Origin of the sequence: Vannielia sp. (assembly GCF_029212645.1) — a bacterium.
Taxonomy (GTDB): Bacteria; Pseudomonadota; Alphaproteobacteria; order Rhodobacterales; family Rhodobacteraceae; genus Vannielia.
Genome location: NZ_JARGND010000011.1, coordinates 1 through 57476, shown reverse-complemented (window position 1 = coordinate 57476; position 57476 = coordinate 1). Strand labels below are relative to the sequence as shown.

The following is a 57476-nucleotide window of genomic DNA, read 5'->3' as shown; positions in this document are numbered from 1 at the left end:
TGCCGCGCGGGTTTTCAGGCGGTGCGGATCATCTCGACAACAGCCGCCAGATCAGGCGTAAGCGCGGCCCAGCGAAAGGCAAAGATCAGCCCAGCCCGCCAGGCGGGGCGTCAAGCCTTGCGCAACGCCAGCACCGCGTTCAGCCCGCCAAAGGCGAATGCATTGGACAGCACCGCATCAACCTTGGCCTCGCGCGCCTCATTGGGCACCACGTCCAGCGTGCATTCCGGGTCCGGCTCTTCATAACCGATGGTGGGGGCGATGATGCCGTCGCGCAGCGCCATGATGCAGGCCAGCAGCTCAACCGCGCCAGTGCCGCCGATCAGGTGGCCGTGCATGGATTTGGTTGAAGAGATCATCAGCTTGTCGGCGTGCGGGCCAAACACATCGGCTACCACCGCGCATTCGGTCTTGTCATTGGCCGAGGTGCCGGTGCCATGGGCGTTGATGTAGCCCACATCCTGCGCCGCCATCGCCGCATCGCGCAGCGCCCCGCGCACCGCCCGAGCGGCCCCCTGTTTGGAGGGCACCACAATGTCAGATGCATCGGAGGTCATGGCAAACCCCGCCACCTCGGCGATGATGTCGGCCCCTCTGGCGCGGGCGTGCTCCAGTTCTTCAAACACGAACACCGCCGCGCCCTCACCCTGCACCATCCCGTTGCGGTTGGCCGAGAACGGGCGGCAGGCGTCTTTCGACATCACCCGCAGCCCTTCCCAGGCCTTGATCCCGCCGAACGACAGCATCGCCTCGGCTCCGCCCGTCACCATGGCGCGGCTCTGGCCGGAGCGCACCATCATGAAGGCCTGGCCCATCGCATGGTTGGAGCTTGCACAGGCCGTCGACACCGAATAGCTCGCGCCCTTCAGGTTATATTCCATCGACACATGCGAGGCGGCGGCGTTGTTCATCAGCTTGGGGACAACGAAGGGATGAACCCGGTTCTTCCCCTCTTCATAGACCGTGCGGTAATTCTCGTCCCAGGTGTTCACCCCGCCGCCAGCGGTGCCAAAGATCGCGCCCGCCTCATCGGCCAACAACCCATGAAACTCCAGCCCGGATTGTGAGATCGCCTCCTTGGCGGCAAGCATGGTGAACTGGGTGAATCGATCATAAAGCGCGATTTGCTGACGGTTGAAATGTGCTTCCGGTTCGAAGCCGCGCACCTGCCCGCCGATCTTGATCGACAGGCGGTCGACATCACGAATGTTGATCGGGGCTATGCCGCAACGGCCCTCGGCAAGCGCCGCCATCGTGTCGGGCACGTTTTTTCCGAGGGCATTGATCGTGCCCATCCCGGTGATCACAACGCGCTTCATTGCATGGCCTTTTTCAGCGGGGCCGTCAGGCCGCCTGCTCCCGGACAAGCCCTTGAACCGCCTTCACAATGGCAGCCACTGAGGAGATATCAAAATCGCTTTCCGAGGGTTCATTTGCGTTAAAGGGGACCTGGATATCAAAGGCCTCTTCGATGGCAAAGATGCTCTCGACCAGACCAAGGCTATCAATCCCAAGGTCCTCAAGAGTGCTGTCCATCTTCACATCGGATTTTTCGAGAACCGCCTGCTCGGCGATGATCTCGATCACCTTCTCTTTCACTGCGTCCGACATACCGCCCACCTGTCTGTTACGCCCACCGCAGATTTAGGGACTCACGGCTCATTTGGAAAGATGCTTTCTGAGGTCGGCCACCTGCGCGGCAAGCCGTGGCAGCCGCCGCAGCCCTTTATAGGCCTCGATAGAGGCTTTCATCTCCATTGCCGGATTGCCCAGCATAACGCGGCCCTTGGGCTGGTTCGTGCGCAAAAGCGTGCCCGCCCCGGCGATCACATCATCGCCAATCTCCAGGTGGTCGGTCACGCCAACCTGCCCACCAAGCACCACCCGATCGCCCAAACGGGTGGAGCCGGCAATGCCAACCTGCCCGCAGAGTAGGCAATCGCGGCCCACACGCACGTTGTGGCCCACCTGCACGAGGTTGTCGATCTTGGTGCCCGAGCCGATCTCGGTGGCGTGGATCGTGCCCCTATCAATGCAGGCATTGGCGCCAATCTCAACGCTGTCACCAATCACCACACCGCCAAGGCTGTGGATGCGCGCGTAGGCCTGCTGCGCCTTGCCGTCCCGGTCCCCCAGCGAGGCGCGCACCGCCTCTACGGCGCCCGGCTCAGGGGTCACGAAGGAAAAGCCATCCCCCCCCACCACAGCGCCGGGCTGGGCAATGAAGCCATCGCCAATGGTAACGCTATGGGCAATGCGCACGCCTTCGTGCAGCAGGCAATCTGCCCCGATCCGGGTGTTGCGCCCAATGCTGACGTGGGCAGCGATCTGGGCGTTGGGCCCAATGACAGCCCCGTCGCGGATTTCAACGAAGGGGCCAATCGCGGCCCCTGCCCCCAGCTCCACCCCTTCGGCAATCACCGCCGACGGGTGCACGCCGGGCGCAATTTGCGCGCCCTCGTCCAGCATCGCCGTGAGGCCCGCCATGGCATAGCGCGGACGCGGCACAAAGATCGCCGCCACCAGCCCCATGCCTTGCCAATCCGCCCCCTCCCAAAGCATCGCGGCCTTCGCGGCCCCCTGCTCCAGCCCGGCGGCAAACTTGGGGTCCATCGCCAGCGCCAACGCATCGGCTTGGGCGCGGGCCGGTTCGGCGGCACAGCTTACACCAAAAGCACCATCGCCCTCGTAACGGGTTGCGAGGGCGGCGGCGATATCTTCGATCCGGTGGATGACCGGCATAGGCTGTGCTCCGGCTTGCGGTTTAGCTGGCAGACCCGCGCAACCGGGTGCCAGCCTTGGCCAGCGCCGCCCAGATACGCCCGTCACGGCCATACACATCTTCGCGGTAATTCATCCGGCCCTTAGGCTGGGTAAACGCCGTGCGGTAGATCAGGTGAACCGGGATCTGGGTTTCCAGCGGCACCACGTTTTCCGAGCCGGTTTTCAGCCGCGCCTGAAACAGCCCCTGCGGATCGCGGGTTTGCTTGGCGAGCAGCGCATAGGCAAAATCAAACGGTTGTTGCAGGCGAATACAGCCATGCGAGAAGGCACGCGCCTCGCGGGCGAACAGGTTCTTTGACGGGGTGTCATGCAGGTAGATGTTGTATTTATTGGGGAACATGAACTTCACTAGGCCAAGCGCATTGCGGCGCGATGGCGGCTGCTTGATCGCATAGGGAAAGTTGCGCTCGTTGTAAGCGTTGAAGTTCACGCTGCTCCGGCTCACCTTGCGCCCCCGGTTATCGTAAAGCTGAAGGTGGCCCGCCGCGCCCGGATTGCGCTTGAACAGCGGCAGGTATTCCTTGGTCGCGATGGAGCGCGGCACATTCCAGGTGGGGTTGATCACCATATGCTCCATCACGTCCGAAAACTCGGGCGTGCGACGGTCAGACTGGTTGGACCCCACCACAGTGCGGGTCTCGAAGGTGACCTTGCCGTTGTCGATGATCTGGGCCTTGTAGCTCGGGATGTTGACCAGCACATGGCGCTTGCCGCGCGGTTTGTTGAGCCAGCGCTCACGCTCCATGGCCACCATGACAGATTGCAACCGTTGCACGGCGCTCTTGTTGATCGCGGCCATGGTCGAAGGGCCAGCCGTGCCATCGGGGTTCAGCCCATGGTCAATCTGGAAAAGCTGCACCGCTTTTTGCATGTTGGCATCGTAGCTCTGGCCGCTTTTGCGGCGCATATAGCCCATGGCGATCAACCGGTTGCGCAGCTGCACAACCGCGCCACCCGATTGGCCGGGCTTCAACGCCTTGGCCTGAACCGGCTGGCCCCAGCCACCACGGCCCACCGTTTTTTCAAGCTGCAACTTCGCCTTCATCAGCCGGGTATATTCCGGCGTGCGCGGCGCAAGGCTTTTCATGAACTTCGAGGGCGAGGTTTTTGCATAGGCATTGAGCAGCGCCACCGGGTCACGGCGCGGGATCGAGCGCACGATGCCACTGTCAATCTTGCGCGGCTCCAGCGCACCGGTTTGCAGATCACGGGCGAAGCGCACAAACATCTGCGCCGCCATCACCTCAACCTGCCCCCGCTCGCGCGGCGACTTGGCTGCGCGGAAGGCGTCCTTGAGCTTTTTGGCGGGGTAACGGGCTGTCGGCAGGCCATGATCGTCGGCTGTGCCGAGCGCCTTGAGCAGGGCCGAACGGCGGCTGCCGTCTTTGCGGCCGGTAAAAATGGGGGCGTAATCACGGGAGCGATAAAAGGTTGCCACGGCGCGGTCACGGGCGGCAGTTTCGGCCACGGCCTGCTTGAAAGCGGCACTCTGGGCACGGGCCCCTTGAGGCATTGCCAAAACGGCGGCGCTCAGGGCCAAAATGAATACGGTGATTATGGCGCGCAGCGGGCGCTGCGTGTGAATAAATGTCATGTTGTCCTCGGGACTACTGTTCGAACTGTCACGTTAACTGGCCGCAGGAATCGCAGAAGGCAGGCCAGTTGTCGATTCACATTTAAGGCAAGTCACTCGCGCCTCTCGGCCGCCCCAGTGATGGAAAATGGAGAAATTGATGAGAATCAGGTAATTATGGCCAAATTCTGGCTGGCAGACCTGTTGCAACAAGGTCTCGCCCAAGCCTTGCCGCACCTCTGCCAAAAGCAACGGGATTTTAAGCAATTTCCCGCCTATTGGTCGAGGAAACGGTGGCGCGACAGAATTGCATCTTGGCCGGAGAATCGCTTTGTGGCATAGAAACAGGACATCTGGGGATGAGAAGATGAACAGGCCAGCCTCAACGGCGGCCAGGGGCACGAGGACAGGCATGACCAGAGCAGTTGGTTCCACGAAGATTTCGCGGCGCGGGCTTTTGGGCGCTTTTGCAGCGACCGCAGTAGTCGCAGCGCCCACCTACTCCAAGGCAGCAGGCTTCCTGCGCGGCGCAGGTGATATTCGCCAGATCCGCATGCACAATGGCCGAACCGGCGAAAAGCTCGATGCGATCTACTGGATCGAAGGCAGCTACATCAAGGACGTTGAAAAAGAGATAAACTATTTCATGCGTGACTGGCGCCGGGATGAAGTGCGCGGCATGGACCTGCGCACGATTGATATCATGGCCGCCGCGCATAACCTGCTCGATATCTCCGAGCCTTACCTGCTCCTCTCCGGCTACCGCAGCCCGGCCACCAATGCGATGCTGCGCGCGCGCTCCTCTGGTGTCGCCAAGAACTCGCTGCACATGAAAGGCCAAGCCGCCGATCTGCGCATCGGCTCGCGCTCGGTCGCTCAGGTCGCCAAGGCCGCTGCCGCCTGCAAGGCCGGTGGCGTGGGCCGCTACTCCGGCTCCAACTTCGTGCATATGGATTGCGGCGTCGTGCGCCAGTGGGGTCGCTGAAGCACCGCCGATACACACGCCACCACTCATGATTAATCGCCCGGAACGCTCCGGGCGTTTCTCGTTTCGGGGTCACCCAATCAGCTTACTTTAGTTGTGGATGCGCTTCATCAGCGCCTCAACAGGTTCGATCTCCAGCAGGCTATGCATGATCCGCGTCCAGCCTTCGGGGTGGTATTGATCGGCCCTCACATAGCGGGCAAAAGCCGGCAGTTCAGCCCGCAGGATACCTCCGCCAAGTTCCTCAATCTCATGACTCTCCCCCTCTTCAACCCACAGCACCAAATGCGCCGGGTTGCGCCGATGAAGCTGCGCCGCCAGGGAGGTCACCTGCCCCCGTTCCAGCGGCTTGTTGCGTTTCACGATGAAAAGGCCGGGCTTGCGAAGCAACGTTCGGAACCTCGCTTCAAGGTGGCGCCATTTTTGCAGCTCGGCGGCGTAGACCTCAGCAAATTGCGCAGGGTCTTGCAGGATTTGCAGCGCCCCCTCTTCATCACGCTCAACCAGCTTGGAATGAAACCTGAACCCAAACCGCGCGTCTTCCACCATCCCCGGCGAACACGCTGTCAGATTATCGACATTGAAGAGTGGTGCGGGTTTTTCCAGATATGCCAGCAGGCTGTCAATCGGGGTGACCGCCCAGCGAAAAAGGCTGGAAGGCTCATAGCCGCGGTGCCGTTGCCAAAATCCATATTCGCAATTGTCGCCCAGGCTTTCGCAGACCCGCATCAACGTTTCCACGCGGGGGCTCACATCCTGCTTCACGTCCTTCACCGGCACCTCGGCAGCGGCCTGAGCCTCGGCCATGTGCAACCACTTGGTGCCCGGTTGCGGAATCTTCTCGGCAAAACGCTCAACCAGCGGCAAGATCGAACCGGCAATCTGCTTTTTCATCGCCGCATTGGGGCGGGGCGCGCGGTCGCCAGAACCGCCATGCACGGTTTCGACGGTCTCGCGCGCAATATCCTGGTTAATGTCAAAGCCAAAGTGCCCGGCCACAGCGTTCAGGAAGGCCAAGGGATCGTCCTGCAAGTCATCGTAGAGGAAGGCCCGGAAACGCTCGCCAAAAACCTGTGACCATTTCTCGATATTGCTCGCGTAATCGCTCCGCCGCCGCTGGTGGCCGGTCTCTAAAAACGCTTGCACCGTGGAAGCGGCCGCCGGGCCTCGGAACAGGCCGTGCAGGTGGTAATGCAGGTTCATCTGCGATGCCATGCGCCCCACCGGCTCGCGCAAGAAATACCCCACCTTGCTGCCCGCAGGCAGGCAAGCGGCAACCTTGCTAATCGTTCCGGGCGGCAAAATGGAATAGATCGGCGAGATATCCATCGACGGGCGGCCCTGGGCCTGCATCAGATCCAGATACTCAGCGCCATCGCGCGGGCTGCGCCCGTCAATCAGGCTCCAGCGGTCCAACCATGCAGACTGCTCTGCCGCATCTGGCAGCGCCAACGCCTCTTCGCGCAGCGGCCCGCACATCTGCACCACACGCTCCTGCGGCGGCCCACCGTTCCAATACCGCACCTCCTTGGCGATGGGCGTAAAAACACCGGGCTGGTGCTTGAGATTATTGAACAGCCAAGTCGTGCCGGAACGCGGCGCACCGATCAACAGATGAATGGGGGACCTCGCCACCGGCGCCTCCTGCTTGCCGCTTTGATCCTGCAACAATAGGGAAATCACCCTTTCAGACAAGAGGCCCTACACGCCAGCCAAGGCGCGGGCTTCGGCAACCGGACCACGCGCAAAGCCGACCGGCCCTGCCAGCCTGAAAAATCGCATTAAGTGGAATGGCGGACCCAGTAGGATTCGAACCTACGGCCTTCGCCTTCGGAGGGCGACACTCTATCCAGCTGAGCTATGGGTCCGCTTGCGGCCCCATATAGCCGCCTCGCCTTGCTCCCGCAATGGGCAATGTCAGGCAAAAAGGTCGTGGCACAGCTCCAGAGCCGAGACCAGCGTATCGACCTCGCCCTCGGTGTTGTAGAGGCCAAAGGAGGCGCGGCAGGTTGCGGTCACGCCGAGATGCTCCATCAGCGGCTGGGCGCAGTGATGCCCGGCGCGCACTGCCACGCCGCGCTTGTCGAGCACGGTGGAAATGTCATGCGCGTGCCCTGCCCCATCAAGCGTGAACGAAAAGATCGCGCCCTTATCAGGCGCATCGCCCTGCACGGTGAGCCAGTTGAGACCGTGCAGCCTGCTGCGGGCATAGTCGCGCAAGCGGGCCTCATGGGCGGCGATATTCTCCATCCCAAGGTCCATCATGTAATCGAGCGCCGCGCCCATGCCGATGGTTGCCACAATACCCGGCGTTCCGGCCTCGAACTTCATCGGCGGGTCATTGTAGCTTACCGCGTCACGGCTCACCTCGCGGATCATGTCACCACCGCCCATGAAGGGGCGCATCTCGGCCATGCGCTCGTGGCGAATGTGGATCGCGCCAGAGCCGGAAGGGCCATAGAGCTTGTGGCCGGTGATCGCGTAGAAATCCGCGCCAATCGCGTCAACATTCACCGGCATGTGCACCGCCGCCTGAGAGCCATCCACCAGCGTGGCCACCCCCTGTGCGCGGCAGGCTTTTGCGATGGTCGCCACATCAACCACCGTGCCGAGAACATTCGACATATGGGTAATCGCAACCAGCTTGGTGCGCGGACCGACGGCCTCCAGCACCTTTTCGGCGGGCAGAGAGCCATCAGGTTCCGGCTCAACCCATTTCAGCACCACGCCCTGGCGCTCGCGCAGGAAGTGCCAGGGGATGATATTGGCGTGATGCTCCATCACCGACAGGACAATCTCATCGCCCGCCTGAAGGCGCGGCGCCGCCCAACCGTAGCTCACCAGGTTGATCCCCTCGGTGGTGCCGGAATTGAAGACGATCTCTTGCTCGTCCTTCACCCCAAGGAAGCGGGCCACCTTGCCGCGCACCGCCTCGTACTTGTCGGTCGCAAGGTTGGAAAGGTAATGCAAGCCACGGTGAACATTGGCATATTCACTCTCATAGCCGCGGGTGACAGCCTCAATCACCGCGCAAGGCTTTTGCGCACTTGCCCCATTGTCGAGGTAGGTCAGCGGCTTGCCGTTCACCTCGCGGGCGAGGATCGGGAAATCGGCGCGAATGGAATTGATATCATACATTGGCAGGAGCCCCCCCGGTGACCACCACGATCAGGATAGCCAGCATGATCGACAGCCCGATCATGCTGCCCACCATTGTCAGAACGATGCCGCCCAACACAAACAGCGGACGGTTGAAACCATGTAACTCGGTGACGAACATCGTCAGCAAGTAGAAGAAAATCACGAAGTGAAAGGGCACCACCCCAGCCGCCGCGATCGGCAACAGCGTGATGATGATAAACTCCACCACATTGAGCACGAGCATGGCAAAAATCAAAAGCGCGAGCGAGCCTATCGCATCCTCCAGCCGCCCGGTGCCGCCAAAGGCCCGGCCAACCCAGTGGATCGCAAAGGCCATCAGCACCATGATGCAGCCTTGAAGCACGCCCAGCAGAACCGGATTGCCGATCAGCGCCGGGGCCAGTGCCCCTTCAACCGGCTCGGGCGTTCCGGCGAGCATCGAAAGCCCGTGGATCATCAGCAGCGTCAGCACCAGAGCCAGCGCAAAGGCCTGCCACGCGACGGCGGGGCGAAGCTCCATCGCCTTGATCGCCACAATGGCGCGGCGCGGATCATTGGCCGTGAGCCGCAACAACTCGCCCAGAGAGGGCCGCGTGCCGGTCATGCCCCTGCTCCCGCGCCAAATTCCGCCTCACGCAGGCAAAGTGTCCAATGGGCAAAGAACCCCACCGCCACGATGGTTTGCACCAGTATCAGCGCCGGTCCGGGGCCAACCAGCCCCGCCGTCAGCCCTTGCAGCAGCATCAGCGGCGAGATCACGAGAACCGTCCAGAACAGCGCCAGCCGCGCGCCATACCAGCCGCCCCGCCCGCCAAACGCGCGCATCACCAGATGCGACAGCGCCGCGAGCCCGTAAAACACAACCGGCATGATGAACAGCCACGCAAAAAGCGCGCCGCCGATCAGCATTTGCAAAGGCTGGTCCGTTTCGGCCCCCGCAGCCGTGTTCAACTCCACATCGCGGGCCAGCCGGGGCCATTGCGCGATGAAAATCACGAAGCAGCCCGCAAGCAGCAGCATGATCGCGCGGTCCTCGCGCTGCCCCGCCGAAAGCAACCCGCGCATCACCTTGCGCGGGCGCGTCCAACTGCGCAGGATCTCGGTCGTGACGGCCATGGGCGGTCAGTCCTTGCTGTGCCGGGAGAGCCAGCCGCTCAACCGCTCGGTAATTTCCGAGGCAAGCTCATCGTCCTCGATCTCCTCAATGGCCTCGGCCAAAAAGGCGAGCACCAGCAGGTTACCGGCCTCCCCCTTGGAGATACCGCGCGACAGCAGGTAAAACAGCGCCTCCTCGTCAATCGCGCCGGTGGTGGAGCCGTGCGAACAGGCGACATCATCCGCGTAGATTTCAAGCTCTGGCTTGGCGTCAAACTCGGCGTCATCATCTAGCAGCAAGGCCTGACTCAACTGGTAGCCATCGGTCTTTTGGGCGCCGTCCTTCACCAGGATCTTGCCCTGAAACACACCACGCGCGCCTTTGCGAAGCACCTTCTTGAAGACCTGGCGGCTTTCGCAGTTCACCGCATCATGGGTGATGAAAACCGTGTCATCATGCAGGTAATCACCCTCGCCCAAAGCAGCGCCAGCGATATGGGCCACCGCATCGTCGCCGGTAAACTCGATCACCGCCTCGTTGCGGGTGAGCACCCCGTTGACGGTGAGGGTGAAGGATTTGAAAACGCTCTTCTCGCCAAGCCGCGCAAACATGTGGCACGCGGCGCGGCGCTCATGGTCACGGCCCTGCGCACGAATGTGGTGAAACGCCGCGCCATCGGCGACGTCGACCTCAAGGCAGGTGTTCAGCCGGGCGGCTGCGGGGCCGTTTTCGAGCAGGGTGATCTTTGCGCCCGGCTCAACCTTCACCACATGGTGTAGGATCACATCCGAGGCGGTATCACGGCGCAAATAGGTGATGTGCACAGGCCGCTCGACCTGCCCGGTGACGCGGATCAGCACACCGTCCTGCGCCAAGGCGCTGTTAAGAGCGGCCAAGGGCCGGTTCACCGGTTGCTGCCCACGGGCTTCCAGCGTGCCATAGAGATCCTGCGCCCAGTGGATATCGGCGGTTTCGGCCTCGGCAAGGCGGGCAATCTCGATCCCCTCGCCCTCCAGCGGATCGCTGGCCTCGGCGTCAAAAACCCCATCGGAAAACACCAGATGCAACCGCTCATGCTGGGCAAATATCAGGGTTTCCTGCGGGTCAAAGGTGGCCGCTTCAACCGGCTCAGGCTGGGCGAGGCTGGTTGGATCGGTATACTTCCAGTACTCGTCCCGCCGATGCGGCAAACCCATGTCCAACAGCCGGGCGCGCGCGGCATCCCGCGGCGCTTTTGACCAGCTCGAAACCGCAGGCACCGCCATCGCCGCGAGCCGCTCGGCGGCCTGCGCACGGCGTTGCTGGGCCATGGTTTCCTTGCGTGTCAGCGCTGCCATTACACCGCCTCCGCCAGAATATCGGCATAGCCGTTCTCTTCCACCTCAAGGGCCAGTTCCGGGCCACCGGTTTTGACGATGCGACCATCGGCCATGATATGCACCACATCCGGTTTGATGTGGTTCAAGAGCCGCTGGTAGTGGGTGATCACAAGGAATGAGCGCCCCTCGTTGCGCAGCGCGTTCACCCCTTCGGCGACCAGTTTCATCGCGTCCACATCAAGGCCCGAGTCGGTTTCGTCGAGGATGCACATCTTCGGCTCAAGCATCGCCATTTGCAGGATCTCGTTGCGCTTTTTCTCACCGCCCGAAAAGCCCATGTTGACGGGGCGTTTCAACATATCCGCATCAATCTTGAGGCTCTTGGCGCGCTCGCGCACCAGCTTCAGGAAATCGCCCGCGCTCATCTCCTCCTCGCCACGCGCCTTGCGCTGCGAGTTCACGGCGGTGCGCAGGAAGGTCATGTTGGACACGCCCGGAATTTCAACCGGGTATTGGAACGCCAGAAACAGCCCCTCGGAGGCGCGCTCTTCGGTCTCCATTTCCAGCAGATCCTTGCCTTCAAGCTCGGCGCTGCCCTCGGTGACAACATAGCCATCACGCCCCGAAAGCACATAGGACAGCGTTGATTTGCCCGAGCCGTTCGGCCCCATGATCGCATGCACCTTGCCGGTCTCTACCGTGAGATCAACGCCTTTGAGGATCTGCTTGTCTTCTTCTTCAAGTTTTACGTGCAGGTTTTTGATTTCGAGCATTTTTTTACCTTTGCATAGCAAGCCGCCCGGGGGCCTTTTGGCCGCCCGGGAGCAATGGTTCAAGTGTTGGGGAAACGCGGCCTGCAGGCCGCTGAAGCTTCAGAACGGAAGGTCCGGGAAGCTGAGAAACAGGATGCCGTTGCGGTCGGTGCTGGTGATGATCTGGTTCACCCACTCCGGCGAGAACAGCTCGGTGAAGAGGTCGGGCGCGCGATGCACGAGCAGATGCATCCCCACAACGCAGGCCGTCACGCCAAAACCCTTGGCCAACATTTGGCTGGCCGATTTCAGCGCCGTCATCTGGCCGATGACGAAGCCAAGCGCCATCGCCAATACGCCGTCGATCAGCATGGTTTCTATCGCCACATCCGCGCCGGGGCTTTGCAACCCGTAGATCGCAAAGCGCGCCCAGCGGGCGATGATCACCGAGACGACCCCGATGCCAAAAGCCATTGGCAGGGAAATCGTGCGAAACAGCCGGGCAAAGACCCCGTTGCGCCCTTGGCGTTGATGAGCCGTTTGATGAACAACGCCCTCGGGCACCCATTGCTTGCCGCTGTTGATCCGCGACAAGCGGTCGTTGAAACTGTTGATGTCTGTTACTGCCACGATGCCACCCACGTCCTTCTACCTGTGAGCAGCTTTTCGCAAACTCACGGCAAGAGTATGACGACACAGCGAAAACCCCGAGGCAATTGGGGTGGAGAAGCCGCTGTGACGGCAAGGATATGGCTGCGTGGAGAGGCATGGCTCAGGCGTTAACCTTATCGTCTTCGGGGGCCAGAACCTCAGCAGGGAGGCGGTTGACATAGGCCGCGATCACCTTTGGCTCCAGCACCTCGCGCTGCACCAGTTGCTCAAGGCAAAAGGCGCAAAGATCATAGCTTTGGCACAGCGCATCGGCGGCCAGCGCCAGCGCCTTCAGCTGATGCGTGCTCACCTTTTCAGGCGCTTCGAGATTGCGGATATAAACCGCATCCCCATCCAGAAGCTGGCTGCCCGCCCCCTTGGCAAACTTCTTCCAGCGACGCGACCGCAGGGTCACGGTTTTTTGGTGCAGGAACTTGTGCAAAACAAAGCCCTGCTTGCGCATTTCGCCATCAAGATCGGCCCACATCGGCTCATCCTGATACATCCGGTAAAACCGAACCTCGGGGATCACCATCACCGTTTCGGCCAGCGTTTTCATGCCGCCTTGCATGATATCAAGCTCCGCGCCCTGCACATCCATCTTGAGGATATCGAGCTTGGGAAAGCCCTCCACCTCATCAAGCGCTACCAGCTCCACCTCCATCTCGGTGATCGGGCGCTTCACCCAAAACCCCTTGTTGAGATACTCCGCACAGGCCGGGGCAAACTTGAAGATCGACGACAGCGAACCAATGTGATGGGCAAAGAATGTGGCCTTGCCGGGCTTGCCCACCGCTACGTTGTAAAGCGTTGCATAGTCCGGCTTGCTCTCCTCCAGTTCCTTGAAGGCTTTCGGCTCCGGCTCGAACGCGTGCAGCTTGCCCGCCTCAAGCTGGAGAATGCGGCGATACACCGGCTTCTCGTTTGAAATGCGCGCGCCGATATCGGCAATCTGGAGCGGTGCCTCCAGCTCCAACTGCTTGATGAGCCACTTGGCTCGCTGCTGTGGGCCGATTGCCATAACTGTTCCCTACCCCAATTTAACCGCAGTGCCACAGGCCGAGACCATCAGCTTGCTATTGATCACTTCAAAACCCAGATCGACGTAAAGCCTTGCATCAGCCGCAGAGGCCGGCTGATACGCCGCCCCCTGAAACGCGTGGCCCCGCGTGACCAACCCCACAAGCATCAGCCCACGGAGCCTTCGAGCGAGATCGCCACAAGCTGCTGTGCTTCCATGGCAAATTCCATCGGCAGAGCTTGCAGCACCTCCTTGCAGAACCCGTTGACCACAAGCGCCACGGCCTCTTCTTCGTCCATGCCACGCTGGCGGCAATAAAAGAGCTGGTCGTCATCTACCTTCGATGTCGTCGCCTCATGCTCTACCCGCGAGGAGCTGTTCTTCACCTCAATATAGGGCACCGTATGCGCGCCGCAGTCAGAGCCGATGAGCAGGCTGTCACATTGGGTATAATTACGGCTGTCCTTCGCCCTGGGGTGCATCGAAACGAGGCCGCGATAGGTGTTTTGCGCCCGCCCGGCGCTGATCCCTTTCGAGACGATCCGGCTCTTGGTGTTTTTCCCGAGGTGGATCATCTTGGTGCCGGTATCGGCCTGCTGCATGTTGTTGGCGATGGCGATCGAGTAGAACTCGCCCTGGCTCTCATTGCCCCGCAGGATGCAGCTTGGATACTTCCAGGTCACGGCAGAGCCGGTTTCAACCTGTGTCCACATCACCTTGGCCCGATCGCCCCGGCAATCGGCCCGCTTGGTGACGAAATTGTAAATGCCGCCCTTGCCGTTTTCATCGCCGGGATACCAGTTTTGCACGGTGGAATATTTCACCTCTGCATCGTCCATCACCACGATTTCCACCACGGCGGCATGCAGTTGTGAGATATCGCGCTGCGGCGCGGTGCAGCCCTCAAGGTAGCTCACATAGGCTTCCTTGTCGCAAATGATCAGCGTGCGTTCGAACTGGCCGGTATTTTCGGCGTTGATGCGGAAATAGGTGGAAAGCTCCATCGGGCAGCGCACACCGGGCGGCACATACACGAAGGACCCATCTGAAAAGACAGCCGAATTCAGGCAGGCGTAAAAGTTATCCGCCTGTGGCACCACGCTGCCAAGGTACTTTTTCACCAGTTCGGGGTGGTCCTTGATCGCCTCGGAAATCGAGCAAAAGATCACGCCCGCCTTGGCCAGCTCTGCCTTGAAGGTCGTGCCAACCGAGACACTGTCAAACACCGCGTCAACGGCCACCTTGCGGCCCTCGGCGGGGGCGTCCTCTGCCCCCTCAACCCCGGCCAGGATCATCTGCTCCTTCAGCGGGATACCCAGCTTTGCGTAGGTCGCCAGCAGGGCCGGATCAACCTCATCCAGGCTCTTGGGCTTTTCCTTCATCGAGGCGGGCTTGGCGTAGTAATACTGGTTCTGAAAGTCGATTTCAGGGTAATCGACCATCGCCCAATCCGGCTCTTCCATGGTCAACCAGCGGCGGTAGGCCTCGAGCCGCCATTCGGTCATCCACTCCGGTTCTTCGTTGTTGGCCGAGATCAGCCGCACGATTTCCTCGTTGAGGCCCATCGGGGCGAAGTCCATCTCGATGTCGGTTTCCCAGCCGTATTTGTAGGCCCCCATGGCACGCACGGCTTCCACGGTTTCAGCATCGACGCCTTCTTTCACATCAAGATCGTTCATTTCGTTTCCTTTCGGTAGCTTATGCGGCGTTCTTCACGCAACGCGAGCCATGTGTCTTTCCCATTGCGCGCCCCAGCAATCTGCAAAGCGCGCGATTTCTTCATCCGTTGTGTCCGGCCCCAGCGACACCCGTATCGCCGAGCGGGCAATGTCTTCGCCGTAGCCCATGTTTCGCAGCACCCGGCTTTCGCGTACCTTGCCCGAGGAGCAGGCCGATCCGGCGCTGATGGCAAAGCCTGCAAGGTCCATCGCCATCACCTGGGTTTCCCCCTTCCACCCCGGTGCCGCAAAGCAGGAGGTGTTTGGCAGGCGGGGCACGTCTTGCCCTATGAATATGGCGTCCGGCGCGGCTTCTGCCACCCGCGCCTCCAAAGTATCGCGCCTTGCGGCAATGGCCTCCCAGTCACCGCGCTCAAGCCGCGCCTGAGCCGCTTCAACTGCGGCACCGAAACCACTGATCCCAATCACATTTTCCGTGCCAGAGCGGCGGCCCATTTCCTGCCCGCCGCCCAGTGAAACCGGATCAATGTCGAGCCCCTCGCGCAGGATCAACGCGCCTACGCCCTTTGGCCCACCCAGTTTATGCGCCGAGATGATTGCCATATCGGCCCCCGACCAGCCAAAGGCAAAGGGCATCCGCCCCACCGCCTGCGTGGCATCCACCAGCAGCCAGCGGCAGTGCGTGCCGTCCACCTCAAAGCCGCCTTGCGCGTCACGTTTTGGCAAGGTGCTGATCACCCCAGTTTCGCTATTCGCCAACCCCATCGCATAGGTCACGGCAGCCTCGCCCGGAGCCTCAGGAGACCGATGCGCCCAAAGCGCGTCATGCGCCGTTGGCTGCACCAGAACCGCGCCGCCATGGGCCTTCGCATTGGCCAAAACCCGCACAGCCTCGGTTGCGCCCGAGGTGAAAACCACCTCCTGCGGCTTGCAGCCCACCCCGGCCGCCACCTGCGCGCGCGCCCGCTCAACAGCCGCCTTGGCCGCACGCCCCTCGGCATGGACTGACGAAGGGTTGCCCGCGAGGCCCATCGCGGCAAGCATCGCGGCGCGGGCCTCAGGCACCAAAGGCGCGGTGGCGTTATGATCTAGGTAGCAGCGTTTCACAGGACCACTCCACGCGCCGTCATCCCGCTAGGAAACCGCGCCCTCATGTGCGCGCCTCATCGGTCTCGGCACCATCCACGCATTCATCAACCACTTCAAACAGGGTCGGCACGGCGGGGCACGGCATCATCGCGTTGGAAACCACGTCCGAAAGCCGCGCCTGATGCAGAAACACATAAACCTGCGCCGAAAGCCCCTCCCAGAGCCGGTTGACCATGCTCTGCGCCCGGCTCCCCGAGACAGCGCCCTTGGCCCCCGCCCCGGTATGCATTGCGCTCACAGTCTCATCAACCGCCTCAAGCACCTCAACCACGCGAATTTCCGAAGGGCTGCGCGCCAGCTTGTAGCCACCGCCCGGCCCGCGCACACTTTCAACCAGCCCGGCGCGGCGCAGCTTCACGAACAGCTGCTCCAGATAAGACAAGGACACCTTCTGCCGCTCGGAAATTGCCGCCAGCGACACAAGCCCATCGCCCTGGCTCAAAGCCAGGTCAGCCAAAGCCACCATCGCATAGCGCCCCTTGGTCGAAAGTTTCACGAGCAGGTCCTCATCTCGGCTGCATATGCAGCGATTTACCAATATCCATTGACGGCGAGGGCTTGGGCCATTACCTCCCATGCGACCCGTCCGGGTATGTTCGCATCAATTTAGAATGTTTCTAGGTTTGGCGCGGCACGGCGTCAACCGTTCCCGGCAAAAAGAGGACAAAAAAGGTCAGGTATGCCTGAAGTGATTTTCCCCGGCCCTGAAGGCCGGCTAGAAGGCCGTTATCACCCGCAGAAAAACGTGAAGGATGCGCCGATCGCGATCATCCTGCACCCCCACCCGCAATTCGGGGGCACGATGAATAACCGCTTGGTGTATAATCTGCATTATACGTTCCACAACATGGGGTTCACCGTGCTGCGGTTCAATTTCCGTGGCGTGGGCCGCTCGCAGGGCGAGTATGATCAGGGCATTGGCGAGCTGTCAGACGCCGCCTCGGCGCTTGATTATCTCCAGTCGATGAACACCAACGCCAAGCATTGCTGGGTCGCGGGCTTCTCGTTTGGCGCGTGGATCGGGATGCAGCTTTTGATGCGCCGCCCCGAGATCACCGGGTTTGTGTCGGTGTCTCCACCGGCCAACATGTATGATTTCTCCTTCCTCGCCCCCTGCCCCTCGTCCGGCCTTATCATCAACGGCACCGCCGACCGTGTGGCCCCGCCGAAAGACACCCACCTGCTGGTCGACAAGCTGCACGAGCAAAAGGGCATCACCATCACCCACACCGAGATAGAGGGTGCCGGCCACTTCTTTGAAGAGCCGCACATGGATACGATGCTCGGCGAGGTGGACACCTACGTGCGCCGCCGGCTGACAGAAACCAGCCGCTAGGAGGCCAGAATGGGTGTTCTCGAAGACCTCGCTGACAAACTGGCCGCCGATACCCTGGCCAGCGCCGCCAAGCTGGGCGACGAGGATGATGTGGTGCGCGCCGTTGCAAAGCAGCTTGGCGCAACCTCGACCACCATGGAAGAAACCTTTCTCACCTCGATCCGCGTGCGCACGGCAGAGCGGCGCGCCCGCCAGTTCCTCGAAAAGCAGGTCGAACAGGGCTTCCTCACCAAGGATACCGGGCCGCAGATGATGGACGATGGGCACTAACATGTCTGCCCTCGACGCGCAGATCGCCTTTCTCACCGAGGCCTGCAAGCTGCGCGGGATCGAACGTGCCTCACGCCTTGCCGATAACTCCCGGCAGGAAAACTCCGCCGAACATAGCTGGCACCTCGCTCTTTTTGCGCTGGTGCTGGAGGGTGAAGCCCCGGCGGGCGTCAACATCAACCGCGTGATCCGCATGGCGCTGATCCATGATCTTGTTGAAATCGACGCAGGCGATGCGCCGATTTTCGAGGCGGGTCTCGACCAGGCCGCCATCGAAGCTGCCGAATCCGCCGCCGCTGATCGTATTTTCGGCCTGCTGCCCGAAGCCCAGGCCCAAGAGCTTCGTGCCCTTTGGGATGAGTTCGAGGCCGCCGAAACCGCCGATGCCCGCTTTGCGAAGGCCCTCGACCGCTTTCAACCGCCGGTGCTCAACCTCGCCAACGGCGGCGCGAGCTGGACCCCTTACAACGTTGATTATGCCACGGTCGAAAGCCGCCTACGCCCGCCGATGGAGTGCGGCGCCCCCGGTCTCTGGGCATGGGTCGGCCCCAAAGTACGCGCCTTCTTCGGGGCTTGATGCTCGCAAAATTGACCACGGTCATTTTGCATTTTCTTGCCAGAAATATCCCCGCCGGAGGCTCAATATCTCTTCTGGCAGCGCCGCCCGTCAGCTCACCGGCGGCTCCGCCTCATGCTGCACAAACTCCGGCCCCAAAGGCTCTAACGCGGGCGGGCGGTAGCCGCTGTCCTCCAGCCAGCGGCGGCGCGCCGGCTGCGAAATGTCCCACACGTAATCCGGCCCGATCGGCACCTCTCTGGCCTCGCCCGTTGCGGGATCAGGCACCGTGAGCCTGCCCACCCGGTCCAGCACCTTGCGGCGCATCAGCTTTGTAAAAAAGCTCGGCGGTGCCGTGGTGTTAAACAGCGCCGCGTGATGGTCTTCATCGGCGGCAAGCACGGCCAATCGGGTCGCGCGCATCTCAAGCCCCTGCTCCACAGCACCTTTGGCCACCCAGCGCAGCGCGATGTTTGACAGCCCCACAATATCCCCGCCGCCGCCAACCGAGCCGTGATCCCCGGCAAACCATAGCTGCTGGTAGCTGCGGCGGCGCTCCGGCGTTTCACGGTTCAGTTCGCCCAGGTTCCCCCACAGTGTCGGCGGAAAGCTCTTGCGGCGCTCATCAATCGAAACCGCGTGGCGCGCCGCCATCACCATTGAAGAGAGCTGCGCATCATGGAACCCCTGGCTTTTGTTGAACAGCCCCGCCAGCAGCTTGTAATGCCCCGGAATGCCAAGCGCCCCCACCGTATCCCACACCCCAAGGTAGGTGATCGTCAGCAGCGGTGGCTCCGGGTGGCCTCGCGTCACGCGCCAATCCACCTCCTTTTGGCTGGTGGCAATATCGGGCGAATATCCCAGCCGAAACTCATGGCTTTCGTCGCTAGAGGGCCGCGTGGCAGGGGCACCGCTGCGATAGCGCCGCAGCGCCTCGCCCACCCGATGCGCCTCACCATGGCGCGGCAGGCCAGAGGCGCGGATCAACCCGGCCAGCGAACGCGCCGTGAAGGCCCCGCGCGAAAAGCCGAAAATGTAAATCTGATCGCCCGGCTCATAATGCTCGGCCAGAAAGGTATAGCCAGCAAGGATCTTGCCCGTCACCCCCACGCCAAACGCCCCGCCCGCCACGCGATCCCACGTTTTAGCCAGCCCCTCCTTGCCAAAACCGGTGCCAACGCCGGGGATATATTTGAGCAACTGAGTCGTGCCGTCTTTGCCGGTTTGCCGGGTGATCCCGTGCAGATGATACACATTCGTCGGATCGGGGGCGTCGGGGCGGTTCCACGTTCCATCACAAAATATCGCAATGCGTTTCATTTTGAATATGCCTCACACCAAAAGGGCGAGTATAGCGGGGTTTCTCTCGCCTGTCGCCTGCGCCGCCTGCGACGGTATACCAAAGCATACCGGCTTCCCCCGGCTCCGTTTTTCCGATACAGACAGCACAACAGTCGAATCCCGCCGCCGCCCGCACCGGGCTTGGCGACGCTCATATCCCAAGCGCAGAAAGAGGGCTCACCGATGGGTAACACCGAAACTCCCGATATCGTCTACACCAAGGTTGATGAGGCTCCCGAACTGGCCAGCGCCTCGCTGCTGCCGGTGATCCAGCGCTTTGCCAAGGCGGCTGGCATCTCGGTCGGCCAGAAAGACATTTCGCTGGCCGGTCGCATCCTTGCCACCTTCCCCGAGAGCCTCAGCGCAGAGCAGCGGGTGAATGACGATCTGGCCCTGCTGGGCGAGCTGGTCAAAACGCCCGAAGCCAATGTGATTAAGCTGCCCAATATCTCGGCCTCCGTGCCCCAGCTTGTGGCCGCCGTGAAAGAGCTGCAATCTCAGGGCTTTGCCATTCCCGACTATCCCGAAACCCCCGGCACCGACGAAGAGAAAGCCGTGCGCGCCAAGTATGATGGCCTCAAAGGCTCGGCGGTGAACCCGGTTCTGCGTGAAGGCAATTCTGACCGCCGCGCCGCCGGTGCGGTCAAGAAATTTGCCCAGGCCAATCCGCACCGCATGGGCGAGTGGTCCGCCGATAGCAAAACCCGCGTCGCCGCGATGGACGGCGATGATTTCTTCTCCAATGAGGCCTCCACCACTCTGCCGGATGACGCCACGGCCAAGATCGTGCTTGAAAGCGGCTCCGGCGAGACCTTGCTGAAAGACGGCCTCTCCTACCCGGCGGGCACTGTGGTTGACGCAACCTTCATGAGCGCCGCCGCGCTCGATGATTTTCTCGCCGAGGAAATCGAAAAGACCAAAGCCGAAGGCGTGCTGTTTTCGCTGCACATGAAGGCCACCATGATGAAGGTCTCCGACCCGATCATCTTTGGCCATGCGGTCAAGGCATGGCTCGCGCCGGTGTTCGACACCTTTGGCGACAGGCTGGCCAAGCTTGGGGTCAACCCCAACTCCGGCCTAGGCGATCTGCTGGAGCGCGTCAAAGGCGAGTCCGAGATCATGGCCGCGATTGATGAAGTCACCTCCGCCCGCCCGCCGATGTATATGGTGAACTCCGACAAGGGCATCACCAACCTGCACGTCCCCTCCGATGTGATCATCGACGCCTCCATGCCCGCGCTGATCCGCGCAGGCGGCAAGGGCTGGGGCCCCGATGGCAAAGAGGCCGACACCGTTTGCGTGATCCCCGACAACTCCTACGCACCGGTCTATGACGAGGCGATCAAGTTCTTCAAAGCCAACGGTAAGCTGAACCCCGCCACCGCTGGCACCGTGCAAAACATCGGCCTGATGGCACAAAAGGCCGAAGAATACGGCTCCCACCCCACCACCTTTGAAATCCCCGAGGATGGCGTCGTCAAAATGGTGCTGGGCGATGGCACCGTGATCCATGAGCACAAGGTCGCAAAGGGTGATATCTGGCGCTCGGCCTCGGCCCGCAAGGCCCCCATCGAAGACTGGGTGAACCTCGCGATTGACCGTCAAAAAGCCACCGGCTACCGCGCGATCTTCTGGCTCGATGCCAGCCGCGCCCACGATGCCGAGCTGATCGCCTATGTGAAACCAATCCTCGAAGCCAGGGGCGTGGCCGACAAGTTCGAGATCATGGCCCCGCGGGAAGCCACCCGCGCCTCGCTGGAAACCATCACCAAGGGCGAGAACACGATTGCCATCACCGGCAACGTGCTGCGCGATTACCTGACCGACCTTTTCCCGATCCTTGAGCTGGCCACATCGGCCAAGATGCTCTCCATCGTGAAGCTGATGAACGGCGGCGGCCTGTTTGAAACCGGCGCTGGCGGCTCGGCCCCCAAGCACGTTCAGCAGCTTCTCGAAGAGAACCACCTGCGCTGGGACAGCCTTGGCGAGTTCTGCGCCTTGGGCGAAAGCCTCACCTTCCTCGCGGACCAAAAGGACAACGCCAAGGCCCGCGTGCTGGGCGATGCGGTTGAAGCCGCAACCCAGGGCATCCTCGATAACGGCCACTCGCCCTCGCGCAAGGTTGGCGAGCCTGACAACCGCGACAGCCACTACTGGTTTGCCCGCTACTGGGCCGAAGCGCTCGCGGCCCAGTCCGATGATGCCGCTCTGGCCAAAGAATTTGCGCCCATCGCGCAGGCACTGGCCGAGAACGAGGCCAAAATTACCGGCGAACTGGCCGCAGTTCAGGGCAAACCCGCTGATATCGGTGGCTACTATCACGGCGACGGCGCAAAACTGGCTGGGGTGATGCGCCCGAGCGCAACGTTCAACGCCATCATCGACTAAATCAACAAAGCGGCGGCCGGATTGAACAATCCCCCGCCGCTTTACTGCAAGCGGCGACTCTAGGCAAAAATCCACCAGGCCCCCAGGGAGACAACGCGATGTCCAAGATCAAGGTAGAAAACCCCGTCGTCGAGCTGGACGGTGATGAAATGACCCGCATCATGTGGCATTTCATCAAGGAAAAGCTGATCCTGCCCTATCTGGATATTGATCTACTCTATTACGATCTCGCCATGGAAGTGCGCGACGAGACCGATGACCAGATCACCATTTATGCCGCCGAAAAGATCCAAGAGGTTGGCGTTGGCGTGAAATGCGCCACCATCACCCCCGATGAAGCGCGGGTCGAGGAATTTGGCCTCAAAAAGATGTGGCGCTCGCCCAATGGCACCATCCGCAACATCCTTGGCGGTGTGGTGTTTCGCAAGCCGATCATCTGCCAGAACGTGCCGCGCCTCGTGCCCGGCTGGACCTCTCCCATCGTGGTTGGCCGCCATGCTTTTGGCGATCAGTACAAGGCCACCGATTTCCACTTCCCCGGCAAGGGCAAGCTAACGATGAAGTTCGAGGCCGAGGATGGCGAGGTGATCGAACGCGAGGTTTATGATGCGCCCTCCGCCGGGGTTTACATGGGCATGTACAACCTTGATGACAGCATCGCCGACTTTGCCCGCGCCTCGCTCAACTATGGGCTCGATATCGGCTGGCCAGTGTACCTCAGCACCAAGAACACCATTCTCAAGGCCTATGATGGCCGCTTCAAGGACCTGTTCCAGCAGATCTACGAGGCCGAATTTGAAGAGAAGTTCAAGGAAGCGGGCATCTGGTATGAGCACCGCCTGATTGACGATATGGTCGCCTGCGCCCTCAAGTGGAACGGCAAGTTTGTCTGGGCCTGCAAAAACTACGATGGCGATGTGCAGTCCGATACCGTGGCACAGGGCTTTGGCTCGCTCGGCCTCATGGCCTCTCAATTGATGACGCCCGATGGCAAGATCGTTGAGGCCGAGGCCGCCCACGGCACCGTCACCCGACACTACCGCCAGCACCAGAAGGGCGAGGCCACCTCAACCAACTCCATCGCCTCGATCTACGCCTGGACGGGTGGGCTGAAGCACCGTGCCAAGCTGGATGACAACGACAAGCTGATGCACTTTGCCGAAACGCTGGAAAAGGTGGTGATCGACACGGTCGAAGCCGGGTACATGACCAAAGACCTCGCCCTGCTCGTCGGCCCCGAACAAAGCTGGCTCACCACCATGGGCTTCCTCGAAAAGATCGACGAGAACCTGCAAAAGGCACTGTAAAAATCCGGGCGGTGGGCGTTGCGCCCACCGCACCCCACCCACGCCGCCTGGCCCCAAACCACAACCGCCCCCACGCCGGGGCGTGGCCCATCGGCTACGGTTGCCCGCCAACCACCGGCCTAAGCGCGGCTCCCGCGATCTTCCTGTTGGCCCGCCCTGCCCGCGCCCCTATCCTGCCGCCATGACCAGCCACACCAAAACCCCGTCCACCCGTATCCTTCCTCTCGCCGTGGGCTTTACCGTGGCTTACCTCATCGTTGATTTGGCCCTCTCAGCCCTTGATGTGGCCGAAAGCTTCATGCTCTCCGGCCTGCCGCCTGATATGCTCTACGAAGACGCGTTGAGTGACGGCCTATTGGCGCTCTACGGGGTGTTAGCCATCGCCGCGATGGTCTTCTTTGCGGTCTTTGTCACCTGCATCGTGATCAACGCGATATTCCTTTACCGCGCCGGTGAACTGGCCAAACTGCTCTCCACCAACGAGGCGCGCTCGGGCGGGCATGCGCATTGGCTCTGGTTCATCGTACCCATCGCCAACCTCTTCATGCCGTTCAAGAAAATGCGCCAGCTTATCACCTTTGCCACCGAGGGCGACGAAACCCTAAAGGCCCCCGCGCCGGGCTACCTCAAAACGCTCTGGGCCTGCTGGATCATCGGCAATCTGGTGGCCAACCTCGGCTTTCGCAGCTTCATGGGGGCCGAAACCGTGGCCGATGTGACCTTCAGCAACTGGTCCTCGCCCTTCGCCTCGGCCTTCACGGTGGTTTCCGGCCTGCTCTTCATCCGCTACATGCGCGAGGTGAGCGCCGGGCTGGACGCGCAGGCAAGCCGCACCGCTCGCCGTGGCACCGCGTTCTGAACAGGGCCAAAGCACCGGCCCTCATCCCCCTTCTGCCCGGAGCGCCCCATGCCCACCCATTACCTCTACCTGATCCTCGCCATCATCACCGAAACGCTTGGCACGACCGCCCTGCCCGCCACCAAGGGCTTCACCCGCATCGGCCCGGCGGCAATTGTGGTGCTAAGCTATGCGCTGTCGTTCTACTTCATGTCACTGGCGCTCAAGGTCATGCCGGTGGGCGTTGTCTATGCCATCTGGTCCGGCGTGGGCATCGTGCTGATCGCGTTCATGGGGCTTATCATCTATGGCCAAAAGCTCGATCTGCCCGCCATTATCGGCCTCGCCCTGATTATCTCGGGCGTTCTGGTCCTGCATCTCTTCTCGGCAACCACCACCCATTGAGCCTGCCCGCCCGCTCGACAGGCCCAAACCAACCGGCAGGCAAGCGGCTCGCACCCCGTGAGATGCAATCTCCGCCCTTTCTGGCACCTCCCCTTTTTGGGAGACAGTCATGATCACCAATGGCCGCTTTCTCTGCGCGTCGCAGCGCAACCCTGTCCTCGCGCACCCGCAAGTCATCCGTTAACGCTCATTCGCGCTGGCCTTTCGCTGCGGTGCCGTATATGCGCGGCGCGAGCAGACAAAGGACGCGCTTCAATGGATCTTCGCAATATCGCCATCATCGCCCACGTGGACCATGGCAAAACCACACTGGTGGACGAGCTTCTCAAGCAGTCTGGCGCGTTCCGCGAAAACCAGGCCGTTGCCGAGCGGGCGATGGACAGCAATGACCTTGAGCGCGAGCGCGGGATCACCATTCTTGCCAAGGCCACCTCGGTGGAATGGAAGAGCACCCGGATCAACATCGTTGACACCCCCGGCCACGCCGACTTTGGCGGCGAGGTCGAGCGCATCCTGTCGATGGTCGATGGTGTGGTGCTGCTGGTGGACGCTGCCGAAGGCCCGATGCCGCAAACCAAATTCGTCACCTCCAAGGCCCTCGCCCTTGGCCTGCGCCCCATCGTGGTGCTCAACAAGGTCGACAAACCCGACGCCGAGCCGGATCGCGCGCTTGACGAGGTGTTTGATCTCTTCGCCGCGCTCGATGCCGACGAAGACCAACTCGACTTTCCGCACCTCTACGCCTCCGGGCGTAACGGCTGGTGCGACGCCGAGCTTGATGGCCCCCGCAAGAACCTCGATGCGCTGTTCCAGCTGGTCGTCAACCACGTCCCCAAGCCGCGCCAGATCGCGCGCCAGGACGAAGACTTCCGCATGCTGGCCACCACGCTCGGCTCTGACCCCTTCGTTGGCCGCCTGCTGACAGGCCGCGTTGAAAGCGGCAAGCTCAAGGTTGGCGCCACCGTTCAGGCGCTCACCCGCAACGGCCAGAAGATCGAGCAGTTCCGCGCCACCAAAATTCAGGCCTTCCGTGGCCTCGGCCTGCAAGACATTGATGAAGCCCAGGCGGGTGACATCGTGTCCATCGCCGGGATGCAAAAGGCCACCGTGGCCGATACGATCTGCGCCCTCGCCGTTGATGAGCCGCTCGACGCCCAGCCGATCGACCCGCCCACCATTACCGTGACCTTCGGCATCAACGACAGCCCCCTGGCTGGCCGCGATGGCAAAAAGGTGCAGTCCCGCGTGATCCGCGAACGCCTGATGAAAGAGGCCGAGCAAAACGTCGCCATCAAGATCGCCGACACACCGGGCGGCGAAGCCTTTGAGGTGTCAGGCCGCGGCGAATTGCAAATGGGCGTGCTGATCGAAAACATGCGCCGCGAAGGGTTTGAGCTTTCAATCTCCCGCCCGCAGGTGATCATGCGCGAGGAAGACGGCGTGAAGATGGAGCCGATCGAAGAGGCCACCATCGACGTGGATGACGACCACTCCGGCGCCGTCATCGAAAAGCTCACCGGCGCCCGCAAAGGCGAACTGGTCGAGATGAAGCAAGCCGGTGCAGGCAAGACCCGCATCGTCGCCCACGTCCCTTCTCGCGGGCTGATCGGCTATCATGGCGAATTTCTCACCGACACGCGCGGCACAGGCGTGCTCAACCGGGTGTTCCACGGCTGGGCCCCGCATAAAGGCCCCATTCCCGGCCGCCGCGCCGGTGTGCTCATCTCAATGGAACCGGGCGAGGCCGTGGCCTATGCGCTCTGGAACCTCGAAGACCGTGGCCGCATGTTCATCGGGGCGCAAACCCCTGTTTATACAGGCATGATCATCGGCGAGCACTCCCGCGAGAACGATCTTGAAGTGAACCCGCTGAAGGGCAAAAAGCTCACCAACGTGCGCGCCTCGGGCACCGATGAAGCCGTGCGTCTGACCACGCCAATCACCCTCTCCCTCGAAGAGGCCATCGCCTATATCAACGACGATGAGCTGGTTGAGGTGACCCCCAACGCGATCCGCCTGCGCAAGCGCTACCTTGACCCACATGAGCGCAAAAAAGCCGCCCGCTCCTAGGGCTGACAGGCGCTCCAACGCCACAACACGGATCACAAACGCAAAAAAAGGGCCCCGCATCGCGGAGCCCTTTTTCTTATCCGGTTGCGGCTGCGCGAACGCCCCTCACTCCGAGGTTTCAACCACCATCAATTCGCGCTCCGAGGCCCCCTTCGCGTGGCTCAGCGCCTCTTGATATTCGGGCGAGTGGTAGCACTCAACCGCCGCATCAACACTGGGGAAACGCGCCACCACATTGCGCGGCCGCTCCTTGCCCTCAAGCTGCACAAACTTGCCACCACGGGCGATAAAGCTGCCCCCATGGGCGGCAATCGCAGGCCCGGCAAGCTTGGCATATTTGCCATAGGCCTCGTCATCGGTCACGGTTACATGGGCAATCCAAAGTGCGGGCATATCAGCCTCCTATCACGGCTTCGGCAGCGGCAATCGCGGCCTTTGCATTCGAGGCGTCACGGCCACCGCCCTGCGCCAAATCGGGCCGGCCACCGCCGCCCTTTCCGCCAAGCTCCACCACGGCGGCCTTCACAAGGTCCACCGCCGAAAGCGTGTCGGTCAAATCACGGGTGACCCCGGCCGCCACAGCGGCCTTGCCTCCCGCATCGGCGATCAGCAACACAGCCCCCGAGCCAAGGCTCTCCTTGTGGGCGTCAATCAACCCCGGCAAATCCTTGCCCGTCACCCCCGACAACACCTGCGCAATAAAGGGAACCCCGTTAATCTCGGCGATTTCCGCCTGGGCCTCGCCCCCGCCCGAAAGCGCAAGCTGCTGGCGAAGCTGCGCCACCTCATTGGTGAGCGCCTTGCGCTCCTCGATGAGGGACTTCACCCGCGCAATCACCTCCGGCCCGGAGCTTTTCAACATTCCCTCAATCTCAGCCAGCGCCTTATCACGCCCACGCAACTCGCCCAAAGCGGCCTGCCCCGTCAGCGCTTCGATCCGGCGAACCCCCGAGGACGACGCCGTTTCCGCGGTCAGCGCAAAAGCCCCGATATCACCGGTGCGCGCCACATGGGTGCCACCGCAAAGCTCCAGCGAATAGGTCTCGCCATCACTGCCCTTGCCGGTGCCCGCGCGGCCCATCGAAACCACGCGCACCTCATCCCCATATTTCTCGCCAAACAACGCCTGCGCTCCAAGCGCACGCGCGTCATCCGGCGTCATGATGCGGGTTTCAACTGGCGTGTTCTGGCGGATAAATTCGTTCACCTCAGCCTCGATCCCGGCGATCTCTTCGGCGCTCAGCGCCTTGCCGTGCGAAAAGTCAAACCGCAGCCTGTCAGGCGCATTGAGCGACCCGCGCTGTGAAACATGCTCACCAAGCGCGTTGCGCAGCGCCTCATGCAGCAGATGCGTGGCCGAGTGGTTGGCCCGGATCAGCGTGCGCCGCCCGTGATCCACCTCAAGCTCCGCGCCCTGCCCGGCCTCGATCTGCCCCTCTTCAACCCGCGCAAAATGGATGAACACGCCCGCCGCCTTCCGGCAATCCGTCACCACGGCGCGCCCCGTTTTCGTGCGAATTGCGCCGGTGTCGCCCACCTGCCCGCCGCTTTCGGCATAAAACGGCGTTTGGTTCAGCACCAGCTGCAACTCTTCCCCCGCGGCCGCCGATTTGGCCCTGTCGGACCCCTTCACAACGGCCAGGATCTGCCCCTCCGCCGCCTCGGTGTCATAGCCCAAAAACTCGGTGACCCCATGCTCCTCGGCCAGATCAAACCAGATCGTCGCATCCGCCGCCTCACCCGAGCCGGCCCAGCTTGCCCGCGCCTTGGCCTTTTGCTCCGCCATCGCCGTGTCAAAGCCTTCGGTATCCACCGCACGGCCCTTTTCGCGCAGCGCATCCTGCGTCAAATCCAGCGGGAAGCCATAGGTATCATAAAGTTTGAACGCCGTCGTACCCGGCAATTCGGCCCCTTCCGGCAGATCCACAATCTCTTCATCGAGCAGCTTCAAGCCGCGATCCAGGGTCTGGCGAAAACGGGTTTCCTCGGCCTGCAATGTCTCTTCAATGAGGCTCTGCGCCTGCCCCAATTCAGGGTAAGCCGCGCCCATTTGTTGCACCAGCGCAGGCACCAAACGGTGCATCAACGGGTCTTTGGTGCCCAACAAATGCGCGTGCCGCATCGCCCGGCGCATGATCCGCCGCAGCACATAGCCACGCCCCTCCGCCGAAGGCATCACGCCATCGGCGATCAGGAAAGAGGTCGAGCGCAGATGATCGGCAATCACCCGATGGTGTGTGCGCCCCTCGCCATCCGGGTCACTGTTAGACGCATGGCCGCTCGCCTCGATCAACGAGCGCATCAGGTCGGTCGCATAGTTGTCATTGGTGCCCTGCAACAGCGCGGCCACCCGCTCAATCCCCATGCCCGTATCAATCGACTGCGCCGCCAGATTCTCCCGGCGGCCATCCTCGAACTGCTCATACTGCATGAAAACGAGGTTCCAGATTTCGATGAACCGGTCACCATCCTCATCCGGCGTGCCCGGAGGGCCGCCCCAAAACTGCTCGCCGTGATCGTAAAAGATTTCGGTACAGGGGCCGCAAGGTCCGGTTGGCCCGGCAGACCAGAAGTTGTCATCGGTCGCGATACGCAAAATGCGATCATCCGAAAGCCCAGCAACCTTCTTCCAAATCTCCACCGCCTCATCGTCGGTATGGTAAACCGTCACCAAAAGCTTGTCTTTGTTGACGCCAAGCTCCTTGGTGATCAACTCCCAGGCAAAGGCAATCGCATCGTCCTTGAAGTAATCCCCAAACGAGAAATTCCCCAGCATTTCAAAGAACGTATGGTGCCGGTTGGTATAGCCCACATTGTCCAGATCGTTGTGTTTTCCGCCGGCACGCACACATTTCTGCGCCGTTGTGGCGCGGCTGTAATCGCGGCGCTCAACCCCGGTAAACAGGTTCTTGAACTGCACCATCCCGGCGGCGGTGAACATCAAGGTAGGGTCATTGCGCGGCACCAGCGGTGAACTGTCGACAACCTCATGCCCCTGTCGGGCGAAATAGTCGAGAAAAGTGGTGCGAATGTCGTTCAGCGTGCGCATGTTTCAGGCGGCCTCGAGGGTGGTTTCCATGGGTTCGGAAAGGTGTATCGCCACCGTCAGGGCCTGTCCACGGGCGAATGTGAAAAGGGGCGGCACCATCACTGGCCCGCCCAAAAAAATCAACGCTGTGGCAGGGTCACGCCTCCAGGATATCCTCACCTTCGCCGGTGTCAGCATCGCTCATGTCGCCATCAAAATCGAGGCCATGGGCGGCGCGAATCTTGTCTTCGATCTCCAGCGCAACATCCGGGTGCTCCTTGAGGAACAGCTTGGAGTTTTCACGCCCCTGCCCAATCCGCTCATCCCCGTAAGAGAACCAGGAACCGGATTTTTCAACCACCCCCGCCTTGACACCAAGGTCCAGAAGCTCGCCGGTTTTCGAAATACCTTCGCCATACATGATGTCGAATTCCACCTGCTTGAAAGGCGGCGCGACCTTGTTTTTCACAACCTTCACGCGCGTCGCGTTGCCCACAACCTCGTCACGGTCCTTGATCGCGCCGATGCGGCGGATATCAAGGCGCACCGAGGAGTAAAACTTCAGCGCATTGCCGCCGGTCGTGGTTTCGGGCGAGCCGAACATCACGCCAATCTTCATCCTGATCTGGTTGATGAAGATCACCATGCAATTGGAGCGCGAGATCGACCCGGTGAGCTTGCGCATCGCCTGTGACATAAGCCGGGCATGCACGCCCACGCTGCTATCGCCCATATCACCTTCAAGTTCCGATTTCGGCGTCAGCGCGGCAACGGAATCGACGACAACCATGCTCACGGCACCAGAGCGCACAAGCGTGTCGACAATTTCCAGCGCCTGCTCACCAGTGTCGGGCTGCGAGATCAGAAGTTCATTAAGGTCCACGCCGAGCTTTTTGGCATATTGCGGGTCAAGCGCGTGCTCGGCATCCACAAAAGCGCACACCCCGCCTTTTTTCTGCTCCTCGGCCACGCAATGCAGGGTCAGCGTGGTCTTGCCCGAAGATTCGGGGCCGAAAATCTCAACAACCCGGCCTTTCGGAAGCCCGCCAATGCCAAGTGCGATATCGAGACCCAGGGAGCCGGTCGAGGTTGCCTCGATGTCAGGCAGGGCGTTCTCGCCCCCCAGTTTCATGATCGAGCCCTTGCCAAACTGCCGTTCGATCTGCGCCAGAGCGCTATCCAGCGCCTTTTGCTTGTCACCGCTCTTCTTGTCGCTCATGCTGAGAAGGTCCGCCGTTGCCATGTGGTTTCCATCCTTATTTCATACGCCGCTAGGGGCGGCAATGACTGCTATTGTTCACCTCTTGTTCCAATCCGTATCGGACCAAAAAGAGAACAAAGCAAGACAAATCTTACCGAACCATCCTGCGCGCCCCTTGGTTAATGAAGCGTGAACGTTTACGAAAAACCTGAAACCCAACAGGGAATGGTTGTAGTAGATGCTGATTTTTTGGGACGCCGGGCTCGTCTTGATGGCCACACCAAAGACCGGAACTCATGCGCTCGAGTTGGCGCTTGCCGAACACATTGATGTGATGTTTCGCCACCCTCCAAAAATCAAACATATGACCTACTCTTGGGCGCAAACCGCGCTGCCGCGATTACTGACGCACGATGAGTTCAGCCGCTTTCGGTTCGTTGCGATGATGCGTGATCCAATTGACTGGTTGGGCAGTTGGTATCGCTATCGTCGGCGCGACGACCTCAACGGCAAGCTCAATTCCACCCGGGAAATGGATTTTTCCAGCTTCCTCAGCGGCTACCTGACAGACCCACAGCCCCCTTACAGTCGCCTCGGGCGACAATGGCGTTTTCTGCGAACCGAGAATGACAAGGTCGGCGTTGATTACCTCTTCCCCTACGAACGGATGGAAGATTTGGTGGCCTTTCTCGAAGAGCGTCTCGACTGCAAACTCGACCTGCCCCGCGCTAATGTCTCCCCACCGGGTGATCTTAAAATCGCCGAGGATTTGCACGCGCCGTTGGAGGAAAACCTCAAGAAAGACCTCCTTCTCTACCGCACACTCGTCTCCGGTGGGGATTGGAAATCCGTTTAGGTGGGGATTGGAAATCCGTTTAAGAGCCTAGAATACAACTCTGGTGAAGCGGCGCTAATGGATCTGTTGGTGCACCGTCGCCGTCAACTCGTTGAGGGAAAAGGGTTTCGGCAAGAAAACGGAGTTGGGAATCAGCGCTTGATCACTGTCGAAACTATCCTCAGCATAACCCGATACGAACACCACCTTGGTGCCTGGGCGCACTTCCAGCGCCTTCTTCACCCAACTCGGCCCATCCATCCCCGGCATGATGACATCTGTCACAAAAACATCGATCTCAAGCGCGTTGTCCTCAAGAACCACCAGCGCTTCCTCCGCACTTTCGGCCTCCAGCACGGTGTAGCCGCGCATCCTGAGCGCGCGGGACGCAAAGGCACGGACCGGCGCCTCGTCTTCAACAAGCAAAATCACCCCCTCGCCCTGTAGCGCGGCCTGTTCCAGCACCTGCTCGGGCACCACCTGCGGCGGTTCGGCCGGGCGATCATAGGCCGGGAAGAAGAGCGTGAAGCAGCTCCCCTCCCCCAGCACACTGTCCACAAAAATGTAGCCGCCCGTCTGTTTGACAATACCATAGGCTGTCGAAAGCCCAAGCCCCGTGCCCTTGGTGCCTTTGGTGCTCCAAAAGGGTTCAAAAATCTTGCTGATCTTATCAGGGTGGATGCCGCTACCCTCGTCGCGCACCGATACTACCACATACGCCCCTGGCGGCACCGTGACCCGGTCACGCTGCATCTCTGTGTCCAGCTGGCGATTCTCGGTTTCAACGGTGATACAGCCGCCATCCGGCATGGCGTCACGGGCATTGACCACAAGGTTCATGATTACCTGTTCCAACTGCCGTTTATCGGCGCGAATCGGGGCGAGCTCGGGATCATGAGTGAGGGATAGCCGCAACCGCTCGCCAACCAAGCGGTTCAATAAATGCCCAAGGTCCGATAGGGTGTCACGCATGTCGAGCACTTCCGGCTGGAGATTTTGCTTGCGTGAGAAGGCCAGAAGCTGGCCAACGAGAGAGGCCGCGCGATTGGCGTTTTGATTGATCTGCACCAGGTCGCCATAGTCAGGGTCACCCTGATCATGGCGCAGGAGCAGCAAGTCACAGTGGCCTGAAATTGCCGTCAGCAGATTGTTGAAATCATGCGCCACCCCACCGGCTAGCTGGCCAATCGCTTGCATCTTCTGGCTTTGAACGAATTGCGCCTCAAGCGTTTTCAATTCGGTCGCATCGTTCAGCACGGCCACGAGTGATATTTCACCGTCTTCTGTTACCCGCTTCAGCGATATCTGCAGGAACACGTCTTTCACCGACTTGCGGGCCCGCACGACTTCCGAGCGGATCGGGCCGCGCCCATCCGCAACTTCGGCTAGCCAATCCAGCACCGAGCGGCCAAGGCCTTCTACCAGTTCCGAAAATGCTGTGCCCTCCATCTGTTCTTCGGCCAACAATTCCCGCGCTTGACGGTTGGCCATGCTCACCATGCCATCGCGGCGAATGCGCAATAGAGCGACAGGCATTTGATCCATAATCGCCGCGCTAGCACCGTTCAGGACAGAATCCTGGGCCTCTTCGGCAGGTAACAGATAAATCTCCCGCCGCCCGATCTGCCCTGCGATTTCAACAACATGGCAGGCCAGATCGCCGCCTTTGCCGTGCAGCACCATCGGCCCCGAAAAGCGATCACTGGGAGCCTGCAAAAACACTTCATCAAGCCGTTTGAGCCGCCCGCCAAGCACGCGTTTCAACGCCTCGTTCATAAACAGGATCGCCCCGGATTTGCCGACAGTCATCATCGGCAGACTCAACGCATCGGCGCCGCGGCCAGTGTCCCGCTCAGCAATCTCTTCCAACCGCCAAAGAAACCCCTCCTCCCCGAGGCGATGCACAACGATGCGCATTTGCCCTTTGCGTGTGACCACATCTTCCGACGCATGGCCTCGCGCCTCGGCCCGGTTTTGCAGCCGAGACAGCAGCGCGGCGGGGTTTGCAACCATGTCACGCAGAGCGCGGCCAAGAGTATCGCCATGCTCAGCCGGAAGCTTGGCGCGGGCACTGCTGTTCATTGTGCGGATGGCGCCATCCATATCAGTTGTCACCGAGGGCGCGTTGTCATGTTCGATAAAGCCTGAGATCGTCTCCGAAAGGGCTTGTTCGGCCGCCACCTGGCGACTTGAGATCAACCGCACCAGCAGCGCCAACGCCACAAGAGTGCCGCCCGATGCCAGAAAGACCAGGGTGAGCGACGGGTGCGGGAGATAGAGGCCGGCACAGATCAACACGGCGGAAATTCCGCCGAGGATCCAGAACTTTTCACTTAAGACCTGCGCCATACGGGCAACTGGTTGTGGCGACAGCGCGGGGTGCGACACGGCACGGGACTCCCTTGATTCGGTTCACAACACAATCGCCCGAAAATCGTTAACCGGGGATTAAAACCTCACCGAAGCACAACTTAGAGACGCATCAAGCCTCACCGCATCTCCGCAGGAGTGCAAGAAAAAACCCGTCTCCCCCCTCAAGCGGCGAGAACCTCCGCTCGGATACCATCTCGAAAGCGCTGTTACGGGCCAGAAACGCGGAAATCTGATCGCCATTTTCAGCGTTCAGCATCGAACAAGTCGCGTAAGCCAACGTCCCGCGCGGCGCAACGAGGCGCGCGGCGGTGTCCAGTATTTCCTGTTGAACGGTCAGCAGCCCATCGAGGGTGGCTTGGTCGAGCGCCCATTTCGCCTCAGGTTGGCGGCGCCAAGCCCCTGAACCCGAACAGGGAACATCTGTGAGGATCACATCGTAAGCAACTGTTTCGACGTCACTTTCAGAAACCAGCCGCGCGTCAACACCCGCCCGCTCAGCGCGAGCTGGCAAGTCTTTCATGCGCTTTGGAAAAGCATCATGGGCGGCGTAGCTCAAACCGGGCGATCTCGCGGCCAGCGCCAGCACCTTGCCGCCACCTCCCGCACAATAATCCAGCACCTTGCCCGTTTCTGGCAGCGGGATGTGCGCACAAACCGCCTGTGACGCGGCATCCTGAAGCTCGACCAGCCCATCAAGGTAGGCCTGCGAAAGCTTGATCCGCCGCGCGCCCTCCACCACCTTCAGGCACTCGGGAGCAAGCGGGCCGGGCTCGGCTACGATCCCTTCATCAGCGAGCGCCTGCGCGGCCTCCTCCCGGCTGGCACGCAGCACATTAGCCCGCAAAAACACATCAGCTCTGCGCTGCAAGACCCTCATAACGCTTTCAAAATCATCGCCAAGGCTGGCCAGCAACGCACCCGACACCCATGCCGGGCAATCAAGCGCCGCCATCCCCTCTGGTGCGCCACCAGCCGCAGTTTCAGCCTCGCTCAACGGCTCCGGCGCATGGCCTTCACCGTTAAACACCGTGGCCGGGTCACGGCCCTCCGCCCGCAGCATCCCCAGCATCAAAGCACGGCCCGTTTCTCCACCACCCCAAGCGGCAAAACTGGCGCGGCAGCGCAGCGCGTCAAACACATGATCCCGGATCGCGGCGCGGTCTTTGGAGCCGGCAAAGCGGTGGCCACGCCCCCAGCGGGTGAGCGCAGGCTCTGCCGCCACACCTCCACGGATTTCATCTAGCACCTCAGCGGCGGCAGCAATCCGGGCAGCAGGAGTCATTACGCTTTAACCTCGCCTCACAAGTCCCTCAGGACATACGGTAATTCGGGCTTTCCCGCGTGATCTGAACATCATGCACATGGCTCTCTTTCAGCCCGGCCCCGGTGATCCTTACGAAGTTGCAGTTCTGGCGCATCGCTTCCACCGTCGGGCAGCCGGTGTAGCCCATTGCAGCGCGCAAACCACCAACCAACTGGTGGATCACCGCGCCCGCCGAGCCCTTGTATGGCACCTGTCCCTCAATGCCCTCTGGCACCAGCTTGTCCGAGGCGGCATCCTTCTGGAAATACCGATCCGCCGAGCCGCGCGCCATCGCGCCAAGGCTTCCCATGCCGCGATAGGCCTTGAACGAACGGCCTTGGTAAAGGATCACCTCGCCCGGGCTTTCATCGGTGCCCGCAATCATCGAGCCGACCATGGCGCAGGAGGCCCCGGCCGCAATCGCCTTGGCAAAATCGCCCGAATACTTGATCCCGCCATCCGCAATCACCGGCACATCGCCCGCGGCCGCCGCGCAGTCCATCACCGCCGTCAGCTGGGGCACGCCGACGCCCGCTACCATGCGGGTAGTGCAAATCGAGCCCGGCCCGATCCCTACCTTCACCGCATCCGCCCCGGCATCTATCAGCGCGCGCGTCGCCTCTCCCGTCGCCACGTTCCCCGCGATGATCTGCACCTCGTTCGAGAGCGCCTTGGCGCGTTTCACCGCCTCGATCACCCCGTCAGAGTGGCCGTGCGCCGTGTCGATCACCACGATATCAACGCCGCTGTCGATCAACTCGCCGGTGCGCTCATAGCCCGAATCCCCCACTGAAGACGCCGCCGCCACCCGCAGCCGCCCCAGATGGTCCTTGCAGGCTGTCGGGTTCAGCACGGATTGCTCGGTGTCTTTCAGGGTCAACAAGCCGGTGAGCTTGCCGTTCTCGTCGGTGACCAGCAATTTCTCGATCCGCCGCGCCTTCATCAGGCTGATCGCCTCTTCACGGTCAGCCGGCTCGTGCAGGATCGCCAGGTTGTCCGAGGTCATCACCACCTTGACCGGCGTATCATCGCCCGGCGAAAACCGCATGTCCCGGTTGGTGACGATCCCAACCACCCGGCCAGCCTTGTCAACCACCGGGAAGCCGGTGAAATTATAGCGTTCGATCAAGGCCTTGGCGTCAGCAATCGTTTGATCCGGGGTCAGCGTGACCGGGTTATAAACGATCCCGCTCTCAAACCGCTTCACCCGGCGCACTTCACGCGCTTGCTGCTCCACGGTGAGGTTCTTGTGGATCACCCCGATGCCGCCCGCCTGCGCCATGGTGATCGCCATGCGGCTCTCGGTCACCGTGTCCATCGCTGAGCTTAACAGCGGAATGTTCATCGAGATTGAGCGCGTCACCCGCGTCGCCGTATCGGCCGTCGAGGGAAGCACCCCGCTTTGGGCTGGAACAAGCAAAACATCATCGAAGGTCAGTGCCTCGCGAATCTCCATCACGGCTCTCCTTGGTGTGGGATCGGTTGGCACGTCCCTATTTCACGAAATGCAGTGAGGGAAAAGAGAGAATACGCGATATATTGACATCCCGGCCCCCACGGCCCCGGCAACCCGAGGCGCGGCACCGCCAAAAAGCCCTACGTGACCGGCCTCGCCCAGCCCGCTGGCGCTGCGCCGCCTCAACGATAGAGCAGCGAGCGCCCGTTTGCGAAAAGCTGCACCTTCTCCGGTGCCGCCGTCAGGCACACCTCCTCGCCGCGCATCCCGTTGTGAATGCCCGGCAGCTTGGCAATCACCGGATCCCGCCCGCCCTGCGCCTTGAAGTAAAGCAGCGTCACCTCTCCCAGCTTTTCGGTGATTTCCACCACGCCGGTAAACGCCGCCTCATCCGCCCCGCAGGCCTGCAAATCCTCGGGCCGGATGCCCACGTTCACCTGCAATCCCATGTGCGCATCCGTGGTGGGCACGGCAGAGGTTGCCACCCCGCCCTCCAGCTTCACTCGGGTCTGCGCGCCGGTGCCAACCACCTCTCCGGGGATCAGGTTCATTGCGGGGCTGCCGATGAACTGCGCCACAAATTCGTTCTCTGGGCGCTCATACAAATCCAGCGGAGAGCCAACCTGCGCGATGCCCTTGTCCGCCAGCACCACGATCCGCGTCGCCAGCGTCATCGCCTCCACCTGGTCATGTGTCACGTAAACCATCGTGCTCTCGGGCATCTGCTCCTTCAACTGTGCAATCTCGATCCGGGTCGCCACCCGCAATGCGGCATCAAGGTTGGAAAGCGGCTCGTCAAACAGGTAAACCTTCGGGTCCCGCACGATGCTGCGGCCAATCGCGACCCGCTGGCGCTGCCCGCCCGAAAGCGCCTTTGGCAGGCGATCAAGGTACTCGGTCAGTTGCAGCTTGTCAGCGGCCCGCTTCACCGCCGCGTCAATCTCAGCGGCAGACTTTTTGGCCAGCTTCAGCGCAAAGGCCATGTTGTCGCGCACCGTCATATGCGGGTAAAGCGCGTAGGACTGGAACACCATGGCGATGCCGCGCTGCGATGGCGGCACGTCGTTCACCACCTGCCCGTCAATCTCCAGCGTGCCCGCAGTGATCTTTTCCAGCCCGGCGATCATTCGCAGTAGGGTGGACTTGCCGCAGCCAGACGGGCCGACAAATACGATCAACTCGCCGGTTTCGATCTCAAGGTTGATGCCTTTCAAAACCTCAACCTTGCCACCATAGGTCTTGCCCACATCGGTCAGTTTCAGATCAGCCATCGTCTTTCCTCCCTCAGCGCGCCAACAGGGCAAAGCCCCACGGCCCAAGCGCCACTTGCCTGTTTAGCGGCGCAACCGCGCCCAGCGCGCCTGCCTTCTCGATCGCCGCCCAGCCCTCACCCGCTTCTGCCGTGCAGGCCGTTTCACTCAAGTTGAACAGGCACAGCATCTCTTTGCCCTCACCGTGGCGTGTGATGCGCAGCACATCGCCCTCGGCCTCGATCTCCTGCGCGCCCTTGGCCAGCACAGGATACCCCTTTCGCAGAGCCACCGCGCGGCGGTAGTGCGCAAGCATCGAGGCGCTGTCTCCCTCCTGCTCGGCCACGGCCTTGAGCAAATGCTCCGGGGCGACCGGCAACCATGGCCGCGCGGCGCTCGCCTCGCTGAAACCGCCATGCACGCCCGCGTCCCACACCATCGGCGTGCGGCAGCCATCGCGGCCCTTGAACTCGGGCCAGAACTCAATGCCATAAGGGTCTTGCAGGTCTTCATAGGCCACATCCGCCTCGCCCAGCCCCAGCTCCTCGCCCTGGTAAAGGCAGGCCGAGCCGCGCAGGCACATCATCAGCACCGCATAGGCCCTGGTTGCGGCGTCGCTCAGGCCCCAGCGCGATGTGTGGCGCGGCACGTCATGGTTGGAAAACGCCCAGCAGGCCCAGCCATCGCGCGCCACCCGCTCTACGCGGTGCATCACATCGGCCACGTATTGCGCCGTGGGCAGGTCTTTGGCCAGCAGCTCAAAGGCGTAGCACATGTGCATCAGATCATCGCCGCGCGTGTATTGGCCAAGGATCTCAAGGCCACGCTGCGCATCGCCCACCTCGCCCACCGCCGCCGCGCCGTAAGGGCGCATCACCGCCCTCAACTCCCGCAAAAACCCCAGATTTTCCGGGCGGGACTTGTCGTAAAGATGTTCCTGCCAGTTGTAGGGGTTCACCGCCGGGGCGGTCTGATCATTGCGCAGGGCCGGATCAAGCGCCGGGTTGTCGCGCAACTCTGCGTCATGGGTGTAAAAGTTGATCGTATCGAGGCGGAAACCATCCACCCCGCGCTCCAGCCAGAACTCCGCCACCTCCAGCAGCTCCGCCTTGACCTGCGGACAGTGGAAATTGAGATCGGGCTGCGAGGTCAGGAAGTTGTGCAGATAGTATTGCATCCGCCCGCCATCCCACTGCCAGGCCGAGCCGCCAAAGATGCTGAGCCAGTTGTTGGGCGGCGTGCCATCTGGCTTCGGGTCGGCCCATACATACCAATCCGCCTTCGGGTTGGTCCGGTCGGCGCGGCTTTCCTGAAACCACGGATGCTGATCCGAGGTGTGGCTCAGCACCAGATCAATAAGCACCTTCACCCCAAGCTCATGGGCGCGCACGATCAAGGCATCAAAATCCGCGAGCGTGCCGAACATCGGGTCAACATCGCAATAATCGCTCACATCATACCCGAAGTCCTTCATCGGGCTCTTGAAGAACGGGCTGATCCACAGCGCATCCACCCCGAGCGAGGCAATATGACCCAGCCGCCGGGTGATCCCGGCAAGATCGCCCACCCCATCGCCCGTGCTGTCCTGATAGCTGCGCGGATAAACCTGATAAATCACCGCCCCGCGCCACCAATCCGGGTTTGCCACACGCGCCTCGCGGGCCGCTTCCACGCTCGAAATCATCGTCATATGCGCCTCATTTTACGGAGCCGGCCAGCAGGCCGCGCACCAGGTATCGTTGCATCAGGAAGAACACCGCCAGCGGCACCGAGATGGAAACAAAGGCCGCCGTTGCCAGAATTTCCCAGTTGCCGCCGCGCGTGCCCAATAGCTCCACGATCTGCCGGGTCATCACCGTGGTCTCGCCGCTGGAATCGATCAGGAACACCATCGCCACCAGCAGGTCATTCCATGTCCACAGGAATTGAAAAATCGCAAAGCTCGCCAGCGCCGGAAAGCTGAGCGGCAGCACGATCTTGGTGAAAATCTGAAAATCCGTCGCCCCATCCACCTTGGCGTTCTCGATGATATCGCGCGGCAGGCCGACCATGTAGTTGCGCAGCAGATAAATCGCCAGCGGCAGGCCAAAGCCGGTATGCGCCAGCCACACCCCCAGGTAGCCCTTGCCGATGCCGATTTCGTTGTGAAACTTCAGCAGCGGGATCAACGCCAGTTGCAGCGGCACCACCAGCAGCGCCACAATCGCCGCAATCAGCAAAGCGCGCCCCGGAAAATCCATCCACGCCAGCGCATAGGCCGCAAAAGCCGCCACAAGGATCGGTATGATCGTCGCCGGGATGGTCACGGTGAGCGTGTTGAAAAACGCCTTGGCCATACTGTCGGTTCGGTCCCCCGAAAGCAGCACCCGCTCATAGTTGTCCAACGTAAAGCTCGGCGGCACCGTGGTGCTTAAAAACACCCGCTGCCCGCGCCCGCTGAGCTGGTCTTCATTGCCGCGCCACTCATAGCTGCCATCGGCCTCTACACGCATTGTCTCGCCATCGCCCAGATCGGCCAGATCGCCGGGCGCATAGGCCGCCACATCCCGGCTGGAGGTGCCCCAGGCCGTCACTTCATTGGCGCCGCCCTCGGGGCCAAACAGGTTGCCACGCACCACATAGCCGGACCCATCCGGCAGGCGCGCCTCATCGGGATCATCGGCGCGGTATTGCACGATCTCCTCGGTTGGAAACAGCGCCTTCCACCAGCCCGACGCACTGATCTGATCGCCGGTGCGAAACGAGCTAACAAACAGCCCCACCGTCGGGAAAATCCACAGCAGCACCAGCGCCACCACCGAGATATGAACCGCCCAGTTCAGCCCGCTCTTGCGCCCTGCAATGTTATCCATCGGTTGCCCTCCCCACGACGCAGGCCATCAGCGCATCTCCTTGCGGGCGTTGTAAACGTTCCACACAAGGATCGGCGTCACCAGCAGCATGATCACCATCGCCGCCGCCGAACCAACGCCCCAGTCATTGGCGCGAAACAGCTTGTCATACATGTAATTCGCCAGAACCTGCGTTTCCCACTGGCCGTTGGTCATGGCGAATACGATGTCGAAGATCTTCAGCACCACGATGGTGATCGTCGTCCAGACAACCACGATTGTGCCCATGATCTGCGGCACCTTGATCTTGAAGAAAATCTGAAACGGGTTTGCCCCGTCCACAATCGCGGCCTCCACCGTTTCTTCGGGGATGCCACGCAGCGCCGCACTCAGGATCACCATGGCAAAGCCGGTCTGAATCCAGATCAGCACCGCCATCAAAAAGAAGTTGTTCCAGAACGGCACCGTGAGCCAGGCATGGGGATCGCCGCCCAGCCCCACCACAATCGCGTTGAGCACGCCAATCTGGTCTTGCCCCGCGGGGCGATAGTCATAAACCAGCTTCCAGATCACCGCCGCGCCCACGAATGAAATCGCCATCGGCATGAAGATGATCGACTTGGCCACGCTGCCCCATTTGATCCGGTCCGTCAGTTGCGCGGCCAGCAGGCCAAAGGCGGTTGAAAGCGCCGGCACCACGATCAGCCAAAGGATGTTGTTGAACAGCGCCTCGCCAAACTTCGGATCGTTCCACATTTGAACGTAATTCTGAAACCCGGCCCACTCATAGCCGCCCCCCGGCACCCGATCCGTCAGCGATAGCCGCAGTGTTTCGACCACCGGGTAAGCAAGGTATAACCCAAGAGCCATCAGCGCAGGCGCCAGAAACAGCCAGGGGCGGATCAGGTTGGCGCGGTTGATATTGCGCCCGGTATGGGGGCCTCTCGCCGGAAACAGCACCTTGTCGAGGAAGATATTGGAGAGGTAAAAGTATCCAACGCAGCCCCCAACCCCAATGAGGATGGTCAAAAGCCCCTGTAGTGCCGGATGCATCTGGCGGCCCTCCCCGGTTGCCATATCCGCGCCCTTGCGGCGCAGCTTGGTAGGGGCTGCCCCCTACAGCGCCGCCCGATGCCCTCGCACCGGGCCACGCAGGTTAGATCACTTCACCGCGTCCCAGCTTTGCTGGATTTGCGCAGCCACCTCGGCGACAGGCTTGCCACCGACATAATCCACCATCCCCGTCCAGAACGAGCCTGCGCCCACCGCGCCGGGCATCAGATCAGAGCCGTCAAACCGGAAGGTCGTCGCGCCAAGCAGGATTTCGTTCATCTTGCGCAGGGTCGGATCGCCAAAGGCATCGGGGTTCACCCCCTTGTGCGGCGTCAAAAAGCCCTTGCGGGCCATCCAGATTTCATGCGCTTCCGGGGTCTTGAGAAAGTCGATCAGATCATGCGCGCCGGGGCTGTCCTTGGTGATCGCCCAAAGCGTGCCCGCACCCAGCACCGGCTGGCCCAGATCGCCCTCACCACTGGCCGGGAAGTAGAAAAAGTCCACATCCTCGCCTACTTCGCTCCCCTCGGGGAAGAAGCTGGGGATGAAGCTCGCCTGTTTGTGCAGGTAGCACTGCGGCGGGGCTTCAAACAAACCCTTGGGGCTTTCCCTGAAGTCGATGGTCGCCACCGCGTCCGAGCCGCCAGCCACATAGGCATCGTTCAGCGCAAACTCACCAAAGGCTTCAATCGCGCCAATCACCCTGGGATCGGTGAAGGGGATCTCGTTGCTCACCCACTGGTCATAGACCTCAGGCGGCTGGGTGCGCAGCAGCATGTCTTCCACCCAGTCGGTCGCGGGCCAGCCCGTCGCCCCGCCAGAGCCAAGCCCAATGCACCAGGGCGTGTCTCCATCGGCCACGATCTGATCGCTGAGCGCCTTCAGTTCTTCCAGCGTTTCAGGCACCTCATACCCGGCATCTTCAAAGTTCTCGGGGATGTACCAGACAAGGCTCTTCAGATCGACCTTGTAGAAAAACCCGTAAAGCGCATCCCCGCCATCCGGCCCCGCATAGGTGCCCAGATCAACCCAGCTTTGCCCGGCGGCGTAATTCTCTTTCAACCAATCGTCGGTGCCCTCGGCCAATGGCGTAAGAAAGCCGCGCTCGGCCATCACGGCGGCAAGGCCGGGCTGTGGAAACACCGCCACATTGGGCGCCGAGCCCGCCTCGGCATCAATCACGATCTGCTGTTCAAAGCTGTCAGAGCCGGTGTAGCGCACATCATGGCCGGTCTTCTCGGCAAAGAGCTCCAGCATCACCTGCACATGCTCCTCATCCACCCCAATCCACGGCCCCGCCACCGTAACCCGCTCGGCCATCGCCGGGGCGCCCAGCAGTGCCAGAACGGCGCAGGTTGATTTGATGTGAAGCTTCATGGCATTCTCCTCCCAGTTGTATCAGACCTAAGCGGCATCCCGCCAAGGTCCAGGTCTGGCGTCGGTTGTGGCAGGCCGTTCACGACTCGCAGCACCAAACCGCTTTGGATACCAAAGCCTACGCGCACCTCAGCCAAAAGGTCAACCGGCACGGTGGAAAACCCCTTCACCGCAAGGGTTATCTCGCAGGTGCAGCAAAGTTGATTCTGCGCTGCCCCTTTGACGCGCCCTCGCACGCCCGCTAAATTGACCGCAGTTTGAAAGCGCTTTGAAAGGCAGCTGCCCCATGAATCTCAAGCAACTCTCGGCGAATCTGGGGCTATCGCAAACCACGGTCAGCCGGGCGCTGAACGGCTATCCCGAGGTTGCCGAAGCCACCCGAAAGCGCGTGCTTGACGCTGCGGCGCAGCACAATTACCGCCCCAACACCCGCGCCCGCAGCCTCGCTACCGGGCGTTCGATGGCGATCGGGCATGTGATCCCGATCTCCACCAACCACGAGATGATGAACCCGGTGTTCGGGGATTTCATCGCAGGGGCCGGCGAGGCCTATGCGCAGGCCGGATACGATATGATGCTCTCGGTCGTGCCCGATAGTGACGAAGACATTGCCTATCGCACCATGGCCCACCGCCACTCGGTGGACGGCATCGTCATCCACGGCCCGCGCACCGATGATCCCCGCATTGCCCTCCTGCGCGAGGTTGGCCTGCCCTTCGTGGTCCATGGCCGGGTGCCCGGCATCGAGGACGAGGCAAGTTATAGCTGGATTGATGTGAACAACCGCCGCGCGTTTGAGCGCGCCACCGCCTTCCTGGCCGACTTGGGGCATACCCGCATCGCCCTGCTGAATGGTCTTGAGCGGATGGATTTTGCCCAGCGCCGCCGCGAAGGCTACCTGAGCGTGCTGGCCGAGCGCGGCCTCACCGCCGATCCCGCCCTGATGCGCACCGACGAAATGACCGAAAGCTACGGCCACCTCGCCACCCGCACCATGCTCGCCCTGCCCAACCCGCCCAGCGCCTTCATCGCCTCTTCGCTCATCACCGCCATCGGCATCCGCCGCGCGGTGGAAGACGCCGGGCTGGAAATGGGCCGCGATGTCTCAATCATCACCCATGACGATGATCTCAGTTACTTCAAGAACGGCGCCGAAGTGCCCCTCTTTACCGCCACGCGCAGCTCTGTGCGCCTCGCAGGCACCAAGGTCGCCGAGGTGCTTCTGGCCATGATCACAGACCCAACAATCGGCCCCAACCAGCATCTGCTGGAGGCAGATCTCATCATCGGACGGTCCACCGGCCCCGCCCCCACACGCTAGGATCCGCACATGCTCCACCACAGCCGCGCCGATTTTCCCGAGGGGTTCCTCTTTGGCACCGCCACCTCCGCCTATCAGATCGAAGGCCACGCCACGGGCGGCGCCGGGCGCACCCAATGGGATGATTTCGCCGCCACCCCCGGCAATGTGGCCGGCGCTGAAAATGGCGCTCTGGCCTGCGATCACTATCACAAATGGCCGCAAGACCTTGATCTCATTGCCGATGCGGGCTTTGACTCCTATCGCTTCTCTATCTCATGGGCGCGCGTTCTGCCCGATGGCTTTGGCCCGGTAAATGCCGAAGGGGTCGATTTCTATGACCGGCTGGTCGATGGGATGCTGGAGCGCGGCATCAAGCCCGCCGCCACGCTCTACCACTGGGAAATGCCCTCCGCCCTGCTTGATCTTGGCGGCTGGCGCAACCGCGATGTGGCCAAGTGGTTTGCCGATTACACCTATACCATCATGTCCACCCTCGGGGACCGCATCTGGTCGGCCGCGCCGATCAATGAGCCATGGTGCGTCAGCTGGCTGTCGCATTTCCTTGGCCAGCACGCCCCCGGCGTGCGGGATATCCGCGCCACCGCCCGCGCCATGCACCATGTCCTTCTGGCGCATGGCCACGCCATCGAGGCAATGCGCTCGCTCGGCATGGATAACCTCGGCGCGGTCTGCAACCTCGAATATGCCGAGCCGGTCGATGACACCCCCGAGGCCGCGCAAGCCGCGTCGCTTTATGATGGCCTCTATAACCGCTGGTTCCTCTCTGGCCTGTTCAAGCAGGAATACCCCGAAGACGTGCTCACCGGCCTCGCCCCCCACATGCCCGCCGGATGGGAGGATGATTTTGGCATCATCGCCCAGCCTCTCGATTGGTGCGGCCTCAATTACTACACCCGAAAGCTGATTGCCCCCGATCCCGGCGCATGGCCCTCGCTGCGCGAGGTCGAAGGCCCGCTCGACAAAACCCAACTGGGGTGGGAGATTTACCCCGACGGGCTTGAGCACTTCCTCAAAAACACCGCCGCTACATACACCGGCGATCTGCCACTTTACGTCACCGAAAACGGCATGGCTTGGGATGATACCCCCGGTCGTGCCGACGTTGAGCGCATCGCCTACCTCAACAGCCACCTCGATGCGGTGCAGCGCGCCCTCGCGGCGGGCGTGCCTTGCAAGGGCTATTATGTGTGGTCCCTGCTTGATAATTTTGAATGGGCCTTCGGCTATGCCCCCCGCTTCGGCCTCGTCCACACCGACTTCGCCAGCTTGCAACGCACCCCCAAGGCCTCGTATGACGCGCTCAAGGCAGCCCTTTCGGAGCGCACATGACCCACACCGCCCTCATCGCCGATATCGGCGGCACCAACACCCGCGTCGCCCTCGCCCACGGCCCCGAGATTGATCACTCCACCATCCATCGCTACGCCAACGCGAAGTTTCCGGGCTTTGAAAGCGTGATCGCCGAGTATCTGCGCCAAACCGGCGGCGCCAATGTGCAGCGCGCCTGTGTGGCGGTGGCCGGGCCGGTGCGCGATGGCGCGGCCTCCATGACCAACCTCGATTGGCAGCTCGACCGCGAAACCATCTCCCGCGCCACCGGCGCCCCGGTCGAAAATGTCGCCGTGCTGAACGATCTTCAGGCGCAGGGCCACGCCCTTGGCCACCTTGAACCCTCCTCGCTTACCCCGGTTGTCACCTCCAGCGCCACACCGGGGCCGAACGCCGCGCAACTGGTGATCAATGTCGGCACCGGCTTCAATGCCGCGCCGGTTCTGGCCACTGCTTCCGGGCGCTATGTGCCCGCCTCCGAAGCTGGCCACGCCAACATGCCCATCCGCACCGAGGAAGAACTGCGCCTGTGTCGCTACGTCGAAACCGCCCATGGCTTCCCCGCAGTTGAAGACGTGCTCTCCGGGCGCGGGCTGGAGCGTGTTTATCAATGGCGCGGGACTGAGTCCGAGGCCAGCGCCGAGCTGCGCGGTGCCGAGATTATCGCCGCCGCCTGCGATGGCTCCGATCCCCGCGCGGTTGAGGCCGTCGAGGTGTTTTTGCGCATCCTTGGCACCGTTTCGGGCAATCTTGCCCTCATTCACCTGCCCTTTGGCGGCATTTTCCTCGTGGGCGGCGTCGCGCTCGGCCTTGCCCCGCTGCTCACCACCCCCACCTTCGCGACCGCCTTCCGCGACAAGGGCCGCTTTGCGGGCTTCATGGGCAATTTCTCGGTGACATTGGTGCAGGATGATTACGCCGCGCTGATCGGCTCGGCGCACCACCTCAACAGCCACACTCTAACCTGATCCCCCAGGCAGCGCTGGCTGCTCCCCCCGCCCTGGCGGGCCGTTTTCCCGTGGACCGGCCCTTCGTTTTGCGCTGCGGGCGATTTCCTTACTTTCCGTAAGCCAATCTTAATTCATCTGGGGCATCCCTCAAAGATGACCCTGATTGGATGAAGGAGCCGTCCCATGCTCACAGCCATCACCTCCCGCCTTTGGGGAGCCGCACCATGAGCGATGCATACCACCGCCTCGCCCTGCCCGCTCGGCTTGATCTCCCCTCCGCCGGGCCGCTCGCCACCGATCTCAAGGCGCATGTCGGCAAGCCCCTCACGCTGGAGGCCACCGCCTGCGAGGCTATCGGCACCCCCGGCCTGCAGGTCTTGCTCTCTGCCGCCGCCACCTGGCGCAAAAGCGGCCTCCCCCTCTCGCTGGAGGGCCTCTCCAAGGAGTGCGCCGCCCAACTCGCCATATTCGGGCTCACCCCTGACGATCTATGCAGCAAGGAGCCCGCCTTATGAGCCTCTCCATCCTCGCCGTGGACGACAGTCGCACAATCCGCGACATGCTCCGCCTCGCCCTCACACAGGCCGGGTTTGAGGCCACCACCGCCGAAGACGGGGTCGACGGGCTTGAAACGCTCAAAGACATGAGCGAACAGCCCGATGCCATCATCACCGACATCAACATGCCCCGCATGGATGGTTTTGGCTTCATTGATGCCGTGCGCGCGCAGGATACCTATCAGGCAATCCCGATCCTCGTGCTCTCCACCGAAAGCGCCGACGAACTCAAAAGCCGCGCCCGCACCGCCGGTGCAACCGGCTGGATTGTTAAGCCATTCGATCCTTCCAAGCTGATCCGCGCCCTCAACATGGTCGCCGGAAAGGGAGCCGCCTGATGGCTGATATTGATCCGATGGCCGAAATCCGCGCCTCGTTCTTTATCGAATGCGAGGAACTGCTCGAAAGCCTGCAAGACGGGCTCACCGCCATGGATGATGGCGATTTCGACAGTGAAACCATCAATGTGTGCTTCCGCGCCGTCCACTCTATCAAGGGCGGCGCCGGGGCCTTTGGGCTGGAGGCCCTCGTGCGCTTCGCCCACCGCTTCGAAACGGTGATGGACGAAATCCGCAACGGACGCCTTGAGCCCACCCGCGATACCATCTCGCTCTTCTTCCGCGGGGCCGATGTGCTCTTCGATCTGGTCCGCGCCTCGCGCGATGATGAAAGCCTCGATGACGCCACCGTCGAGTTGATCCTCGTTGATCTTGAGGCACTGGTCGGCGCACGGCTGGCCGAGGAAGAGGCCGAAGAGGCGGAGGGCGCCGATTTCACCCCAATGTCCCTCTCGCTTGATCCCATCGACGGCGATGACCACAGCGGCTTCGCCCTGATGGACCTTGACGCGCCCCTTGATGACCCCGCCATTCCGCCCACCTCTTCCGCCCCTGCGGGCTTCAAGATCGCCTTCCACCCTGCCGCCGAACTCTTCGCCTCAGGGAACGAACCCCGCCACATGCTCGCCGCCCTGCGCGATTTTGGCGAACCGCACATCACCTGCGATCTCTCCAACCTGCCAGATCTTACCGGCCTTGTCCCCGAACAGGGCGTCGTCGGCTGGCACATCACGCTCGAAACCTCCGCCCGCAAAGAGGAAATCGCCGAGGTTTTCGAGTTCGTCGATGGCCTCTGCGAACTCTCCATCGAGGCCACCGGCAGCGCCCCGGCCCTGCCTGATCTCGAGAGCATTGACCTTGAGAACATCGTTATCCCCGGCCCCCGGCCCGATGATGACACCCCGCCCCAGGACGCCACGCCAGAACCCGCCCCCGCCACGCCGCCCTCGGCCTCCAGCCCCCCCGCTCCGGCCAAATCCAAAGACAAATCCACCGGCAGCGCCAAAGCCACCGTCCGCGTCGATCTCGATCGCATCGAGCGGTTGGTGAACCTCGTTGGCGAGCTGGTCATCAATCAGGCCATGCTCTCCCAAAGCATCACCGAGGCCGGGGTGCCCACCAATTCCGCCGTCGGCTCCGGGCTTGAGGAATTCCTCCAACTCACGCGCGACATTCAGGAAAGCGTGATGATGATTCGCGCCCAGCCGGTGAAATCCCTGTTCCAGCGGATGAGCCGCATCATCCGCGAAAGCTCCGCCATGGTCGGAAAATCCGTGCGCTTCGTCACCGAAGGCGAGCAAACCGAGATCGACAAAACCGTGCTGGAGCGCCTCGCCGACCCCCTCACCCATATGGTGCGCAACGCGGTCGATCACGGGCTGGAAAATACCGATGGCCGCCTCGCCGCTGGCAAAAGCGCAGATGGCATCGTCACCCTCACCGCTGCCCATAAATCGGGCCGCGTCGTGCTGGAGGTCAAGGATGATGGCTCCGGCATCAACCGCGAGCGCGTCAAACAAATCGCCGAGGATAAGGGTCTCATCCCCCCCGGCGTGCAGATGCAGGATCAGGAAATTGATAACCTTCTGTTTCTCCCCGGTTTTTCTACCGCCACGGAGGTCTCCGATCTTTCCGGTCGCGGGGTCGGCATGGATGTCGTGCGCTCTGCCATTCAGGCACTTGGCGGGCGCGTTACCATCACCTCCGAGCCGGGCAGTGGCACCACATTCTCCATCTCCCTGCCCCTCACCCTCGCGGTGCTCGATGGCATGGTCGTGGAAACCGGTGGTGAAACTCTCGTGGTCCCCCTCGGCTCCATCGCCGAAACCCTCACCCTCACCGCCGCCGATATAGAGCAGCTTGGCGCCGATACCACCCTCGTGCGCATCCGCGAAGAATTTGTGCCCATCCTCGACCTCGCCGTAGAGCTGGGTTTCCGCACCCCGCTTGAAGGTTACGAGGGGCGCTCGGTGCTGTTGATCACGTCCGAGGACAACTCCCGCACCGCGCTGGTGGTTGACCGGATCGTCGAGCAGCGGCAGGTCGTGATCAAGGGCCTTCAGGAAAGCTACGGAAGGGTCGCCGGCATCGCCGCCGCGACCATCCTGGGCAACGGTCGCATCGCCCTGATCCTCGATCCCACCGACCTGATCGCCAGTGCTGGCTCCAGCGGCCCTCACTCCGCACAACCCTTTGCCATTGCAGGATAACACCATGAACATACCCGCAATAGAAGATACCGAACAGGACCCTTCCCGCCAAGAGCTTCTCAGCTTCCATGTCGGCCTCCAGGAATACTCGATCGACATTATCTCGGTGCGCGAAATCCGCAGCTGGACAGAGGCCACCCCCCTGCCTCACGCGCCGCCCTACGTGCGCGGGGTCATCAACCTGCGCGGCACGGTCCTGCCCATCATCGACCTCGCCAAACGGCTGGCCATTCCGGCGGGCGAAAAGACCGACCGCAACGTCATCGTCGTGGTTCAATCCGGCGACAACACCGTTGGCCTGCTGGTCGATGCCGTCTCCGATATCTTCACCGTCTCCGACAGCGAGCTTCAGGCCCCGCCCGATATGTCCTCCGATGGTTCGCTGAAATGCGTGCGCGCGCTCACCATCTACGAAGACCGCATGTTGCGCGTGCTTGATCTCGCCGCCGTCCTGCCGCAACCGGATAGCGAAGCCGCATGAGCCACGCCGCCCCCATCCCCTACCCGGATGCGCGTCCCACCTCGCCGCCACCCGCCGCAACACCCCCCTTGTCGGCAGACCAACGCGCCCAGTTCGATGCGATTGCCCGCATCGCGCACACAGAGGCGGCCCTCAGCATCCTGCCCGAAAAGGCCGCCGTGGTTTTCTCGCGGATCGGCAAGCGCCTGCGCGCGCTCGGCTTGCCCGATGCCGCCACATATGTTGCGCTGATCGAAGGGCCAAACGGCACGCAAGAGCGTGAAAACCTGATCTCGGCGCTCACCACCAATGTCACCAGTTTTTTCCGCGAGAACCACCATTTCGAGCATTTCGCAAACCAGATTCTGCCCACCCTGGAACGCCGCGCACGCGCGGGCGGGCGCGTCCGCCTCTGGTCAGCGGCCTGCTCATCGGGGCAGGAGGCATATTCCCTCGCCATGGTCATATTGGAGCAATTCCCCGAAGCCTCCAGGTATGATCTGCGCATCTTGGCCACCGACGTCGATCGTCAAATCCTAACCGCCGCCCGCGCTGGTATCTATCCCGCCGATCTCGCCGAGCAAATCGCCCCCGCCAGACGCAAGCGGTTCTTCAACCCTGCGGTTGGTGAGCACGAAATCGAAGCCGCGCCAGAGCTCAAATCCCTGATCGCGTTCAACCGGCTCAACCTGATGTCAAACTGGCCCATGACCGGTCGTTTCGACGCCATCTTTTGCCGCAACGTGATGATCTATTTCGATCAGGGCACCCAGAAAAAGCTGATTGATCGCTTCGCTGGCGTCTGCTCGCCCGGCGCCGCGCTTTACCTCGGTCACTCCGAACGGATTGATCCTGCCTCAACCCGCGATTTCCAGCAGGTCGGCCAAACGACCTTCACCTATCTGCCCAACACAGAGCCTGGAAAATCCGGGCCACAGCAGGAGTAGCCTGATGTCCCTTCGCGAAAAGCTCCACGTCATGGTTGTCGATGACATGTCCACAAGCCGTGGTCTCATCCTGCAAGCCCTCGATGCGATGGGCGTGACCAATGTGCGCTACACGACTGACGGAAATGCCGCCATGGCCGAACTGGAAAAAAAGCCGGCCCATCTTGTGATCTCCGACTATAACATGCCTGGGATGGACGGCCTGCAGCTGCTCAAGGCGCTGCGCACCCACGCACGGCTCAAGGCCATCGGTTTCATCCTGATCACCGGCAAAGCAGACAAGCAGATCATCGATACTGGCCGCGCCCTTGGTATGAACAACTTCATCAAGAAGCCGTTTCAACCCAAAGACTTGCAGAACTGCATGGAAGCCGTGGTGGGTCGGCTGTGAACCCGCCTTCCCGCCCAGCGCCTGCCGATGCTGCCGAACTGCCAATGGCAGAGTTAATGGCGCGGTTGGCCACCACCCTCGATGGGCTGGCCGGACGCACGGCGCAGATGCAGCAAGACTTGTCGCGCTTTCTGGACGGTGCTGGGCATCCCAGCGACGCCCAGTTGAGGGAGTTGCAAGGTCTTGATCTCATTCACCAAACGTTGGATGACCTGCGCGCAGCCGCTCACCTTGCTGCCGAAAGTTCCGGTGCCGACGAACGTATCTGCGTCGCCACCTTGGCCGGACTCCTACGGCTTGAAAGCTGCCGTATCGCGCTCTTGTCCGGCGGAGAAACGGCCTTGGAGCAAGAACAGCCGCCCGGTGATATTCACCTGTTCTAAGGCGTTCTCGCGCGCGAAGATTGCCATTTCAATCTCCCCATTTAGCTTTGTTACCCCTCAGGGCCGCCGTCAACCGGTGCAATCGACAACATGGCGGCTTTTTCCTGCACCGCATCGCGGAGTGCCTTTTCACCCTCTCAAAACAATTCCAAGTCGCTGCCAGTCTCCGCTTGCGTCGGCAGAGGCACATTCGCCTCTTCATATTTGGCGATCAGCAGTTGGCGCGCCCGTCCGCTCTCAGGCCAATACTGCACCCTCCGCCCTTGCGTCCCGCCAAGGCTTTCTCCAGTCAGCAAAATGCCCTCGCGCCGCAAAAACTCCAGCACAAACGTTCCGTTGCGCGCGCCGATATCACTGGTGGCCCGGATCATGCGCGCCCCGCCAAAAACCTTCGCCTCCAATCGACTGCGCTCGGCCCCGGCTTTCAACATGCCATTGATCAACAATTCCATCGCATTGGCACCAACCGCCGTCTTGTAAAGATCGGTGCCATCACCGCCGGGAAGCAAAATGTGATTCATTCCCCCCAGCCGCGCCTGCGGTTCCCACATGCAAACCGACACACAGCTGCCAAGGATCGTCGTCAGCATCACCTCGCTATCGCAGCTCACCCGATGCTCCCCTTGCGCCACATGAATCGCATTGCGCCGAAGATCGCTCATAACTGGGCCACCCGTTCTGTCTGGCCGCACAGGTCCAGCAGGGCCGCCGCCATGTGGTCAAGCGAAACTTGCGCCTCGGCCGCACCAATTTCCCAAGCCACACGGGGCATGCCCCAAACGGTGCTGGAGTGTTCATCCTGAGCAAGGCTGCTCGCCCCGGCCCTACGCAGCGCCAGCATCCCCTCGGCGCCGTCCCGGCCCATCCCGGTGAGCAGCACCGCGACAACGCGCTTCGCAAAAGCCTGCGCCGAATAAAACAAATGATCGACCGAGGGCTGATGACCATTCACCAGCGATCCTTCCTCCAAAACCGTGCAAGGCAGAGCTTGCGGGCAGCGACCAGGGCGCAACGCCAGATGGTGCGGTCCGCCAGGGGCAAAGGCGATCATCCCCTGTTCCAGTTCCAGCCCATTGCGCGCCAACACAACGCGCGGCGTAAGTCGTCCTGCCAAACGGCGCGTCAGGCTTTCCATGAAATGCTGCGGCATATGCTGCACCACCACCACGGGCGGAGCGTTCGAGGGCATCCCGCCGAGCACCCGCTCAAGCGCCTCCACGCCCCCGGTGGAAGAGCCGATCATGATGATCCTTCCGTTCCAACGAAACTGCGCGTGGTCCACCCATGGCGCGCGCGTTATCCTTTTGACAACCCTTGCCTGGGCGGCATCGTGGATCCGGTCACAAAGGTTTTGCACCGCGCCGGGCTCGGCCAGCCGATCCTTGCCGACCGCATCGACCGCGCCCATGGCGAGCGCCTCAATCGCCATCGCAGAGCCACGGCCCGTGGTGGAAGACAGCATGACCACCGGCAAAGGCTTCAGCGTCACAATCTTTTCCAGAAAGCATAGCCCGTCCATTCGCGGCATCTCGACATCCAGCGTCACCACATCAGGCGGCGCACGGCGGATCACCTCGCGCGCCTCATAGGGATCGCCCGCCTCGCCGGTCACCACAAATCTTCCATCTCGTTCAAGGAGTTGGCGCAGCAGAGCCCTGAGGCTAGCGCTATCATCCACGATCACAACACGTTTTCTGGGTTCCATCGGCGGGGCTATTCCTGTGGACTCGACCTTAAGGGATCGCGGCGGGATCTCTGCTTTTGTCATTTCGGGCTAAAACGACCGTTCTGGCCTAGCATTGCCCTAGAACTCCTCCCATCTGTCGGTTTCTGGCTCAGGGGCCAGCGCCGCGCTACCTGCCGGCACCGGTCGCCGGGCGCTTTGGAAAGTTGGTGGCGGCGGGATTGACGCAGGGGCGTCCGTTCCCACCGAAGCCTCCTGCCGGCGCAAGGTCGGCTCTGGCGGTGTCGACATTTCGCTTACATCGCCAAGCCGGAATTGCGCCATGGTTTCCCGCAACCCATCCGCCTCATCCGATAGCGCCTGGCTGGCGGCGTTGGTCTCTTCAAACATTGCGGCATTTTGCTGGGTCACCTGATCAAGCTGATTCATCGCCGAATTGATCTCTCCCAACCCTGCCGATTGTTCCTGGGCAGAAGCGGCAATTTCGCCCACATTGCTGGCAACCCGCTTGACGCTCGCGACGATGCCGCGCAGCGCGTTACCAGTTTCGCCCACCAGATCCACACCGCGCCGCACGCTATCACCCGAGGCCGAAATCAGCGCATTAATCTCGCGCGCCGCTTCCGAGCTGCGCTGCGCCAGCGCTCTAACTTCCGAGGCCACCACGGCAAAGCCGCGGCCCGCCTCACCCGCCCGCGCGGCCTCAACCCCTGCATTGAGCGCAAGCAGGTTGGTCTGGAAAGCAATATCATCGATCACATTGATGATCTTGGTAATTTTCTCCGAACTCTCGGCAATTTCGCTCATCGCCGACACCGCTTCACTCACAACATCGCCGCCCTTTTCGGCATTGCCGCGCGCATCATTGGCCATCTGGTTGGCCTGCGTCGCGCCCTCAGCAGCAGAGCGCACCGATGAGGTGAGTTGATCAAGCGCGGCTGCCGTTTCTTCCAGCGTGGTCGCCTGTTTCTCGGTGCGCCTCGATAGATCATCCGCAGAGTTTACAATGCCCCGAACCTCACGGTGAATCGTGCCGCTATTGTCGAGCACCAGCGCCATGGCTTGGCGCAGGCCGGTAGCAGCATCGTTATAATTATGGCGCAACTCTTCATATTCCGGCGCAAAGCTCTCATCGAGCGTCAGAGTCAAATCGCCTTCGGCCAGCGCTTTCAAGCCGCTGCGCAGCCTGTCAACGACCAGCTCCTGCGCCACCGTCTTGCGGGCCTGTTCCTCTTCGGTGGCCAGCAGTTTTTCACGGTCCACCGTGATATCGGAGCCCACGAACAGGAACATCGCAGGCTTGCCATCGGTATCGAGTACCGGGCTGAATCCCCCTTGCAGCCAATAGCGCTTGCCGTCCGCGCCGCAAAGCTTGAACAGGCCAAAAACGTCTTCGCCCTTGTCCAGCCGGTCGAGCAGCGCGCCGCGCTCGGAGGCAAGTGTTGCGTCAAAGTCGAACACGTCAAGCGCCTGCTCACCTCTCAGCGAGTCTGACTGTCGTCCAAGCACCTTCGCCATAGTATCGTTCACGGAAAGAACGCGCCCCGCCCGATCCATCCGAATGGTGGCAAGGAAGCGGTCGATCGAGTTCATCAACGCCCGGTCAAGAAAGTCCTGCGTCGCGTTCGCCCATTCGGCCACCGTGCCGATCACCTCGCCGCGCTCATCGCGAACCGGCGCGATCTTGAGTGCAAATCGCGTGTCTTCGATACGGAAAAACACCGTTGTCGGCAGTTCCTCCGGTCTAGCGAGCGCCGCTTTCACCTGGCTGGCGTTCGGCATCAACTCACCAAGGGGGCGGCCCACCATGGCATCGCGCCCAGCCGCTTTTCCGGCCTTGGCCAGCATCGCGGCGTTGCTTTCAAAAAAGTCGAACATCGCCTCGTTGGCATAGGTCACCGTCAAGTCGCCATCGAGCAGCATCATCGGAGACGAGCCCGCCTGAAAGCCCGCTCCACGGAACGTATTGTCAAGCTCTGCGGCCCGCGCTTCGACGAGCTTGTGCCGCAGGGATTCGGCGCTTTCAGCCATCTGGCCAATCTCATCCTGGCGCCCGCCTGCCCCCATAGGGCTGTCATATTGGCCCTGGGCAAGCCGCTCCAAGCCACTATGCACCCGATTCACTGGAAGCGTGATCCCGCGCGACATCCACAGCGCCGCCGCCACACCCACGAGCATCAAGGCGGCGCAACCGATTGCGATATGTTGCAACAAGCGGTTTGAGCGCGCAAAAATCGCGCCATAGCTCTGCTCGGCCACCACGGCCCACCGAAATCCGGCCAGTTCAACCGGGGCGTAGAGGCCCACACCCTGTTCTCCGGTCATCAACAGGCCCTTGACCTCGCCACTTTGCCCCGCCAGCGCCGCTTCAATTGCCGGACTTTTGACCAGTGCGGTGCCTTCATCAAACGCGCGGTCGCGCGGCAGATGATCGCCGCCAATCAGGCTCACATTCACCTTTTTCAGCTCAGATCCGCTATGGCGCAGCAAGGGCGTGATCTGATCGGTAGGAACTTGCATCACCATCACGCCCAGTGTCTCGCCCGCCTGCCCCCTCAGCGCAATCGCCGCAAAGCCCGCAAAAGCCCCACCCGACGGGTGGTAGGGCGCGAAATCCACAAAGGCCACCGGCTGTGCGCTGCCCGCACGTTCCATCGCGCTGCGATAGGCGTCGCCCAACCCACTGTCAGCAAACGGCCCGGCGTTAAAATTGGTGGCAAAATCCGCCTGTTTGAACACGCTGTAAACAAGGTTCCCATCGGTATCGAACAGGAAAATATCGTGATAGCCGCGCACCTGACGCAACGTGCGAAACAACGGATGGTAGCGCCTATGTGTAATGCTGTAGGGACTGCGGTCATCAGCATAATCCAGCAAATGCTTTTGGCCCGTCGGGTGCGGATTATCGACGATATAAGCCTGCTGCAGCGTCTCGGTCGGGGTGTCACCAACCGATTCAAAGGCATGATCAAACCGTTGCAGCGCCTGCGTGACTTGCGTTTCCTGCGCGTTCCCCTCCAGATCGTTTCGGATGGTATTGACCCAGCTTTGCAGCGCCGCCGAATCCTCTGTCACGATCCGCCCCAGCGTGGCCTCGGCCACCTGCAATTCGGCTTGACGGCTTTGCCAAACAAAGAACGCGGTGAGCGACAGACAAGCCAGCGCCAAAAGGGTGATGATCATCAAGGGGAGCTTGCGGCTCAGCGGCATGTTTCGCAGCAACGTCACAGGGATATCTCCAGCACAGGGGGGCCACGGACCACGGAAGGGCCGCAACAAACGCACCTAAGGGGTGTGCCCTAAACGGCCTAAAATTGGCTTAACCGCAGCAAAAAATCCCGAACCTTCCGAAAAACCCCTCCGCCCGATACTGCTCTTCGCTCACGTCTCCTCGTAAAATCATCTCTCCTTCGCCCGTCCCGACGAGCATGACTTTGAGGCACCAGCCTGGCGCCTTCGTGGGAAGATCCTGCGCGGTTCAACGTCCTCTTGGCCGAGTTTGCAATGCAGGTGCAGCAAAAACCTGCCGCAGGTG

51 protein-coding genes and 1 tRNA gene are annotated in these 57476 nt (G+C 61.6%); 21 read left to right on the top strand and 31 right to left on the bottom strand.

The features are described from left to right. Positions 1-110: 110 nt before the first annotated feature. The 4 genes from P1U55_RS05570 to P1U55_RS05555 are packed head-to-tail and all read right to left on the bottom strand — an operon-like array spanning position 111 to position 4378. Positions 111-1319 (bottom strand): beta-ketoacyl synthase, encoded by a 1209-nt coding sequence (locus P1U55_RS05570; RefSeq protein WP_301046535.1) that lies wholly within the window; start codon positions 1317-1319, stop codon positions 111-113. A 25-nt stretch (positions 1320-1344) separates the two neighbouring features. Beyond that, on the bottom strand, positions 1345-1611 hold the full coding sequence (locus tag P1U55_RS05565; RefSeq protein ID WP_301046534.1) for an acyl carrier protein: 267 nt from the start codon (positions 1609-1611) through the stop codon (positions 1345-1347). 48 nt (positions 1612-1659) lie between these two features. Continuing rightward, positions 1660-2742: a UDP-3-O-(3-hydroxymyristoyl)glucosamine N-acyltransferase gene (gene lpxD, locus P1U55_RS05560; protein ID WP_301046533.1), complete on the bottom strand. Its 1083-nt coding sequence runs from the start codon at positions 2740-2742 to the stop codon at positions 1660-1662. Positions 2743-2764: 22 nt separating this feature from the next. Then, complete coding sequence (locus P1U55_RS05555; RefSeq protein ID WP_301046532.1) at positions 2765-4378, bottom strand: L,D-transpeptidase family protein; 1614 nt, start codon at positions 4376-4378, stop codon at positions 2765-2767. Between the two features lie 120 nt (positions 4379-4498). Between P1U55_RS05555 and P1U55_RS05550 the strand changes: the two genes are divergently transcribed. Next, the gene (locus P1U55_RS05550) at positions 4499-4699 is read left to right on the top strand and encodes a hypothetical protein (RefSeq protein WP_301046531.1); all 201 of its coding nucleotides are present in this window, start codon (positions 4499-4501) and stop codon (positions 4697-4699) included. Positions 4700-4769: 70 nt separating this feature from the next. Next, the gene (locus P1U55_RS05545; RefSeq protein ID WP_301046530.1) at positions 4770-5342 is read left to right on the top strand and encodes a DUF882 domain-containing protein; all 573 of its coding nucleotides are present in this window, start codon (positions 4770-4772) and stop codon (positions 5340-5342) included. 90 nt (positions 5343-5432) lie between these two features. Here P1U55_RS05545 and P1U55_RS05540 read toward each other — a convergent pair whose 3' ends face one another. From P1U55_RS05540 to P1U55_RS05485, 12 genes are all read right to left on the bottom strand, one after another. Next, complete coding sequence (locus tag P1U55_RS05540) at positions 5433-6977, bottom strand: hypothetical protein (protein WP_301046529.1); 1545 nt, start codon at positions 6975-6977, stop codon at positions 5433-5435. Positions 6978-7133: 156 nt separating this feature from the next. Then, a tRNA-Arg gene (locus P1U55_RS05535) sits at positions 7134-7210 on the bottom strand. Between the two features lie 49 nt (positions 7211-7259). Continuing rightward, positions 7260-8480, bottom strand: coding sequence for a cysteine desulfurase (locus P1U55_RS05530; RefSeq protein WP_301046528.1), 1221 nt, complete (start codon positions 8478-8480; stop codon positions 7260-7262). Then, positions 8473-9087, bottom strand: a complete 615-nt coding sequence (locus P1U55_RS05525; protein WP_301046527.1) for a YIP1 family protein — start codon at positions 9085-9087, stop codon at positions 8473-8475. Before P1U55_RS05525 ends, P1U55_RS05530 begins: the two co-directional genes overlap by 8 nt. Further along, a complete protein-coding gene (locus P1U55_RS05520; RefSeq protein ID WP_301046526.1) occupies positions 9084-9599 on the bottom strand; it encodes a hypothetical protein in 516 nt (171 codons plus the stop codon). The genes P1U55_RS05525 and P1U55_RS05520 overlap by 4 nt, the downstream gene beginning before the upstream one ends. Positions 9600-9605: 6 nt before the next feature. After that, positions 9606-10916 carry a Fe-S cluster assembly protein SufD gene (sufD, locus tag P1U55_RS05515; RefSeq protein ID WP_301046525.1) on the bottom strand — a complete coding sequence of 437 codons (1311 nt, stop codon included), beginning with the start codon at positions 10914-10916 and terminating at the stop codon, positions 9606-9608. Beyond that, positions 10916-11671, bottom strand: a complete 756-nt coding sequence (sufC, locus tag P1U55_RS05510) for a Fe-S cluster assembly ATPase SufC (protein WP_301046524.1) — start codon at positions 11669-11671, stop codon at positions 10916-10918. The genes sufD and sufC overlap by 1 nt, the downstream gene beginning before the upstream one ends. A gap of 99 nt (positions 11672-11770) precedes the next feature. Continuing rightward, entirely contained in the window at positions 11771-12280 is a 510-nt protein-coding gene (locus P1U55_RS05505; RefSeq protein ID WP_301046523.1) for a hypothetical protein, read from the bottom strand. Positions 12281-12422: 142 nt separating this feature from the next. Beyond that, positions 12423-13322, bottom strand: a complete 900-nt coding sequence (locus tag P1U55_RS05500) for an FkbM family methyltransferase (protein ID WP_301046522.1) — start codon at positions 13320-13322, stop codon at positions 12423-12425. Between the two features lie 167 nt (positions 13323-13489). Beyond that, positions 13490-15001 carry a Fe-S cluster assembly protein SufB gene (gene sufB / locus P1U55_RS05495; protein WP_301046521.1) on the bottom strand — a complete coding sequence of 504 codons (1512 nt, stop codon included), beginning with the start codon at positions 14999-15001 and terminating at the stop codon, positions 13490-13492. A 33-nt stretch (positions 15002-15034) separates the two neighbouring features. Beyond that, complete coding sequence (locus P1U55_RS05490) at positions 15035-16108, bottom strand: cysteine desulfurase family protein (protein ID WP_301046520.1); 1074 nt, start codon at positions 16106-16108, stop codon at positions 15035-15037. A gap of 43 nt (positions 16109-16151) precedes the next feature. Next, on the bottom strand, positions 16152-16646 hold the full coding sequence (locus P1U55_RS05485) for an Rrf2 family transcriptional regulator (RefSeq protein WP_301046519.1): 495 nt from the start codon (positions 16644-16646) through the stop codon (positions 16152-16154). Between the two features lie 183 nt (positions 16647-16829). Here P1U55_RS05485 and P1U55_RS05480 point away from each other — a divergent pair, with 183 nt between their 5' ends. Genes P1U55_RS05480 through P1U55_RS05470 form a run of 3 tightly spaced genes read left to right on the top strand, consistent with a single transcriptional unit; the run spans position 16830 to position 18333 of the window. Next, positions 16830-17486: an alpha/beta hydrolase gene (locus P1U55_RS05480; protein WP_301046518.1), complete on the top strand. Its 657-nt coding sequence runs from the start codon at positions 16830-16832 to the stop codon at positions 17484-17486. A 9-nt stretch (positions 17487-17495) separates the two neighbouring features. Next, entirely contained in the window at positions 17496-17756 is a 261-nt protein-coding gene (locus P1U55_RS05475) for a hypothetical protein (RefSeq protein WP_301046517.1), read from the top strand. 1 nt (position 17757) lies between these two features. Next, on the top strand, positions 17758-18333 hold the full coding sequence (locus tag P1U55_RS05470; RefSeq protein ID WP_301046516.1) for an HD domain-containing protein: 576 nt from the start codon (positions 17758-17760) through the stop codon (positions 18331-18333). Positions 18334-18423: 90 nt separating this feature from the next. On the opposite strand, the gene P1U55_RS05465 is transcribed toward P1U55_RS05470, so the two are convergent. After that, a complete protein-coding gene (locus P1U55_RS05465) occupies positions 18424-19632 on the bottom strand; it encodes a DUF2235 domain-containing protein (RefSeq protein ID WP_301046515.1) in 1209 nt (402 codons plus the stop codon). 204 nt (positions 19633-19836) lie between these two features. Between P1U55_RS05465 and P1U55_RS05460 the strand changes: the two genes are divergently transcribed. From P1U55_RS05460 to typA, 5 genes are all read left to right on the top strand, one after another. After that, a complete protein-coding gene (locus tag P1U55_RS05460) occupies positions 19837-22041 on the top strand; it encodes an NADP-dependent isocitrate dehydrogenase (RefSeq protein ID WP_301046514.1) in 2205 nt (734 codons plus the stop codon). Positions 22042-22139: 98 nt separating this feature from the next. Next, a complete protein-coding gene (locus P1U55_RS05455; protein WP_301046513.1) occupies positions 22140-23348 on the top strand; it encodes an NADP-dependent isocitrate dehydrogenase in 1209 nt (402 codons plus the stop codon). Positions 23349-23529: 181 nt separating this feature from the next. Beyond that, positions 23530-24207, top strand: a complete 678-nt coding sequence (locus P1U55_RS05450; protein WP_301046512.1) for a DUF4328 domain-containing protein — start codon at positions 23530-23532, stop codon at positions 24205-24207. Between the two features lie 48 nt (positions 24208-24255). Then, positions 24256-24591 (top strand): SMR family transporter, encoded by a 336-nt coding sequence (locus P1U55_RS05445; RefSeq protein WP_301046511.1) that lies wholly within the window; start codon positions 24256-24258, stop codon positions 24589-24591. A 255-nt stretch (positions 24592-24846) separates the two neighbouring features. Next, positions 24847-26661 carry a translational GTPase TypA gene (typA, locus tag P1U55_RS05440; RefSeq protein ID WP_301046510.1) on the top strand — a complete coding sequence of 605 codons (1815 nt, stop codon included), beginning with the start codon at positions 24847-24849 and terminating at the stop codon, positions 26659-26661. Between the two features lie 105 nt (positions 26662-26766). Here typA and P1U55_RS05435 read toward each other — a convergent pair whose 3' ends face one another. The 3 genes from P1U55_RS05435 to recA all read right to left on the bottom strand — a co-directional run bounded on the left by P1U55_RS05435 (position 26767) and on the right by recA (position 30932). After that, positions 26767-27054, bottom strand: a complete 288-nt coding sequence (locus P1U55_RS05435; RefSeq protein ID WP_301046509.1) for a DUF1330 domain-containing protein — start codon at positions 27052-27054, stop codon at positions 26767-26769. 1 nt (position 27055) lies between these two features. Then, on the bottom strand, positions 27056-29710 hold the full coding sequence (gene alaS, locus P1U55_RS05430; RefSeq protein ID WP_301046508.1) for an alanine--tRNA ligase: 2655 nt from the start codon (positions 29708-29710) through the stop codon (positions 27056-27058). A gap of 136 nt (positions 29711-29846) precedes the next feature. After that, positions 29847-30932 carry a recombinase RecA gene (gene recA / locus P1U55_RS05425; protein WP_301046507.1) on the bottom strand — a complete coding sequence of 362 codons (1086 nt, stop codon included), beginning with the start codon at positions 30930-30932 and terminating at the stop codon, positions 29847-29849. 196 nt (positions 30933-31128) lie between these two features. Here recA and P1U55_RS05420 point away from each other — a divergent pair, with 196 nt between their 5' ends. Beyond that, positions 31129-31746 carry a gamma-glutamyl kinase gene (locus tag P1U55_RS05420; RefSeq protein ID WP_301046506.1) on the top strand — a complete coding sequence of 206 codons (618 nt, stop codon included), beginning with the start codon at positions 31129-31131 and terminating at the stop codon, positions 31744-31746. 54 nt (positions 31747-31800) lie between these two features. Here the strand turns inward: P1U55_RS05420 and P1U55_RS05415 are convergent, their stop codons facing one another. The 8 genes from P1U55_RS05415 to P1U55_RS05380 form a co-directional block, all read right to left on the bottom strand. Further along, the gene (locus P1U55_RS05415) at positions 31801-34074 is read right to left on the bottom strand and encodes an ATP-binding protein (protein WP_301046505.1); all 2274 of its coding nucleotides are present in this window, start codon (positions 34072-34074) and stop codon (positions 31801-31803) included. A gap of 133 nt (positions 34075-34207) precedes the next feature. Beyond that, positions 34208-35380, bottom strand: a complete 1173-nt coding sequence (locus P1U55_RS05410) for an RsmB/NOP family class I SAM-dependent RNA methyltransferase (protein WP_301046504.1) — start codon at positions 35378-35380, stop codon at positions 34208-34210. A gap of 28 nt (positions 35381-35408) precedes the next feature. Continuing rightward, positions 35409-36857, bottom strand: a complete 1449-nt coding sequence (gene guaB, locus P1U55_RS05405) for an IMP dehydrogenase (protein WP_301046503.1) — start codon at positions 36855-36857, stop codon at positions 35409-35411. Positions 36858-37039: 182 nt separating this feature from the next. Then, complete coding sequence (locus P1U55_RS05400) at positions 37040-38128, bottom strand: ABC transporter ATP-binding protein (RefSeq protein ID WP_301046502.1); 1089 nt, start codon at positions 38126-38128, stop codon at positions 37040-37042. Between the two features lie 13 nt (positions 38129-38141). Further along, positions 38142-39791 (bottom strand): alpha-amylase family glycosyl hydrolase, encoded by a 1650-nt coding sequence (locus tag P1U55_RS05395; RefSeq protein ID WP_301046558.1) that lies wholly within the window; start codon positions 39789-39791, stop codon positions 38142-38144. Between the two features lie 13 nt (positions 39792-39804). Then, a complete protein-coding gene (locus tag P1U55_RS05390; protein ID WP_301046501.1) occupies positions 39805-40959 on the bottom strand; it encodes a carbohydrate ABC transporter permease in 1155 nt (384 codons plus the stop codon). A gap of 27 nt (positions 40960-40986) precedes the next feature. Further along, the gene (locus tag P1U55_RS05385) at positions 40987-41991 is read right to left on the bottom strand and encodes a carbohydrate ABC transporter permease (RefSeq protein ID WP_301046557.1); all 1005 of its coding nucleotides are present in this window, start codon (positions 41989-41991) and stop codon (positions 40987-40989) included. A gap of 108 nt (positions 41992-42099) precedes the next feature. After that, complete coding sequence (locus tag P1U55_RS05380; protein ID WP_301046500.1) at positions 42100-43368, bottom strand: ABC transporter substrate-binding protein; 1269 nt, start codon at positions 43366-43368, stop codon at positions 42100-42102. A 286-nt stretch (positions 43369-43654) separates the two neighbouring features. On the opposite strand from P1U55_RS05380, the gene P1U55_RS05375 reads away from it, so the two are divergent. From P1U55_RS05375 to P1U55_RS05330, 10 genes are all read left to right on the top strand, one after another. Then, positions 43655-44689, top strand: coding sequence for a substrate-binding domain-containing protein (locus P1U55_RS05375; RefSeq protein WP_301046499.1), 1035 nt, complete (start codon positions 43655-43657; stop codon positions 44687-44689). A gap of 9 nt (positions 44690-44698) precedes the next feature. Then, entirely contained in the window at positions 44699-46021 is a 1323-nt protein-coding gene (locus P1U55_RS05370) for a GH1 family beta-glucosidase (RefSeq protein ID WP_301046498.1), read from the top strand. Further along, positions 46018-46989, top strand: coding sequence for an ROK family protein (locus tag P1U55_RS05365; protein ID WP_301046497.1), 972 nt, complete (start codon positions 46018-46020; stop codon positions 46987-46989). The genes P1U55_RS05370 and P1U55_RS05365 overlap by 4 nt, the downstream gene beginning before the upstream one ends. A gap of 206 nt (positions 46990-47195) precedes the next feature. Further along, positions 47196-47486 carry an STAS domain-containing protein gene (locus P1U55_RS05360; protein WP_301046496.1) on the top strand — a complete coding sequence of 97 codons (291 nt, stop codon included), beginning with the start codon at positions 47196-47198 and terminating at the stop codon, positions 47484-47486. Beyond that, positions 47483-47866 carry a response regulator gene (locus P1U55_RS05355; protein ID WP_301046495.1) on the top strand — a complete coding sequence of 128 codons (384 nt, stop codon included), beginning with the start codon at positions 47483-47485 and terminating at the stop codon, positions 47864-47866. The genes P1U55_RS05360 and P1U55_RS05355 overlap by 4 nt, the downstream gene beginning before the upstream one ends. Further along, positions 47866-50076, top strand: coding sequence for a chemotaxis protein CheA (locus tag P1U55_RS05350; RefSeq protein ID WP_301046494.1), 2211 nt, complete (start codon positions 47866-47868; stop codon positions 50074-50076). Before P1U55_RS05355 ends, P1U55_RS05350 begins: the two co-directional genes overlap by 1 nt. Positions 50077-50080: 4 nt before the next feature. Continuing rightward, positions 50081-50557 (top strand): chemotaxis protein CheW, encoded by a 477-nt coding sequence (locus P1U55_RS05345; protein WP_301046493.1) that lies wholly within the window; start codon positions 50081-50083, stop codon positions 50555-50557. Continuing rightward, positions 50554-51483 (top strand): protein-glutamate O-methyltransferase CheR, encoded by a 930-nt coding sequence (locus P1U55_RS05340; RefSeq protein ID WP_301046492.1) that lies wholly within the window; start codon positions 50554-50556, stop codon positions 51481-51483. The genes P1U55_RS05345 and P1U55_RS05340 overlap by 4 nt, the downstream gene beginning before the upstream one ends. Before the next feature lie 4 nt (positions 51484-51487). Continuing rightward, positions 51488-51874 carry a response regulator gene (locus tag P1U55_RS05335; protein WP_301046491.1) on the top strand — a complete coding sequence of 129 codons (387 nt, stop codon included), beginning with the start codon at positions 51488-51490 and terminating at the stop codon, positions 51872-51874. Further along, positions 51871-52257, top strand: a complete 387-nt coding sequence (locus P1U55_RS05330; protein ID WP_301046490.1) for a hypothetical protein — start codon at positions 51871-51873, stop codon at positions 52255-52257. Before P1U55_RS05335 ends, P1U55_RS05330 begins: the two co-directional genes overlap by 4 nt. A 137-nt stretch (positions 52258-52394) precedes the next feature. Here P1U55_RS05330 and P1U55_RS05325 read toward each other — a convergent pair whose 3' ends face one another. The 3 genes from P1U55_RS05325 to P1U55_RS05315 form a co-directional block, all read right to left on the bottom strand. Then, positions 52395-52919, bottom strand: coding sequence for a chemotaxis protein CheD (locus tag P1U55_RS05325; protein ID WP_301046489.1), 525 nt, complete (start codon positions 52917-52919; stop codon positions 52395-52397). Then, positions 52916-53962 carry a chemotaxis-specific protein-glutamate methyltransferase CheB gene (gene cheB, locus P1U55_RS05320; RefSeq protein ID WP_301046488.1) on the bottom strand — a complete coding sequence of 349 codons (1047 nt, stop codon included), beginning with the start codon at positions 53960-53962 and terminating at the stop codon, positions 52916-52918. Before cheB ends, P1U55_RS05325 begins: the two co-directional genes overlap by 4 nt. A 99-nt stretch (positions 53963-54061) precedes the next feature. Next, entirely contained in the window at positions 54062-57169 is a 3108-nt protein-coding gene (locus P1U55_RS05315) for a methyl-accepting chemotaxis protein (RefSeq protein ID WP_301046487.1), read from the bottom strand. Positions 57170-57476 lie beyond the last annotated feature (307 nt).

Coding starts and splice junctions, on each gene's coding strand:
- P1U55_RS05570 (WP_301046535.1), bottom strand. CDS start 1,319: ATGAAGCGCGTTGTGATCACCGGGATGGGCACGATCAATGCCCTCGGA.
- P1U55_RS05565 (WP_301046534.1), bottom strand. CDS start 1,611: ATGTCGGACGCAGTGAAAGAGAAGGTGATCGAGATCATCGCCGAGCAG.
- lpxD (WP_301046533.1), bottom strand. CDS start 2,742: ATGCCGGTCATCCACCGGATCGAAGATATCGCCGCCGCCCTCGCAACC.
- P1U55_RS05555 (WP_301046532.1), bottom strand. CDS start 4,378: ATGACATTTATTCACACGCAGCGCCCGCTGCGCGCCATAATCACCGTA.
- P1U55_RS05550 (WP_301046531.1), top strand. CDS start 4,499: ATGGAAAATGGAGAAATTGATGAGAATCAGGTAATTATGGCCAAATTC.
- P1U55_RS05545 (WP_301046530.1), top strand. CDS start 4,770: ATGACCAGAGCAGTTGGTTCCACGAAGATTTCGCGGCGCGGGCTTTTG.
- P1U55_RS05530 (WP_301046528.1), bottom strand. CDS start 8,480: ATGTATGATATCAATTCCATTCGCGCCGATTTCCCGATCCTCGCCCGC.
- P1U55_RS05525 (WP_301046527.1), bottom strand. CDS start 9,087: ATGACCGGCACGCGGCCCTCTCTGGGCGAGTTGTTGCGGCTCACGGCC.
- P1U55_RS05520 (WP_301046526.1), bottom strand. CDS start 9,599: ATGGCCGTCACGACCGAGATCCTGCGCAGTTGGACGCGCCCGCGCAAG.
- sufD (WP_301046525.1), bottom strand. CDS start 10,916: ATGGCAGCGCTGACACGCAAGGAAACCATGGCCCAGCAACGCCGTGCG.
- sufC (WP_301046524.1), bottom strand. CDS start 11,671: ATGCTCGAAATCAAAAACCTGCACGTAAAACTTGAAGAAGAAGACAAG.
- P1U55_RS05500 (WP_301046522.1), bottom strand. CDS start 13,322: ATGGCAATCGGCCCACAGCAGCGAGCCAAGTGGCTCATCAAGCAGTTG.
- sufB (WP_301046521.1), bottom strand. CDS start 15,001: ATGAACGATCTTGATGTGAAAGAAGGCGTCGATGCTGAAACCGTGGAA.
- P1U55_RS05480 (WP_301046518.1), top strand. CDS start 16,830: ATGCCTGAAGTGATTTTCCCCGGCCCTGAAGGCCGGCTAGAAGGCCGT.
- P1U55_RS05475 (WP_301046517.1), top strand. CDS start 17,496: ATGGGTGTTCTCGAAGACCTCGCTGACAAACTGGCCGCCGATACCCTG.
- P1U55_RS05470 (WP_301046516.1), top strand. CDS start 17,758: ATGTCTGCCCTCGACGCGCAGATCGCCTTTCTCACCGAGGCCTGCAAG.
- P1U55_RS05465 (WP_301046515.1), bottom strand. CDS start 19,632: ATGAAACGCATTGCGATATTTTGTGATGGAACGTGGAACCGCCCCGAC.
- P1U55_RS05460 (WP_301046514.1), top strand. CDS start 19,837: ATGGGTAACACCGAAACTCCCGATATCGTCTACACCAAGGTTGATGAG.
- P1U55_RS05455 (WP_301046513.1), top strand. CDS start 22,140: ATGTCCAAGATCAAGGTAGAAAACCCCGTCGTCGAGCTGGACGGTGAT.
- P1U55_RS05450 (WP_301046512.1), top strand. CDS start 23,530: ATGACCAGCCACACCAAAACCCCGTCCACCCGTATCCTTCCTCTCGCC.
- P1U55_RS05445 (WP_301046511.1), top strand. CDS start 24,256: ATGCCCACCCATTACCTCTACCTGATCCTCGCCATCATCACCGAAACG.
- typA (WP_301046510.1), top strand. CDS start 24,847: ATGGATCTTCGCAATATCGCCATCATCGCCCACGTGGACCATGGCAAA.
- P1U55_RS05435 (WP_301046509.1), bottom strand. CDS start 27,054: ATGCCCGCACTTTGGATTGCCCATGTAACCGTGACCGATGACGAGGCC.
- alaS (WP_301046508.1), bottom strand. CDS start 29,710: ATGCGCACGCTGAACGACATTCGCACCACTTTTCTCGACTATTTCGCC.
- recA (WP_301046507.1), bottom strand. CDS start 30,932: ATGGCAACGGCGGACCTTCTCAGCATGAGCGACAAGAAGAGCGGTGAC.
- P1U55_RS05420 (WP_301046506.1), top strand. CDS start 31,129: ATGCTGATTTTTTGGGACGCCGGGCTCGTCTTGATGGCCACACCAAAG.
- P1U55_RS05415 (WP_301046505.1), bottom strand. CDS start 34,074: ATGGCGCAGGTCTTAAGTGAAAAGTTCTGGATCCTCGGCGGAATTTCC.
- P1U55_RS05410 (WP_301046504.1), bottom strand. CDS start 35,380: ATGACTCCTGCTGCCCGGATTGCTGCCGCCGCTGAGGTGCTAGATGAA.
- guaB (WP_301046503.1), bottom strand. CDS start 36,857: ATGGAGATTCGCGAGGCACTGACCTTCGATGATGTTTTGCTTGTTCCA.
- P1U55_RS05400 (WP_301046502.1), bottom strand. CDS start 38,128: ATGGCTGATCTGAAACTGACCGATGTGGGCAAGACCTATGGTGGCAAG.
- P1U55_RS05395 (WP_301046558.1), bottom strand. CDS start 39,791: ATGATTTCGAGCGTGGAAGCGGCCCGCGAGGCGCGTGTGGCAAACCCG.
- P1U55_RS05390 (WP_301046501.1), bottom strand. CDS start 40,959: ATGGATAACATTGCAGGGCGCAAGAGCGGGCTGAACTGGGCGGTTCAT.
- P1U55_RS05385 (WP_301046557.1), bottom strand. CDS start 41,991: ATGCATCCGGCACTACAGGGGCTTTTGACCATCCTCATTGGGGTTGGG.
- P1U55_RS05380 (WP_301046500.1), bottom strand. CDS start 43,368: ATGAAGCTTCACATCAAATCAACCTGCGCCGTTCTGGCACTGCTGGGC.
- P1U55_RS05375 (WP_301046499.1), top strand. CDS start 43,655: ATGAATCTCAAGCAACTCTCGGCGAATCTGGGGCTATCGCAAACCACG.
- P1U55_RS05370 (WP_301046498.1), top strand. CDS start 44,699: ATGCTCCACCACAGCCGCGCCGATTTTCCCGAGGGGTTCCTCTTTGGC.
- P1U55_RS05365 (WP_301046497.1), top strand. CDS start 46,018: ATGACCCACACCGCCCTCATCGCCGATATCGGCGGCACCAACACCCGC.
- P1U55_RS05360 (WP_301046496.1), top strand. CDS start 47,196: ATGAGCGATGCATACCACCGCCTCGCCCTGCCCGCTCGGCTTGATCTC.
- P1U55_RS05355 (WP_301046495.1), top strand. CDS start 47,483: ATGAGCCTCTCCATCCTCGCCGTGGACGACAGTCGCACAATCCGCGAC.
- P1U55_RS05350 (WP_301046494.1), top strand. CDS start 47,866: ATGGCTGATATTGATCCGATGGCCGAAATCCGCGCCTCGTTCTTTATC.
- P1U55_RS05345 (WP_301046493.1), top strand. CDS start 50,081: ATGAACATACCCGCAATAGAAGATACCGAACAGGACCCTTCCCGCCAA.
- P1U55_RS05340 (WP_301046492.1), top strand. CDS start 50,554: ATGAGCCACGCCGCCCCCATCCCCTACCCGGATGCGCGTCCCACCTCG.
- P1U55_RS05335 (WP_301046491.1), top strand. CDS start 51,488: ATGTCCCTTCGCGAAAAGCTCCACGTCATGGTTGTCGATGACATGTCC.
- P1U55_RS05325 (WP_301046489.1), bottom strand. CDS start 52,919: ATGAGCGATCTTCGGCGCAATGCGATTCATGTGGCGCAAGGGGAGCAT.
- cheB (WP_301046488.1), bottom strand. CDS start 53,962: ATGGAACCCAGAAAACGTGTTGTGATCGTGGATGATAGCGCTAGCCTC.